Below are 56596 nucleotides of genomic sequence, written 5' to 3'. Positions count from 1 at the left end.
AGGAAGTGGCGACTTTGCTCGGCGTCGTAGGTTGGCGACATGGCTAGTACTTCTGATCGCCAGCAGCAGGGATCGTTCCCTTCTCCGCCGCAGGGTCGCCGCGTCGTTTGGGCGGGTACGTTTCCTGCTGTCGAAGGTGGCCCGCTGGTGTTGCCAGGGGTTGTCGTGGATGACCTGCCTGACGGATGGGCCTTGGTGTCGTGGCTCGACAAGGACGGCTGGTACAGCCCTGATGCGGTCTACGAGCTGAAAAGTCTTCGGGTGGTCTCAGATGCGGAGTTCGACGACCTCGTCCGGGCTGTCCGCGAAAGTCCTGGCTGGCAGGGGATCACCCACGGAATCGTGGACGATCCGGAACCGTCGCCGTACGTCGTCGGTGCCCCGGTCATTTGGCTGGGGCCGGTGCTCGGGGACAAGGACTGGGACCCGTCCAACAATTCCTGGAGGCTGGCGGTGTTTGGCAGCGCATCTGGGCCGCCGACTCGTGGACATCGGGGTCGAATCGTCGAGGTCTCGGAGAGCGGGGCGCTTCGTGTGCGGTGGATCGACGAGGATGGCGAGTTCGAAGGACGAGGCTTCGTCGACCCCGGCGACGTGGCGGTTGGATCGGGATAGCATCCCGCGGGTGAGATACCGGGTCAGCCACACGACGACCTACTCCTACGACGAGGACGTGACGAACTCGTTCGGGATCGCCAACGTGACCCCGCGAGAACTGCCTCACCAGCATGTCGAGAAGGCCGAGGTGCGGATCGCGCCCGCGCCCGCGGACCAGTCGAGCGACGTCGACTTCTACGGCAACACGGTGACGTACTTCCAGGTCCTCGAGCCGCATCAGCTGCTCGAGATCACGGCTGCGTCCGAGGTCGAGGTCACCGCCCCGGTCTATGACGAGACGAGCTTCGACCAGCCGTGGGAGCGGGCGCGGCCGCTGGTCGACCCGAACCTCCCCGGCGCCTGGCGGGCGGCAGACCTGGCGGTGGCGTCGCCGCTCGTGGAGCACACCCGGGAGGCGTACGACTTCGGTGCTGTCTCCCTGACCGAGGGGCGCGGGATCGTGGAGGCGGCGGAGGATCTGATGCACCGAATCCATACCGGCTTCGACTACGACGACACCGCCACGACGGTCACCTCGACGATCCCGGAGATCTTCGAGGCCCAGGGTGGCGTCTGTCAGGATTTCGCCCACCTGATGTTGGCCTGTTTTCGAGCGCACGGGCTCGCGGCCCGCTATGTTTCCGGCTACCTCGCCACCACCCCTCCGCCGGGGAAGCCGCGGCTCGTCGGAGCCGACGCCTCCCATGCCTGGGTGGAGGTGTGGGTTCCGCACCTCAGCGGCGCGGGGACGGGCCAGTGGCTCGCCCTCGACCCGACGAACGACACCAGGGCCGACGATCGCTACGTGAGCGTCGCCTGGGGTCGCGACTATGCCGATGTGCCTCCTGTGAAGGGGGTCATCTACACCGAAGCCACCACCTCGACCCTGACCGTCTCGGTCGATGTGGCCCCCGACCAGCAGGAGTGAAGTTACGGTGTTGCTCGTGGGACAGCCTCCGCGGCGGGCGAGCATCGTGACCCGCGGCAGCCGCTGGCGTCGAGGAGTACGTATCTCCGGAGTGCTGGTGGTGGTCGCGGCTGTCACCGCGCTCACGCTCTGGCTGCTGGCACGCGGCTCGACCCCGGCCGAGGTCACCCGCGAGTTCATGGAGACCACCTCGGTGACCACCCTCTACGAGCTCGCCTCCGATGACGGGGACGAGCTCCTCGACGGAGGTGGTGCGCGGGCGATGATCGACGCCGCGGAGGGGAAGCGCACCTACGCCGACCCCAACCCGCGCGCGGTGACCCGGTCGATGGTCTTCGGCGAACCCGAGATAGAGGGTGGCGGCGCCCAAGTCACCGTCAGGGTCTCCTACACCGCCGAGGACGGTCCCGTCCCGGACGAGTCGATGGTCGTCGTCCTCGTCCGGGAGGACGGCGAGTGGCGCGTCGGGAGCTGGGGGACGGCCTCGGACGGCCGATGATGAGGACATGGAAGCGTTCACCTGTCGGGAGTGTGGCAACCGTCTCTACTTCGAGAACTCGGCGTGCGTCTCGTGCGGCACCCGGCTCGCCTACTCCCGCGAGGAGCGCGAGATCGTCCCGGTCTCACCGGAGGGCAGGTACGTCGACAGCGACGGCTACGTCTGGTGGGTCTGCGCCAACACGCTCGAGACGGGGTGCACCTGGCTGGCCCGGCTCGAAGGTGGGATCTGCTTCTCCTGCGAGCTGACCCGCACCCGGCCCAACGACGCCGCACCCGAGTTCGTCCAGCAGCAGTACTCCCTTGCCGAGCAGGCCAAACGTCACCTCGTGGTCGAGCTGGACACGCTCGGGCTGGAGGTCCGCACCAAGGCCGAGGACCCTGTCGACGGGCTCGCCTTCGACCTGCTCGCCAGCGACGGCATCGCGTCCACCGCCGACGTGGTCATCGGACACGACAGCGGCGTGATCACGATCGATCTGGCCGAGTCCGACGACGCCTATCGCGAGCACGTCCGGGCGACGCTCGACGAGCCCTACCGCACCCTGCTGGGCCACTTCCGGCACGAGGTCGGCCACTACTACGAGTGGCAGCTGGTCCGTGGGCCCGAGCTGATGCAGCGGTGCACCGAGGTCTTCGGTGACGAGTCGGTCTCCTACGAGGAGTCGCTGCAGCGCCACTACTCCGAAGGTCCGCCCGACGGCTGGACGGAGAACTACATCTCCACCTACGCCACCATGCACCCCTTCGAGGACTTCGCCGAGACCTGGGCCCACTACCTGCACATCCGCGACACGCTCGGGTCCGCGGCGGCGTACGGCCTCGCCGACCCGGTGCCCGCCGACATGCCGTTCCGGCAGGTCGTCACCGACATCTGGGTGCCGCTCTCGGCCGCCCTGAACGTGATCAACCGGTCCATGGGCCACGACGACCTCTACCCCTTCGTCATCCCGCCCGCGGTCCTGGACAAGCTCGACTTCGTCGCCTCCCTGGTGCGCGACGCGGGCTGACCTGCGGGGCGATTCCGCCGGGGCGGCGTCCATCGGCACTCTATGCTCCGAACCATGACCCAAACCGCCGTCGTGCCAGGCGCCAAGGAGCGTGCCCGCCCCGAGTCGGAACGGCTGTGGACGTCTGCGACGGTGATCACCTTCGTACGCACCGCCGCGGCGGTGGTGCTGGCGGCGAGCGCGGCCTACCAGGGGAGCCTGAAGCTCCTCGTGATCGCGCTTGTCGTCTACTGGGTCGGGGACAGCCTCGACGGGGCGGTCGCCCGGTGGCGCGACGAGGAGACGCGGATCGGCGGGGTGCTCGACATCTTCTCCGACCGTCTCTGCGCGGCGGCGTTCTACGTCGGGCTGGCGTTCCTGCAGCCGGAGCTGTCGCCGGCGATCTTCGTCTACCTGGCGGAGTTCATGGTGATCGACTGCTTCCTGTCGATCTCCTACCTGGCCTGGCCGATCAAGAGCCCGAACTACTTCTACGTCATCGACCGGACGCTGTGGCGGTGGAACTGGTCCCATCCGGGCAAGGCGGTCAACTCGGGGCTGTTCGCGATCCTGCTGCTGGTCACCGGCTGGATGTGGGTGGGGCTGGCGATCGCCACGGCACTGCTGGTCATGAAGTGCGTCTCCCTGGGACGGCTTCTCAGGATCGGCCTGCCTGTGCCTCGATGAGACTTCTGATCGACACGCTCCTCTTCTGTCTCGGCTCGGCGCTCATCCCGGTGATGAACGCCGAGGCGTACCTCTCCGTCGTGGCCCAGAAATCGGACTGGTGGCCGGCGCTGCTCGGGTTCGTCGCCGGGCTCGGCCAGACCGGCGGCAAGGTGATCTGGTACTACGCCGGTCGTGGGTCCACCAGGATCCCCTGGATCAGGAAGAAGCTCGAGTCGCCCAAGTGGCAGGAGTCCTACGACCGTTGGTATGCCCGGACGTCGGGTCGCCCGGCTCTGGCCACCGCCCTCCTGGCCGCGTCCGGCCTCTCCGGCTTTCCGCCGCTCGCCGTGATGGCGGTGCTCTTCGGCGCGCTGCGGTTCAACCTGCCACTCTTCACGCTCACGGTGCTCGTCTCGCGTGCGCTGCGCTTCTGGGCGATCCTGGAGGCCGCGGGTCTTGCCTGGAGGTTCCTCTGAGCCGTTCACTTTTCAACCACAACGTAGGGTGACCACATGCAGGAGAAGGCGACGTACGTACAACCGGGCACCGAGTTCAACCGGGACATGAACTACATCCCGGACCGGATCACGCGGGATGCGCGGACACCGGAGTTCGGGCCGAGGGACGTGCCGTTGTGGCCGGTCGAACCGGGCCGCTACCGGCTGGTCGCGGCCGCCGCCTGCCCGTGGGCCAACCGGGCGATCATCGTCCGCAACCTCCTCGGTCTCCAGGACGTCATCTCCCTCGGCCTCGCCGGGCCGACGCACGACGCCCGATCGTGGACCTTCGACCTCGACCCCGGCGGCGTCGACCCTGTGCTCGGGATCGAGCGGCTGCAGCAGGCCTACTTCGCGCGCTACCCCGACTACCCGCGTGGCATCACCGTGCCGGCGATCGTCGAGGAGGCCACCGGCAAGGTCGTCACCAACGACTTCCCGTGGATCACCCACGACTTCTTCCACGAGTGGACCGACTTCTTCGCCGATGACGCCCCCGACCTGTGGCCGCGGGCGCTGCGCGAGGAGATGGACGAGGTGAACAAGCGGGTCTTCACCGAGGTCAACAACGGGGTCTACCGGTGTGGCTTCGCCGGCTCCCAGGAGGCGTACGACGCGGCGTACTCACGTCTCTTCGCTGCCCTCGACTGGCTCGAGGAGCGGCTCTCCGGGCAGCGCTACCTGGTCGGCGACCAGCTCACCGAGTCCGACATCCGGCTCTTCACGACCCTGGCCCGCTTCGATGCGGTCTACCACGGCCACTTCAAGTGCAACCGGCAGAAGCTCGTCGAGTTCCCCGCCCTGTGGGCCTACGCCCGCGACCTCTACCAGACCCCTGGGATCGGCGACACGCTCGACTTCGACCAGATCAAGCAGCACTACTACATCGTCCACACCGACCTGAACCCCACGCAGATCGTGCCCGCCGGTCCGGACCTCTCCGGCTGGGACGAGCCGCACGGGCGCGAGTCGCTCGGCTGAACGAAGGATTCCCGTCAGCCGGTGTAGTAGCCGGGGTGCTGCCCCTGTCGTTGGCGCTGCCTCGCGGCGCCGACCGCGCTGAAGTACGCCGAGGACGGCCGCAGCCACAGCAGCACCAGGATCGCGATCACCAGCAGCGGGTCGAGGACGGCGAGCACGACGTTGCCGGCCGACATCGGCATGGTCGCGCCGCCGAGCGCGGCGTTGCCGGCGAGGTTGCCCACGCTCGACAAGCTGGCGGCCAGCGAGAGCGCGCCGAGGACGGTGGCGGTGATCCGGGCCCAGTTGCGGCCCCTTCCGTTCATGACCGCCATCCAGATCCACACCCCGAGCGTGATCACCCCGAAGACCGCGCCGCCGATCTGGATGACGGGGACGATCACGTCCACCATCTCCCGCGCGTCGAAGACCGAGGGGTCGTACGTCGGCTGCTTCTCCATCTCCGTAACCATCAGCGACTTCATCTCGGCGGTGTCCATGGTGAAGAGGAACGCCGTCGAGACGATGGTCAGCAGGCCACCGAGCCCCATCCCGTAGACCGCGTACGTCAGCGTCTTGGGCCGTTCGATGGGCTGGTTGTAGCCGTACGGATCGGACATGGTGCGCCTCCGGTGGTGTGGGAGGCGCGACTCTAGCGACGCCCCACGGTTGCGACCACAGAAATTCCGACCCTCGGCAGCGGTCGCCGAGTGGCGTGGTCGTGCGGTCAGTCCGCGTCGGGGATGAAGATGTGGCCCACGGCGGGGTCCGTCGATCCGTCGTGGAAGCCGGCGATCACCGTCGGGGCGTCCGCGAGGCCGGCGTGCTCGAGCAGCTTGATCGATGGCTGCTCCGTATCTCCCACCTGCTCGAGGAAGTCCCGCTCGTCGCGTCGATAGCGCTGCATGAACGCGCGCGACTGGCCTTCGGCCTTGTAGGCGTCGAGCTGGAGGGCTGCGAAGAAGAAGACCGGAGCCGGTCCCACGAGGCTGTCGTCGTCCTCGGGAAAGCCGTCGGCTCGGGTCGACCCGATGAGGCAGTCGAAGGCGAGCCGGTCACCGAAGTGCTCGTGAACCCGGCGGCGCAGGTCACCGTCGCCCGACAGGTCGACGTAGACGGTCCGTCTGGTGCTGTCGATGGCTTTCAGGTCGGCGTACTCATGTGTCGCGGTGTAGTGGCCGAGGCCCTCCACGAACTCGATGTTGCGGGCCGAGGTGAGCGCGATCCTCTGTGCCGGTGAGTCGGCGAGGCAGTAGGCGGCGCCGTACGCCGTCTTGCTCGAGGCGCTCGAGATCACGAACTGCTCGGCCTCGAAGAAGCCGCGGTCGCGGAGGTAGTCCGCGGCGGTGTAGGAGGTGATGAACAGAGGGCGGTAGAGGGCCGTGAGACTGTCCTGCCGGGGATCGGTGTCCCGAGGCTGGAGCTCGTAGAGGTTGTAGACGTCGGGCGTGCCGGTGCGGTGGGCGGCGCCGTCGACGAAGCTTCGGGCGGTGACCTTCGTGGGTCGCATCGTCAGGTGGGTCGCGATGGGGAAGTAGCCGAAGACCCGCGTCCCCACGGGAACGTCGGGAGCTCTCGACTCGATGATCTCCGCGAACCCCCATGCCGGCATGCAGCCGTATCCGTCCTGCTCCGCGGGGAAGAGATTCCAGTAGCCCAGGGTGTCGCCGTAGACCGCGTAGGTCATGTTGTTCGTGGTGAGAGCGATGCGTTCGATCCGCGCCAACACCTCCCCTTCGGCGAGCTGCGGCGCCGGAAGGTCCACCAGGTCAGCCACTCCAAGGTCGCTCTTGAGCGACTCCACTCGGGCAAATCGAGTCATCGGTTCCTCATCTCCTGGGCCGGGGCGACATCGCTTCTCATAGAACTTACTAAGCGCTTGCTTAGTTGTCTATGTTCATCTCGCTCCGGCCTCTTCTCTCCCTGGGGCGGGTACCGTTTGCCTATGCCGATGTGCCACGGATCACAAGCCCGTGATCGGCGTAGCCAGCGGTGGCAACCCCACCCCGTGTGAAGGAAGCGTGATGACTGAATTTCTGGATCCCAGTCCCAGCCACACCGACATGGTGCAGCTGCTGAACCCCGAGGGAGAACGGGTCTCGCACCCGGACTTCGAGTTCTCACCCGACCGACCTGAGGACGAGGCCGTACGCGGCTTCTACCGCGACATGGTGCTGACCCGTCGCCTCGACGTCGAGGCCACCGCGCTGCAGCGCCACGGCGAGCTGGGCCTGTGGGCGCAGCTGCTCGGCCAGGAGGCGGCGCAGATCGGCGCGGCCCGCGCGCTCGCACCCCAGGACTTCGTCTTCCCGACCTACCGCGAGCACGGCGTGGCCTGGTGCCGCGACGTCGACCCGATGCAGCTGCTCGGGCTCTTCCGGGGCACCGACCAGGGTGGCTGGGACCCCGACGAGCACAACTTCGGGCTCTACACGATCGTGATCGGCGCCCAGACGCTGCACGCGACCGGCTATGCGATGGGCGTGCAGATGGACGGCCTCGTCGGCACCGGCGACCCGACCCGCGACACGGCCGTCGTGGCCCACTTCGGCGACGGCGCCTCCTCCCAGGGCGACGTCAACGAGGCGATGGTCTTCGCCGCCTCCTACAACGCCCCGGTCGTCTTCTTCTGCCAGAACAACCAGTGGGCCATCTCCGAACCGGTCGAGCAGATGGTCAAGGTGCCGCTCTACAAGCGCGCCCAGGGCTTCGGCTTCCCGGGCATCCGGGTCGACGGCAACGACGTGCTGGCGACGTACGAGGTGATGAAGTCGGCGCTCAAGCGGGCCCGCGAGGGCGGCGGGCCGACGATGATCGAGGCCTACACCTACCGGATGGGCGCCCACACGACGACGGACGACCCGACCCGCTACCGGCTCTCCGACGAGGTCGAGGCGTGGAAGCTCAAGGATCCGATCGCCCGGGTGGAGGCCTACCTCCGCCGCGGCGGCGGTGCCTCGAGCTCCTTCTTCGCCAAGGTGGAGGCCGAGGCCGAGGAGCTCGGCGAGCGGCTGCGCGCCGGCATCCACGCCCTGCCCGAGCCCGATCCCGTACGCCTCTTCGACAACGTCTACACCGAGCTGCCCGACGAGCTGCGCGAGCAGCGTGACGGCTACGCGGCGTACCTCTCCTCCTTCGACCTCGAGGAGGCCTCGCGATGACCAAGATGACGCTGGCGAAGGCGCTCAACGCGGGACTTCGAAGGGCGATGGAGGACGACGACAAGGTCGTCCTGATGGGTGAGGACATCGGCCGCCTCGGCGGTGTCTTCCGGATCACCGACGGGCTGCAGAAGGACTTCGGTGAGGCGCGCGTCGTCGACACCCCGCTGGCCGAGTCGGGGATCGTCGGCACGGCGGTCGGGCTCGCGCTGCGGGGCTACCGGCCGGTGGTGGAGATCCAGTTCGACGGGTTCGTCTACCCGGCCTACGACCAGATCGTGTCGCAGGTGGCCAAGCTCCACTACCGGAGCGGCGGGCGGGTCGCGATGCCGATGGTCATCCGGATCCCGTTCGGCGGCGGTATCGGCGCCGTGGAGCACCACAGCGAGTCGCCGGAGGCTCAGTTCGCGCACACGCCCGGACTCAAGGTCGTGGCCTGCGCCGACCCGGTCGACGCCTACTGGATGATCCAGCAGGCGATCTCGCATCCCGACCCGGTCATCTTCTTGGAGCCGAAGCGGCTCTACCACTCGACCAAGGCCGAGGTCGACGTCGACGCCACGCCCGGTCCCCTGTTCGCCTCGCGGGTGGCGCGGTCGGGCTCCGACGTGACCGTGCTGGCCTACGGTCCCACCGTCAAGACCGCGCTCACCGCCGCCGAGGCGGCCGCGGGGGAGGGCAAGTCGGTCGAGGTGATCGACCTGCGTACGCTCTCGCCGCTCGACATGGCTCCGGTCTACGAGTCGGTGCGGCGTACGGGGCGTGCGGTCGTCGTCCACGAGGCCCACGTCAACCTCGGCCTCGGCGCCGAGCTCGCCGCCCGGATCACCGAGCAGTGCTTCCACTCCCTGGAGGCGCCGGTGCTCCGCGTGGGTGGGTTCGACACGCCCTACCCGCCGGCGCGGGCGGAGGAGTACTTCCTCCCCGACCTCGACCGGGTCCTCGACGCCGTCGACAGGAGTCTCGCGTGGTGACCTCCGAGTTCAAGCTGCCCGATGTCGGTGAGGGTCTCACCGAGGCCGAGATCGTCGAGTGGCACGTCGCCGTCGGCGACGTCATCAAGGTCAACGACCCCGTCTGCGACATCGAGACCGCCAAGTCGGTCGTCGAGCTGCCGTCGCCCTATGCCGGGGTGGTCCAGGAGCTCCTCGTCGAGGTCGGCACCGAGGTCCAGGTCGGCACCCCGATCATCCGCATCGGCGACTCCGTCGAGGCGTCGCCCCCGCCGGCCGAGGCGTCGGCTCCGCCGGCCGAGGCGTCAGCTCCGGCGCCTGAGACGTCAGCGCCAGAGCCTGAGGCCGAGAAGCCGCTCACGCTGGTCGGCTACGGCTCCAAGGAAGACGCGGTCGTACGCCGCAACCGCACCGTCTCCGCACCGGCCGCCGCCGCGGGCACGGGTGTGCTCGCCAAGCCGACCGCCCGGAAGCTGGCACGGGACCTGGGCGTGGACCTGGCGACCGTGACGCCGGAGCGCGACGACGGCGTGATCACCACGGCCGACCTGGAGGCACTGACGAACGCTCCAGCACCGTCGCGGGAGCCTGCCGCACCGGTCGGCGGTGAGCGTCGTGAGCCGATCAAGGGCCTGCGCAAGCAGATGGGCCAGGCGATGGTCGACTCGGCGTTCACGCTGCCGCACGTGACCATCTGGACGACGGTCGACGTCACCCGCACCTCCGAGCTGGTCGCCGGCCTCAAGGCCAACCGCGACTTCGCCGAGGTCCGGGTCAGCCCCCTGCTGATCGTGGCCAAGGCGACGCTCCTGGCGATGCGACGTACCCCGATCATCAACTCCTGGTGGGACGAGGCCGCGCAGGAGATCGTGTTCAAGGAGTACGTCAACCTCGGCATCGCCGCGGCCACCCCGCGAGGCCTCCAGGTGCCGAACGTCAAGGGCGCCGACCGGATGTCCCTGGTCGAGCTGGGTGCCGCGATCAACGAGCTCACTGACGTCGCCCGCACCGGGAAGACCCCGCCGGCCGACCAGACCGGCGGGACGTTCACGATCACCAACATCGGCCCGTTCGGCATCGACGGCGGCGCCCCGATCATCAACCCGGGCGAGTCCGCGATCCTCTCCGTCGGCGCGGTCAAGCGCCAGCCCTGGATCGTCGGCACGGGTGACGACGAGCGCATCGAGCCGCGTGACGTCTGCACCCTCGCGCTCAGCTTCGACCACCGCCACATCGACGGCGAGGCCGGCTCCCGCTTCCTCGCCGACGTGGCGAGGATCGTCGGCGACCCGAGCACGGCCCTGTTGTTCTGACCCGTTCGACAATCGCTCCACAGAACGCCAATTCGCTACCTCGAGGGGTATGGGATCTGGCACGATCCTCAGGCCCGCGCTGACGCGGGCCTGAGGATCTTCTGGAGGCAGGAATGGTGCTCCTGACGGGGCGCACGCTGCTTGCCGGGATCGTCGCGATGGCCGCCTCGGCGACCGTTCTCGTGGCGAGCCCCGCGAGCGCGGCGACAACATCCACCGGCGTACGTTGCACGATCGTCGGTACGTCCGGCGGTGATGTCCTGAACGGCACATCGCGCCGGGACGTCATCTGCGGTCGCGGAGGAAGCGACATCATCTACGCGCGCAGTGGCGACGACATGGTCGACGGCGGTGGGGGAGACGACCGGATCTACGGCAGCTACGGCGCTGACAAGCTGCTCGGCGGAACTGGGCGCGACAGCATCCGAGGTGAGGCCGGCGCGGATGTCGTCTACGGCGGGTCTTCGTCCGACTTTCTCTACGGCGGGACCTCGGACGACACGATCCGCGGTGGCTCGGGCAACGACCAGATCCAGGGCGATGATGGTCACGACCACATCTACGGCGAAGCCGACCACGACAAGGTCAGCGGCGGCACCGGATGGGATGTGCTCTACGGCGGCACGGGCCGTGACCACATCGTTGGCGGCAACGGCAACGACCGTGCGTACGGCGGGGACAACGCCGACGGGTTGTACGGCGGGGCCGGAAACGACCAGCTGTACGGCGGCAACCACAACGACCTGCTGGTGGGCGGCTACGACGACGACCGGGCCTGGGGTGGCGCTGGAGCGGATCAGATTCGCGGCGAGTCAGGAACTGACAACCTCACCGGGGAGTCCGGGAGCGACCTGGTCGACGGTGGTGGGGGAAACGACACCATCACCGGGGGCAGCGGTACCGATGAGCTGAGGGGCGGGTCAGGGACGAACCGCTGTGTCTACGACATCTATGACCTCCTCAGCGGATGCGGTGCCGACAAAGAGGCGCCCGAGGTGATCGGTATGTCGGTGAGCCCCAGCAGCGCCGATGTCACCGGCAGTTCCGTCACGGTGAAGGTCCGGTCTCACGTCACCGACGATCTCAACGGAGTCTCGCGCGTGGAATGGACCTTCAGCGATAACAACAATGGCGTTGCGCTCAACGTTGAAGGGCGTCTCGTGTCCGGTGGATTGAGAGACGGCTGGTGGGAAGGGATTCTCACGGTCCCGCGGTACGCCGCGCCGCAGACACTGTCTGGATCCATCCTCCTGCAGGACACTGCCCGGGAGCTCTACTCCATCGAGCGCGGATCACTGAACGTCGTCAACGACGGTGTCGTCGATGATTCGCCGCCTCAGCTGAGTGTCGTGACCCTGTCTCCGTCGTCGGTCGACGTGCGATCGGCCAGCAAGAGCGTCAAGGTTGCGATCCGCGCGGTCGATCCGCTTGCGGGCGTCGACCGGGTCGACATCTGCATCCTGAAGCCGGTGGGGACGGATTGGCGCGGCAATGTCGAATACGACGGCGTGTCCTGCACCGAGGTGGTTCCGCTGGCGTCGGGAAGCGTGAGAGATGGCATCTACACGACCACCCTTGCGATTCCCAAGGGTTCCCCGAGCGGCACGTACGTCGTGGCCGCCTACACCATCGACAAGCTCGGACAGTATGCCCATTGGGAGTCCCCCGATGCGTTCAAGCATTACGAGGAGTCCGGCACCTGCTGCAACATCTACGCGCTTCCCGAGGCCAATACGCGGCTTCAGGTGACGGGCTCGTAGCGGAGACACGAGTCCTGACGCGTACCAGGCCACCGCCGAGACGTCAGCAACGCCGGTCGAGTGGGCACCGAGGTGCCCACTCGACCGGCGTACGTGACTTCTCGGCAGGTCGTCAGCCGTGGATGTCGCGGCGGCGGAAGCCGACCATCGCCACGAGCAGGAGCCCCACCACCACGGCGCTGAGGCCGAGGGTGTGGCTGAGGGGCTGCGACTCGATCATGGTGTTCTTGATCCACCAGAACGGGGACAGACCGCGGACCCAGTCGGGGAGGTCGAGCACGTCGGCGAGGATGAGCACCAGGAACATCCAGCCGAAGACCGCCCAGCACACCGCGCTGGCCGCTTGCGGCGCCCAGGCATAGAGAGCCAGCGCCAACGCGACGATCACCAGGACCGCAGGGACGTAGGCGAGGGCGAGCACGGTGAAGTCGCCGAAACCGATCTCGTCGACCCCGGTGGCAGCAGCACCCAGACCCATCGCCCAGATCCCGGTGACCAGCACGACCAGCGATCCGAGTGCGGCGACGAGGGTGTTCGACAGCAGCCAGCGAAGCCTTCCGAGAGGCTTGGCCAGCACCAGGGCCGCCCGGGTGGCGTCCTCCTCCGCCTTGACCCGGAGGGTCATGATGATCGCGTAGGCGGCCGCGCCGAAGGCGGAGTAGCCGCCGATGAACGCGGCGAAGGTCTTGATCATGTCCTCCGCGCCGCCCTTGACGAGCTCGGCGTAGATCGGGTTGTCGCCGACGGCCTTCAGCATGTTGGGGACCTCGCTCAGGATCGAGCCCGTCGCGAACCACATCAGTCCGAGTCCGACGGCGGTCCAGAACAGGCCGGTACGCTGCCGCACCCACGCCAGGGCGATCGGCCCGTCGAGCAGCGGCGATGCGTCGGCCCGCCCGCGGCGTACCTTCACCATGCCGGCACCGAAGTCACGGTGGGAGCCGAGGAAGGCGGCGAGCGCGAGGAGGGCCAGCGCGACGACCGCGGCGATCCCCAGGGGCCAGATCCGGGTGTCGACGAACACCCTGGTCTGGTGTACCCAGGCGATGGGGGAGAGCCAGGACAGCGGGCTGCCCAAGGGCTCCTGGATGTCGCCGACCACGCGTGCGACATAGGTGGCGCCGACGACGGCGAAGGCCATTCCCATCGCGCCGCCGCCGCTCTCCGAGAGCTGGGAGGTCACCAGCGCGACGGCTCCGTAGACCAGCGCCGCCAGGGCGATCCCGAAGGACATCACGGCCGAGTCGACCGGGTCGAGCCCCATCGCGACCAGGGCCAGCATGCCGGCGACGGCGACGATGAGGTTGGTCAGCGCGACCTCGACGATGACCGCGAGGGAGGGCGCGTGCCGACCGAGTACGCCGGCGCGCATCAGCTCCGAGCGGCCCGACTCCTCCTCGGAGCGGGTGTGGCGGACGACCTGCAGGATCGTCATGACAGCCAGCGCGACGACCATCCAGAGGATGAGCTCGTTGGCGACCGCTGCACCCATGGTGTAGTCGTCGAGGCCGTAGCCGGGACCGCCCATCGCGATCATCGCAGGGCTGCTCAGGGTCAGCGCGCGTGCGGCTCGCGCTTCCGGATCGTCGTTCAGCACCGCGTACTCGCCGCCGGGCGCCAGCGAGACCAGGTAGAGGATTGCGATGACCAGGGTCCACACCGCGATCCGGACCCGGTCGCGGCGGAGCATGAAGCCGATCAGGTGCCCGGTCCCGGTGAAGGAGTCGAGGAGTCCGGCCTTCGGGATCGTGACCGCAGTTGCCGCGCTCACTTCGCGACCTCGATCTCGGTCTCGGAGATCACGTCACCGTAGTGCCGCATGAACAGCTCCTCCAGGGAGGGAGGCGTGATGGTCAGGCCGTGGACGTCGAGCGTGGTGAGCGTCTTGAGCACGTCGCCGACGGAGGCGTTGTCGACGTCGAAGGCCACCCGGGATCCGGCGCCGTTGGGGGTGACGACCAGGTCGTTGACCCCCGAGATCGTACGCAGCGTCGAAGCGTCCCCGCCGACGGTGGCGACGACGGAGGAGCGGGTCAGGTGGCGCAGCTCCTCGAGCGTGCCGGACTCGACGGCGACCCCGGCACGGATGATCGTGACGGTGTCGCAGACCTTCTCGACCTCGCTGAGGATGTGGCTCGAGAGCAGGACCGAAGAGCCCGCCGCCTTGGCCTCCCGGGCGTACTCGGTGAAGACGGCCTCCATCAGCGGGTCGAGACCCGAGGTGGGCTCGTCGAAGATGTAGAGGTCGGACTCGTCGAGGAAGGCGGCGACCAGCGCGACCTTCTGCCGGTTGCCCTTGGAGTAGGTACGCGCCTTCTTGGTCGGGTCGAGGTCGAACCGCTCCAGCAGCTCGGCCTTCCGCGCCTTGCGCTTGGCCTTGTCGCCGCTCGGCTTGAGCCGGGTGAGGTAGTCGATGCACTCGCCGCCCGAGAGGTTCGGCCACAGGTTGACGTCGCCGGGGACGTACGAGATCCGCTTGTGCAGCGCGACCGCGTCACGCCAGACGTCGCCGCCGAAGAGGCGGGCGGTGCCGGCGTCGGCGCGCAGCAGCCCGAGCAGGATCTTGATGGTGGTGGACTTGCCGGCGCCGTTGGGGCCGAGGAAGCCGGCCACCTGGCCGTGCTGGACGGTCAGGTCGAGGCCGTCGAGGGCCTTGAAGGAGCCGAAGGACTTGTGCAGGCCCGCGATCTCGACCGCGGGGATGTTGTCGGACATGGAAACTCGCTTCCGCGTTGGGAGGGTAGGAGGACGTACGCCGACGGGGCGGGGCGTCATTCGGACGCAGGCTCCGTGGCGGCGTCCTGCGGCGGGTCCGGGACGTAGAGCAGGTATTCGTCGAGCATCCGGCGAGTGGTGAAGAAGCCCTCGGAGTAGAGCTCGATCATCGGCAGGTAGGTGGTGGCCAGGAAGCCGCGCACCAGGCCGCTGATGTCGCTCGGGTCCTCGGGCGGGTTGAGGGTGATCTCCAGCATGAGCGTGCCGAGTGCGGAGAGGACGAGGTAGCGGGCACGGGCCGCCTCGTCCCGGCTGGGCTTGACCAGGCCGGCCTCGATGCCGTGCTTGGTGTAGCCGACGGCGTCCTCGATCATCTGCTCGATGAAGGTGCGCCCGACCGGCCCGCCGTCCTGCAGCGAGCGCAGCACGTAGCCGAGCATCGGTGCGTACTCGTCCGCGGCGGCGAACCGGTGCAGGATGCTCTGGCCCGAGGCGAGCTCGTCGATCGTCTCGTTCTTCGCCCCCCGGATCTCGGCCAGCACCGCCTCGTCGCACTCGGCGTGGAGCTCGTCCTTGGAGCCGAAGTGGTGGATCACCAGCGCCGGGCTGACCCCGGCGTCGGTGGCGATCGAGCGGACCGAGGCGCCGAAGCCGTCACGGGCGAACCGCAGCACCGCCGCGTCGCGGATTCGCTCGCGGGTGGTCGGATCGGCAGGGGCTGAACGCATGTTCAATGCTAAACACGTGTTCAGTCCGAGCGCAAGAGAAAACCCTGATGTCCCGTCGGACACAGGGTTTTCCAGTCGCCTACGGCGCCTCAGCCGGCGTAGCGAGCTGCCCGGGCCGTCGGTTCGCCCGGGCCCGAGGCGAGCAGCGCGAGCAGCTCGTCCTCCAGGACGGCGCCGACCCGGCGGCAGAACGTCTCCGGCTCGTCGGCAGCGTCGGGGGACTCCGCGACGATCCGGTCGACGACACCGATCTGCTGCAGGTCGACGGCCAGCACCCGCTGAGCCTCGGCCATCTCGGCGGCATGGTCGGAGTCGCCGTGCACGATCGCGCTCGCGCCCTCGGGCGGGAGCGGGGAGAGCCAGGCGTGCTGCGCCGCGACCACTCGGTCGGCCGGGAGGAAGGCGAGCGCGCCGCCGCCGTTGCCCTCGCCGAGCATCAGGCTGAGCGTCGGGGTCTCGACGTTGACGAGCGCTCCCAACGTACGCGCGATCTCGCCGGCGATGCCGCCGTTCTCGGCCTCGGGGGAGAGAGCGGCGCCGGGGGTGTCGATGACGGTGACGACCGGGAGCCCGAGGCCGGCGGCGAGCTTCATCCCGCGCTGCGCCTCGCGCAGTCCCTCCGGTCCGAGCGGCTGGTGGGCCTGCTCGCGCCGGTCCTGCGCCAGCACCAGGCACGGGGCCGACCCGAACCGCGCCAGCGCGATGATCAGACCGGGATCGCGCTCGCCCTGCCCGGTGCCGTTGAGAGGTACGACGTCCGAGGCCGCGATCCGGAGCAGCGCCCGCGCTCCCGGCCGGTCCGTACGCCGCGACCGCGTGATCGCGTCCCAGGTGTCGACCGCCGAGAAGTCGCCCCCGTCGGCCGAGGCGTCACTGCGGTTGGTCGAAGCGGCATCCAGTGACCTCTCGGCCGACGCGGGTGACGCCTCGCCCGACGCCGCTGACTTCTCGGGGCGGAGGTCGAGGATCGTGAGCACTCGGTCGACGAGCCCGGCGAGCTCGTCGGGAGGTACGACGCCGTCGACGAGGCCGTGCGCGAACAGGTTCTCCGAGACCTGGACGCCGGCGGGGAAGGGGCGGCCGTTGAGTACCTCGTAGACCTTCGGCCCCAGGAAGCCGAGGAGTGCGGCGGGCTCGGCGACGGTGACGTGGCCCAGCGATCCCCAGGAGGCCATCACGCCGCCGGTGGTGGGGTGGCGCAGGTAGACGAGGTAGGGGAGACCGGCCGCCTTGTGGCGGGTGACCGCCTCGGCGATACGCACCATCTGCACGAACGCGGGCGTGCCCTCCTGCATCCGGGTGCCGCCCGAGGCCGGCCCGGCGAGCAGCGGCAGCCCCTCGCGGGAGGCCCGCTCCACGGCCGCGATCAGCCGCTCGGCCGACGCGCGCCCGATCGAGCCGGCGAGGAAGCGGAACTCGGAGAGCACCACGGCCACCCGGCGTCCGGCGATCCGGGCCTCGCCGGTGACCACCGACTCGTCCGTGCCCGCGCGCTCGCGCGCGCGAGCCAGGTCGGCGGCGTACGCCTCGGGGAGGTCGCCGTATGACGGCGGAGTGTCCCAGGACGTCCATGTCCCGGCATCGAGGACGAGATCGATCAGCTCGGCAGAGGTCAGGCCCATATCGGGACCATACCCCGAGTTGGCTCATTGGCTGAGCCTCTGTCCATCTATGGATACGTCGGCCAATAGTCGACAAAGCCAATTAACATTCATGAGTACACCTCATGAAGGAGTCCGGAATGACCGCCCCACACGCCCCCGAGTTCCTCTGGTACCTCCCCAACTTCGTCGAGACCGGCCACCGCGGCGACACCGCCTCGGCGGAGGAGGGCTACGGCACCCTCGACTACCAGGTCGGTCTGGCCGAGGCGGTCGAGAGAGCCGGCTGGGCCGGCGCCCTGCTCGGCACCAGCTGGGGGAGGCCCGACACCTTCACGGTCGCGACCGCCCTGGCCGCGCGGACCACGACATTCGAGCCGCTCATCGCGATCCGGCCGGGCTACTGGCGACCCGCCAACTTCGCCACAGCGGCCGCGACCCTCGATCAGCTCAGCCGCGGCCGGGTGCGGGTCAACATCGTCTCCGGGCAGGACGACCTCGCGGCCTACGGCGACCGTGAGGACTCCCGTGCGGCCCGCTACGCGCGGACCAAGGAGTTCATGCGGTTGGTGCGGCGGCTGTGGACCGAGGAGGACGTCACCTTCGAGGGCGACCACTTCCAGGTCGCGGGCTCGACGATCACCCCGCGCCCGTACGCCACCACAGCCCGCCCGCACCCGAGGCTCTACTTCGGCGGCGCCTCCCCGGAGGCCGAGGCGGTGGCCGCGACCGAGGCGGACGTCCAGCTCTTCTGGGGTGAGCCGCTGGACGGCATCGCCGAGCGGGTCGAGCGCCTGCGCGGGCTGGAGCAGTCGCTGGGTCGTGACCTGGCGCCGCTCGAGTTCGGGCTCAGGATCACCACGCTGATCCGCGACACCCGCGAGGAGGCCTGGCGCGACGCCGAGGAGAAGGTGCGCCGGATGGCCGAGAACGTCGGTGACCGCGAGTTCCGGCGCACGGGCCGGTCGGCGGTCGGGCAGAGCCGCCTCCTCGACCTCGCCGACCGCGGTGACGTGCTCGACGACTGCCTCTACACCGCCCCGGGGCGCTACGGCGGTGGCGGCGCCGGCACCACCTGGCTCGTCGGCTCCGCGGACGACGTCGCCGCCGCGCTCGCTCGCTACCAGGAGCTCGGCGTGACCCACTTCGTCCTCTCGGACACGCCCTACCGGACCGAGGTCGCCCGGGTCGGCGAGGCGCTGATCCCGAGGCTCCGAGATGTGAGCCGGGTCGCGCTAACTGCCCCAAACGGCGTACGTCGGGCGTAGTTAACCGGAAAGACACGCTCCTGACCTGCGAAAACCGTTGGTAGGTGGAGGGTGTTCGCTCTATCCTGGTATCACCCGGTGTCACCACCGGGCACAAGACACCTGACCTTTGAAGGGCCCACGCATGAGCACGCAGCACTCGACCACCGCCCCGGCGGCCTGGTCGCTGACCGCTGCGCACGAGCGCGACCCTCATGCCCGCGGGAGCCGACAGTGACCTGGGTGCATAGCTGCACCGGATCACTCCGGGCCGCTCCTGCGAGACATCTCTGTCTCGTCGGGGCGGCCCTTTTTGTTTCGGCCCGGCGTTTCCACCCGATCTGCAAGCGATCTCTATCCGACTCTCCTGGGAGGTAACCGAGTATGACCACGACCATGGGCGCCGTGACCCTGTATAACGCCTCCTTCGAGCCGCTCGGGAGGGTCTCTTTCAAGCACGCCGTGCGGATGCTGTTCCGTGAGGTGGCGGTCGTTCACGAGCAACAGGGCGACAAGATGATCGGGCCGCATCCATGGCCCAAGGCGGTGCGGCTGGTCCGCTACATCGCCATGCACTGGATGTACCGCCCGGCCGGCTACTCCCGCGAGGGAGTGCTCAAGCGCGACCAGCATCGTTGCGCCTATTGTGGCGGCCATGCCCGCACCATCGACCACCTGCTGCCACAGTCACGCGGCGGGAGATGGACGTGGATGAACACCGTGGCGGCATGCGGCAGGTGCAACGGCCGCAAGGGCAATCGCACCCCCGAGGAGGCCCACATGGTTCTTCGGATCCAGCCGTACATCCCGACCCGTGCGCAGCTCGCGGCCATCGTCTGACGACGATGTGCCGTTTTCTGCCCGCGGGCTGGGCAATTTCGACGTGTCGACTTGACGCATCATTAATAAGTACGATGGACTAACAAACATGTCCAAGGCGAGACGGCGTACGTTGCGGCCGATCGGAAAATTGCTGCAGGAGGATGCGCGGCGCCATCACCGTTCTCTGGTGCTCCAGCACCTGTTCGCGGTGGGTCCCGCAAGCCGTGCCGACCTGGCTCGGGCCTCCGGCCTGACCCGCGCGACGGTCTCCGATCTGGTCGGCAGCCTGCTCGAGGACGGGCTGGTCGAGGAGCTCGGGGCGCCGGTCGAGAGCCGGGTCGGAAAGCCGCCGATGCTGGTCGGGCTCGCCGCCGACTCCACGCACATCGTGGCCGTCGACGTCTCCGGCGACGACCAGGTCGCCGGAGCCGTGCTCAACCTGACCGGCGACGTCATCCGCCACACCACCCGGTGTCGCGAGGGGCGCACCGGAAGCGACGCGGTCCGTCTGGTGAAGGAGCTGGTCACCGAGCTGATCGCGAGCACCGACCGGCCCATCCTGGGCATCGGGATCGGCAGCCCCGGTGTCGTCTCGGCCGACGGCACGGTCATCGCCGCACCCAACCTCGGCTGGACCGATGTCGCCCTGGCCGAGCAGGTGCGCCGCGAGACCGGCCGGCCGACGTACGTCGCCAACGACGCCAACACCGCAGTGCTGGGGGAGTACACCTTCGGGCAGTCCGGCGACGGCGGCCTGATGCTCGTCCGGGTCGGCACCGGTGTGGGTGCGGGGCTCGTGCTCGAGGGGGCGCTGCTCCACGGCTTCGTCGACGCGGCCGGTGAGGTCGGGCACGTGACCGTCGACCCCGACGGCCCGCTGTGCGCGTGCGGCCGCACCGGCTGCCTGGAGACCTTCCTGGCGGTGCCGCGCCTGCGGGAACGTCTGGAAACGGCCCACGACGATGCGCTCGTGGAAGCCGGAGAACACCTTGGAAAGGCATTGGCGCCTGTGGTCGGAACGCTCAACCTTCACGAGCTGGTCCTCTCCGGACCGGCCGATCTTCTCGACGGGACGCTGCGCGAGACCGCCGACCGGATCATCCGCGAGCGGACGATGCCGGTCAGCGGCGAGCCGCTGGAGTTCCGTACCTCGACGCTCGGCGAGGACGTCGTCATCGTGGGCGCCGCGGTGCTCGTCCTCGCCGGTGAGCTGGGGGTGTCGTGATGCTTGAGCTTCCCCTCGAGACGCTGGCGCTGCGCGTCCAGGTGCCGGCCTTCGCCGGGCCGACGCTGCCCGCCGACTACGCCGAGCTGCTCCGCGACGGACTGGGCGGGATCTGCCTGTTCGGCACCAACACCGCGGCCGGCGAGGAGTCCGTACGCAGCCTCGCGGCCGAGATCCGGTCCGCCTCCGCCGAGGGTGGCTGGACCCCGGTGATCACCATCGACGAGGAAGGCGGCGACGTCACCCGGCTGGAGGCGCTGACCGGGTCCTCGGTGCTCGGCGCCGCGGCCCTCGGCGCGGCCGACGACCTGGCGCTGACCGAGGAGACCGGCCGCGACATCGGGATGCGGCTGGCCAGGGCTGGCATCAACCTCGATCTCGCTCCCGTCGCCGACGTGAACTCCAACCCCGACAACCCGGTGATCGCGACCCGGTCGTTCTCCCGCGACGCCGGTGTCGCGGCCAAGCACGTGGCGGCGTGGGTGAAGGGCCTGGAGTCGACCGGGGTCGCCGCGTGCGTCAAGCACTTCCCCGGCCACGGCGACACGGGGCAGGACAGCCACGTCGACCTTCCCGTCCTCGACGCCACGATGGAGACCCTGCGTGAGCGTGAGCTGGTCCCGTTCCTAGCGGCCGCCGAGGCCGGAGCGGCCTCGGTGATGACCTCCCACATCATGGTTCCGGCGCTGGACCCGGAGCTTCCCGGCACGCTCTCGGCGCCGGTGCTGGGGCTGCTGCGCGAGCTCGGCTACGAGGGGCTGATCGTCTCCGACGCCCTCGACATGGCCGGTGCCTCGGAGCCCCGCGGGATCCCAGCGGCGGCCGTGCTCTCGCTCGAGGCCGGCGCCGACCTGCTCCTCCTCGGCCCCGAGAAGCCCACCTCGCTCGTGCACGAGACGACCGCCGCGATCGTGGCCGCGGTCGAGTCCGGCGACCTCCCGCTGGCGCGGCTCCAGGACGCGGTCGCGCGCATCGACCGGCTGCTCACCGGCCTCGCTTCGGCGCAGCCGCGGCCCGACGGCGCGCTCGACCCGCGGTTCGAGGAGCGCTCGGTCGAGGGTGCCCGGCGGGCGCTCGCCGCGGCCAGCGACCTCACCGCTCTCCCGGACCTGACCGGAGCCCGGGTGGTGACGGTCGACACCGAGGCCAACATCGCCGTGGGCGACGTGCCGTGGGGACTGCCCCCGGACGTCATCATCCGGCCCGGTGACCCGCTCCCGGATCTCCCCGACGCACCCCTCATCGTGCAGGTACGTGACGCCCACCGGCGTCCCGAGGTCGGCCGGACCGTCGCCGAGCTCCGGGGTGCGGCGGTGCTGGTGGAGTGGGGGTGGCCCGGGGCGTACGACGATCCGGGGGTGCCACGACTGTGCCCGCAGGGCTACTCGTTGCCCGGTGTGGCGGCCGTGACCGAGGTGCTTCGACGAGCGGGCTGGAACCCGACGACCGGCTCAGGACACCGCCGGTGAACGGCGCACGGGTCGGCCTCGACATCGGAGGCACCAAGATCCACGGCATCGCGATCGGTCCGGACGGGGCGGTGCTGGCCGAGGACCGCGCCGCCACCACGCTCGGCGCCGAGGGCGTCGTGAAGAGCGCGGCCTCGGTGGTCGCGAGCCTGCGTGAAGCGCTCGAAGGCGGCGAGATCAGCTCGATCGGGGTCGGCATCCCGGGCATCGTCGACACCCGCGCAGGCACCGTGAAGCATGCGGTCAACCTGGGTCTGGACGGCGACGCCTTCCCGCTCGCGGCGCTCCTCGGCGAGCGGACGGGAGCGATCGTCACGCTCGAGAACGACACCAACGCGGCCACCCTCGGCGCGCACGCCGTCGAGGACGTCGACGACCTGGTCTACCTCTCGCTCGGCACCGGCCTGGCGGCCGGTCTCTACCTCAGCGGCGCGCTCCGCCGCGGCTTCCACGGCGCCGCCGGCGAGGTCGGACACCTTCCGGTCGACCCGGAGGGCCCGGTGTGCGGGTGCGGGCAGCGTGGCTGCCTCGAGCTGGTCGCCTCGGGTGCCGCGCTCGCGGCCGCCTGGCCGACGGCCTCCGGGCACCCCGCCGCGGCGCTCTTCGCCGCAGCGGCCGCGGGTGACCCGGCAGCCGTCGAGGTCCGGGACCGGTTCGCCAACGGCGTCGCCGCCGCCGTACGCGCCCTCGCCCTCGCCGTCGACCCCGAACGCGTCGTCATCGGCGGAGGCGTCGCGTCCGTCGGCGAGCCGCTGCGTGAGGCGGTCGCGGTCGCGCTCACCAGGCAGGCCGAGAGCTCACCGTTCCTCGCCTCCCTCGAGCTCGCCTCGCGCCTGCGGGTGGTCTCGGCCGCCCCCGTCGCCGCCATCGGCGCCGCTCTGATCACCCCGATCACCCCGGCGATCACGTCGACGATCACCCCGGCGATCACACCGACGATCACCCCGACGAAGGACTGACATGGAAGTAGTTGTCCTCGACTCCGCCGCCGAGGTGGCCTCCCTCGCCGCGGACACCATCGAAGACGTCGTACGCCGCCGGGCGGCCGCCGGCACTCCCGCAGTGCTCGGCCTGGCCACCGGCTCGACACCGCTGGCGACGTACGAGGAGCTCATCCGGCGTGCCCGGTCAGGGAAGGGGCCGTCCTACGAGGGCGTGCAGACGTTCAACCTGGACGAGTACGTCGGCCTGCCCGACGGCCACGAGCAGTCCTATCTGGCGACCATCCGGCGAGAGTTCACCGACGCGATCGGCATCCCGCCCGAGCGGGTCCACGGCCCCGACCCGGCCGAGGAGACGCTGCCGACGGCGGGGGAGCGCTACGAGGCGGCGATCGTGGCGGCCGGCGGGATCGAGGTGCAGATCCTCGGCATCGGCTCCGACGGCCATCTGGCCTTCAACGAGCCCGGCTCGTCGCTGGCCTCGCTGACCCGGATCAAGACGCTCACGGCCCGGACGCGGAAGGACAACGCGCGCTTCTTCGGCTCGCCCGACGCGGTGCCGCACCACGTGCTCACCCAGGGGCTCGGCACCATCACCCGAGCCGGCCACCTGCTGCTCCTGGCCACCGGTGAGGGCAAGGCCGAGGCGGTCGCCGCCGCGGTCGAGGGCCCGGTCTCGGCCACCTGCCCGGCCTCGGTCCTCCAGCTCCACGGCCACGTCTCCGTCCTCCTGGACGAGGCCGCCGCCTCCCGCCTCGTACGCCGCGACTACTACCGCGAGGTCTACGCCGGGAAGCCGGACTGGCAGGGGCTCTGAAGCCGGCTCAGGGCGGTGCGTCGGCTACTTGCTGACGCACGCCTGGGCGGCGCCCTGGGAGACGTTGCCGTTCTCGCCGAGGGAGCGGACCTGGATGCAGACCTTGGTGGCCCCGTCGAGGCGTACGACCGCCTTGGGGCGGCTCACGCTGCCACTCGTGGAGTTGTCGCCGACCCACTTGTAGCCGGTCGCCCCGGGGACACCGGACCAGGTGAAGACGGCACGGTTGCCCTCAAGGGTGCCCTTGACCTTGCCGGGGGCGGCGGGGCCGGTGACACCGGGAAGGTCGGTCTCGACGGGCGGGGGCGGGACCTCGTCGGGCTTCTCGTCCTCGCCGCCGCGGGAGAGCATGATGCCGATGACGGCGGCGATGAGGAAGAGGACGACGACGCCGATGATCGCGGGGGTCTTGCTACGGGTCTCGGTCGGGCGTGCGCCGGTGAGGACGGAGGGCCCCTCCTCCGCACGTGGATAGCTGAACCGGGTGCGTTCGGCGGAGGCCGAGCCCGGATCCGCCACCGGTGCCGACGCCAGGGACGCCGGGGGCTGGGTGATCGGTGCCTGCGCGATGACCTGGGAGGGCGGCTTGAGCTCGGTGGCCTTCTCCAGCTCCGGGTCGGCAGGCGGGGACGGCAGATGGGCTCGGCCGGAGCCTGTGGTCGGTCCCTCGCCGCGTGAGGCCGGCACCATCGGGACGACCGGGATCGACCCGGTGCCGCCGGCGTCGCGGTCGAGGACCTGCACCTCGGTGCGGCCCAGCCGGAGCTCCTGCTCGATGCGCTGGAAGTGGCGGGCCAGGTCGAGGGCGGTCCGCGGCCGGTAGGCCGGGTCCTTCGCCATCGCCTGCTGCAGCACCCGGTCCAGCGACGGAGGTACGTCGGGCCGGCCCGTGGCCGGGGGAGGTGTGTGCAGGATCCGGGAGAAGACCGCGCGGTCGGAGTTGTTGCCCCGCTCCGCGAACGGCGAGCGCCCGACGAGCAGGTGCCAGACGGTCGCGGCCAGCGAGTAGACGTCGGAGGCGACCGAGCCGTTGGACGCCGAGGTGAGCACCTCGGGCGGTGACCACGGCAGCGAGACGCCGATGTCGCCCTCGTCGTCGCGCGGACGCCCGGCGATGCCGAAGTCGGCCAGGCCCGGAACGTCGTAGCGGGAGAGCAGGATGTTGGACGGCTTGATGTCGCGGTGGATGATCCCGGCGCGGTGGGCGGTCTCGACGGCCGACGCCATCTGGATCCCGAAGCGCAGCGCGTCCTGCACCTTCATCGGGTTGTTGCGTACGCGGGCACCGAGGTCGGCGTTGGGGTAGTAGCCCATCACCAGGTAGGGGCGGCCGTCCGGCGTCTCGCCGGCGCTGTGCACCGGCACGATGAACGGATGCTCCGCCAGCTCGGCCATGACCGCCGCCTCCGCGGCGAACTGCGCCCGCTGCGCCTCGGCGAGGTCGGAGGAGCGCATCAGCTTCACCGCGACCCGGACCTTCGGGTGGTGGCGCTCGTAGAGATAGACGTCGGCGAAGCCGCCCGAGCCGAGCCGGCCCAGGCAGGTCATCCCCGGGAGCTCGGGGCCGAGCTCGGGGTGTGGTGTCTGCGTCACCCGAGAACCTCATAGGTCAGGTTGATCGAACCGGCGAGGCTGACCACGGCGCCGGGCTCCAGCGCGTACTCCTCCATCGGCCGCATCTGCTGAGGACGCCCGCCGGGCAGGGTCAGGTAGGACCCGTTGGCGGAGCCGAGGTCGCGTACGAGGACCTGCCACTCCTCCAGCCGCACCTCCGTGTGCAGCCGGCTGATGTCGGGCAGCATCACCTTCACCAGATGCGGAGGTACGCCACCAGCCCCCGTGTTGCCGCCGGCATCCGCGCGCGGCGACCGCCCGAAGACCGCGCCCCGGTCCAGGACGACGACCCGGCCGTCGCCCAGCTTGAGCTGGCCCAGCGCGGGGCGCGGGACCGAGACCGGCTGCTGGTGCGGAGGCAGCGTCATCCGGCAGATCCGGCAGGTCGGGGAGTAGGGCGGTGACGCGTGGCCCTGCGGGCAGTAGACCGCCCACACCGTCGGTCCACCCGCGGGCGGCACCGGCGTCGGCGTCGCGACGTCGCGGACCCGGGTGGCCATGTCGGCGGGCGGGACCGGGGCAGGAGCGGGTGCCGGCGCAGGCATCGGCGGCGGAGGCGCCACAGGCGGCCTCGAGGGGGGCATCGCGGGCGGCGGCGACGCCTGCCGGTCCGGCGGACCCCACGCGTTCGGGTCGGGCTTCTTGGCACCCTTCTTGCGCCACGGAAGCCCGTCGATGATGCCCTTCTTCGACTCGGGCGCAGGCTGGGAGGGTGCCACGGGCGGCGGTGGGACCGGGGCCGGGGAAGGACTCTGGAACGACGGGACGCCCGGCATCGCCGACGGGGGCGCCGCGGGCGGCGGAGCGGCAGCCAGGTCCGAGCGCCGGATGGTGTGGTCCAGCGGCGGCGCCATGCTCGAGTCGACCTGCTGCTGCACCTGGACGTAGTAGTCGGGGTCGAAGACGACGTCGAGCGAGCGGGCGTGCGCGGTGTCGACCAGCGGCTGGTCCTCCTCCATCCCGCCCCAGGCGCCGTTGGCGAGCTCGGCCCGCTCCGGAACGGCGGCGAAGTGGCCGTCGGCCCACTTGCCGACGACGTCGATGCCGTCGATGAAGACCGGCACCTCGTTGACGACGGCGGTCACCTTGGCTGGCGAGCGCACGGCGTAGCGCACCCGCGGACCCTCGCGTCCGACCAGGGCGAAGCCGGGGGCTCGCGGCCCGTCGGCGGAGAGCAGTCCGGCGATCGCGTCGACCGGGTGGGGGTCGGTCAGTGCGGCCTGCACGCCGGCGACCCGTGGGTCCCCCGGCCCGAGCTGGACCAGCGCCCAGCACCGGTCGCCCCTCAACGCCAGCCAGTGCCCAGCACAGTAGGTGGCGGTGTCACTCATGATGCGCCGAGACGTCCGCTTCAGATCGGGTGGAGGCCGACGTCGACACGTCGGTGTCCGCAGGGGCGGCGAAGAGCGAGGGCGGGGGTGTCACGAGTACCACGGTGACATTGTCGCGCCCACCCGAAGCGACCGCAGCGTCCACCAGCCTTTGAGCCAGGTTGTCGATGCTTCCGCCCACTCCGAGGGTCCGCGACACGATCTCGTGGATCTCGTGGTCCTCGAGCTCGCCGGTGAGGCCGTCGGAGCAGAGCAGGAACATGTCGTCGGGTGCGACGGCCATCAGCCAGGTGTCCGGCTCGGGCCCCGGGCGGGTGCCGAGCGATCGGGTGATGACGTTGCGCAGCGGGTGGACGCGGGCCTCGGCGGCGGTGATCATGCCGGCCTCGACCATGACCGCGACCTCCGAGTGGTCGATGGTGACCTGGCTGACGCCCGCGGGCGAGAGTCGGTAGACACGAGAGTCGCCGACGTTGAAGACCAGCCAGTGGGGCGCGCCCTCGGACTCGACCAGCGCGACCCCGGTCAGGGTCGTGCCCATGCCCTGCTTGTCGGAGTTGCGTGCCGCCTCCGAGGTGATCGCGGAGTTGGCGGCGTGCACGGCGTCGACGATGTCCTCGGGAACCGGGCAGATGGTCGCGAAGCGGCTCTGGAACGTCTCCACCGCAAGCGCGCTGGCGACGTCGCCACTGGCATGACCGCCCATCCCGTCGGCGACGACAGCCACCGCGGGCAGCATGACGAACGAGTCCTCGTTCACTTCGCGGACCCGGCCGACATCAGTCGCCCCCGCGGCACGCAGGGCTGGGTATGCGGTCATGCGGTTTCCTTTTATCGGACATCCCGGTCAGGATGGGAAATAGTGACGCTGGAAGCGGACACTTTAGAACATCACGTACGGTATCCGTGAGCGTGTTCACTGAGCCGTGTGCCACGTTTGGCTCATTCGTGTGGCTTCAATCCCGACGCCCGCTTAGAGTAAGCCCGGCCCATGTGTCGGCTGGCCATTTGCACGGAAGGACTTGGGGAGAGTCTTGGTGGCACGTTTCGGGATGGCGCCCGGTTGGATGCGACGTCATCGGACCTCCATCGCGTCCTGGGCCGCTCTTGCCGTGGTTGCGGGCGGTTTGACCGTCTACGCGATCCAGTCGACGGGTTACCCCGTGCACAAGGCCGATCTCGACGACGGCGGCATCTGGGTGACCAACCAGTCCTGGGGCACCCTGGGCCGGCAGAACCGTCCCGTCGCCCAGCTCGACGGCGTCGTCTGGGCCGGCAACGAGGCCGGGTCCAGGTCCGAGCGCGCCGGTCTCGACGTCGTGCAGAACGGCATCGCGGTGGCCTCCGTCGACCGCGACGCCCGCACGATCACGCCGGTCAACACCAAGCTCGCCGAGGGTCTCGACGACGACGCGGTGACCGTGAAGGACAGCCGCGTGGTGATGGGCGGAAACACCATCGGCGTCGCCGAGCAGAAGACCGGCAAGGTCTGGTTGACCTCGGTCGACCCGACCACCGGCGTCGGCGACCTCTCCGACCTCTCCGCCTCCACGAAGCCCACCGAGACGGTCGGCGCGGACACGGTCCTCACCGTCGGCACCGACGGGACCGCGTACGCCGTCTCCGCCGGCAAGCGCACGCTGACCGCCTTCGCGCCCGACGGCGACCGGTTCGCGGACCCCGAGGAGACCAAGCTCCCGAAGGCTCCCGAGTACGCGGAGACCCCGACCTCGGCGACCGTCGTCGGCGACCAGGTGATCACCCTCGACGGCGTCGGCTGGCTGCTCGGTGCCTCCAAGGGCTCCGACGTGGCGGCGGACTTCGGCGACACCGCGGAGAGCGCGGTGCTCCAGCAGCCCTCCGTCAAGGCCAAAGAGGTCCTCGTCGGCGACGGGGAGGGTCTCAAGGCCGTCAACCTGCGCAACGGCGAGATCCGCCGTATCGCCGAGTCGGCCGGCGACCCCGCGGCCCCGGTGCGGCTGCGCGACTGCGTCTTCGGTGCCTGGGCCAACGGCTCGACCGGCTCGGTGGTGACCCAGTGCGGCGAAGGCGAGCCGATCCTCGGTGAGATCCCGACGCTCGGCCCGGCCGCCGAGCTGGAGTTCCGGGTCAACCGCGGCCAGCTGGTGCTCAACGACCTGCGCAACGGCGATGTCTGGGAGATCGACGGCGCCGACATCAAGAAGATCTCCAACTGGGAGGCGTTCCAGCCGCAGACCCAGAAGCAGAACCAGAAGAAGGACAAGCAACAGCAGCAGACCAAGGCCGCCCAGGCCCCGAAGGCCAAGGACGACCAGCTCGGCGCCCGGGCCGGACGCACCACGGTGCTGCACGTCCTCGACAACGACTCCTCGGCCAAGGACTCGATCCTGAGCGTGGTCTCGGTCGGCGAGGCCTCCGTCAAAGGCGTCGAGGCCACGATCGCCCCCGACCGGCAGTCGATCCTGGTCACCACCCCGGAGTCGGCCGAGGGGAAGAAGACCAGCTTCAAATACACCGTCGACGACGGGGTCAAGGGCAAGGCCGGCCAGGACGACGCCAGCGTCGAGCTCTCCATCGAGGGCTCCGGCGGCACCGGCAAGCCGACCCTGCGCGAGCACTACACGCCGACCGACTACACCGTCGCCGCCGGCGGCACCGTGGAGATCCCGGTGGTCGGCGACTGGCGCGACGAGCGCTACGGCGACCCGATCACCGCACAGTCCCCGACCGCGTCCAAGGGCAAGGCGAGCGTGACCCCGGACGGCCTGCTGCGCTACACCGCGGCCACGGACGCCAGCGGCAACGAGAGCCTCGGCTATCAGGTCAGCACCGGCGGCAAGCCGTCCAAGGACAAGGTACGCATCAACATCGTCGCCGGGGCCACCACCGCCTCCCCGGAGCCGAAGGACGACGTCGCCGAGGGCACCCAGGGCTCCTGGGTGACGATCCGCCCGCTCGACAACGACATCCCCGGTGCCGACCCGTCCAACCTCGACGCGACGCTCACCCTCGCCGGTGACGTCCCGCCGAAGGGCGGCCTCGAGGTGAGCACCGACCGGGAGACCGGTGTGGTGCGGGCCCGCGGCAGCTCGCCGGGCACCTACCAGCTCAGCTACAACGCCGGGTTCGGGGCGGCGAAGCCCGCCTCGGCGAAGATCCGCGTCGACGTCAAGCCTGCCGCTCAGGCGGCCGACGAGCCGATCGCGACACCCGACACGACCGCCGTGCTCGGCACCTCGACCCGCACGCTCGACGTCCTCGCCAACGACTACGACTCCCGGGGCCGGCTCCTCGCCGTGACCCACGCCGAGCCGGTCGGCGACAGCGACCTGACGGTCGCGGTGCTCGACGGCCGCTGGCTGCGTATCCAGGCGTCCAAGCCCGACATCGACCCGTCCACCCAGGCGATCCGCTACACGATCAGCAACGGCGCGGCCGAGGCCGAGGGGTCGGTCACGGTGAGCCAGCGACCGGCGCTGCGCGGCGCCGCGAACGCCCCCGAGGCGGTCGACGACGAGGCCACGGTGAGGGCCGCCGACTCCGTCTCCATCCCGGTCCTCGACAACGACTCGACGCCCTCGGGCGACCCGGTCGGCCTGGTGGTCGACCAGACCATCGAGACCAAGGGCCAGCTGCAGGTGCTGGGACAGCCGACGGTCGGCGAGGCCTACATCGACGGCAACCGGGTCCGCTACGTCGCCCCCGACGACGTGAAGGGGCCGGTCGACGTCGACGTCCGCTACGTCGTGCAGAACACCGGCGACCCCTCCGCGGAGCACTCCTCGGGCAACATCCGCATCCACATCAAGCCGCTGCCGAAGAAGAAGGCCGACAACTCCGCGCCCGCGCCGAAAGCGCTGGAGTCGCGGGTGGTCCAGGGTGACGAGGTCACCCTGCGGCTGCCGACGGTCGGCACCGACCCCGACGGCGACTCGGTCTCGGTGACCAGGATCAACAGCGCGCCGTCCTTCGGCCGGGTCCTGGCCCACGGCGCCAACACGATCACCTACCAGGCCTTCCCCAACGCGGCCGGCACCGACGAGTTCACGTACGAGGTCAGCGACCCGTTCGGCGCCGTCGCGACCGGCACGGTGCGGGTCGCCGTGGTCGCGCCTGGGGCGCCGCAGCGGCCGGTCGCCGTCGACGACCTGGTCACGCTCGACCCCGCCAAGAAGCTGACCTACGACGTGCTCTCCAACGACCTGCGTACGCCGGGGACGGAGCTGCACCTCGCCTCGACCGACGCGGCGGAGGGCTCTAACGTCAAGCAGCGCTCCGACGGGATCGTCACGGTCCAGGGTGGCGCCGAGGAGCCGTTCCAGCACATCCCCTACCGCGCCACCACCGGCCTCCACGAGGACACCGGCGAGCTCGCGATCCGCTACCAGGAGGGCTACGACAACCCGCCGATGGCGGGGATCGTGGTCGCCCACCCGGAGGGCGACTCGGCGACCACGACCGTCGACGTGATGACCAAGGTGACCGACATCGACGACGCGCTCGAGGACCTCACCGTCGACGCGGTCAAGGGTCCCTCGGTCGGCGAGGACGAGGCGAAGCCGAAGATCGACGACGGCAAGGTGACCCTGCCGGTCGGTGACACCACCCGGGTGTGGACCTACCGGGTCACCGACCCCGACGGCGCCCAGGCGGTCGGCTCGATCTACGTCCCCGCCCGCCCCAAGGACGCCCCTTACCTGAAGCCGGGCTCCGAGCTCCAGCTGAACCCGGGCGAGACGAAGAACGTCGACATCACCGACTACGTCGAGGACCCCGAGGGCGACCCGGTCGTGCTGACCACGACCGACAAGATCGTGGCCGCGCCCGAGGGCATGCTCAACACCGGTGACACCACCGCGACGACCGTGAAGGTCACCGCCGGCGAGACCAAGGGCCCCGCGACGCTGACCTTCGAGGTCGCCGACCGCGAGAAGATCACCTCCGCGGACGCCCATCTCTCGGTGATCTCCCTGCCGGTCCAGATCGGCAAGGAGGAGCCGGAGATCAACTGTCCGAGCACCCCCGTCGAGGTCCCGGAGAGCGGCAACGGCGCGCTGGTCGACATCGCCGCCATCTGCCACGTCTGGACCGCCGACCCGGGCGACGCCGACGACCTCGACTTCACCGCCGAGGTCGGCGACGGGCTCGACGGCGTCGAGGTCAAGCCGGAGGACGGCGGCCTGCGGCTCACCGCCGAGCACGCCGACGCCGGTGCCCAGGGTGCCCTGGAGATCAGGGTCGAGGGTACCGACGCGACCGGCCAGCTCCTGGTGACCGTCATCGCGCTGCCCGCGCCGTCGCTCTCGCCGATCAAGCCGCTGCAGACCGAGGCCGGGAAGACGGTCGCGATCGACATGGCCAGCTATCTGCAGACGCCGGTGCCGTCGGAGTCGCAGGAGATCGTGGTCACCAAGCTCGACCCGGTCGACGGAGACTCGCCCGACATGGGCAAGGCCAGCGGCTCGAAGATCACCTTCAACACCCCCGAGGAGGGGCACGGCCACTATCGCTACGCGATCGAGGTCAGCGACTCCGGCAAGGACTCCAAGCGGGTGAAGGCCACCGGCGTCATCGAGGTGGACGTCATCGACGTCCCCGGTGCGCCGACGGGGCTGCGTACGACCTCCGACTTCCTCTCGAACGTGGTCGCGCTGTCGTGGAACGCACCCAAGGACAACGGCGACGACCCGATCCAGCGCTACGAGGTGGAGGCCAACGGCGACCACGTCCAGGACTGCCCGTCGACCTCGTGCCGGATCACCGGGCTGAAGAACGGCGTCGTCTACGACTTCCGCGTCCGCGCGGTGAACTCCGTCGGCCCGAGCCGTGAGTGGAGCAACTCGGCCGAGGGTGAGCCCGACGCCTACACCGGTCCGGTGCAGAACCTCCGCGTCACCCGGCAGCGCGACCACAAGGTCGAGCTGAGCTGGGAGAAGCCGGCCCCGTGCGACTGCTCCGACGTGCAGAAATACCGGATCAGCTGGCCCGGCGGCGGCATCAAGGACATCTCCGCAGGTCAGACCACCTATCCGGCGGCGGTCAGCTCCAACGGTGACCCCGTGCAGTTCACGGTCGTGCCGCTCAACGACAAGGGCGTCAAGACCAACAAGGGTCCGACCGCGACGGTCGAGGGGATGGGTGCCGGCAAGCCGGACACCCCGGCGACCCCGACCTTCGACTGGGCCAACACGGCCAACAACTCCGGCAAGGCGGTGACGGTCTCGTGGAGCCCGGTCGCGGCCAACGGCCCCGCCCCGGTCACCTACGAGGTACGCCGCACCGGCGGCACCGGCGAGAAGATCGTCTGCTCCTGGGTGACGGAGACCAGCTGTCGCGACGACGTCGCCAACGACGGCACGATCTACACCTACGCCGTCAGGGCACGCAACGCGGAGGCGACCTCGCCGCGCGAGACCACCTCGGGCGGTTCACCGGAGGCGCACGTCTCCAGCTACTCCGCCGGCGGCAAGGTCGAGGCGGCGGCGACCCCCGACGCGGTCTCCTTCGCGAGCGCCACCCCGACCGGGGCCAACGGCACCGCCGAGATCGTCTTCACGCCGCGGGCCTCGCACGGCAAGACCAACCGGGTCGAGTGCGTGCGCAACGGCTCCTCCTGCGGCAGCTGGACCTACCCGTCCGAGGGCGCGGGTCAGCAGACCAAGACGATCACCGGCTTCACCAACGGCAACTCGACCCAGGTGCAGCTGCGGGCCTGCAACGACTCCTCCGGCGGCACCGGCGCTGGCGACTCCTGCGGTCCCGCGACGTCGAAGAACGTGACCACCTACGGTCCGCTGGGCACGCCGTCGATCTCGGCGAGCGTCGACGGCAACAAGGTCAACTGGCGGGTCAGCTACGACCCCAACGGCAAGGCCGCGACCGTCACGGTCAAGCGTGGCGGCACCCAGGTGGAGCAGTTCACCACCGGCACCGGGGCGGGCAGCCGGTCGGGCACGGACACCGCACCCGAGTGGAACACGTCCTACACCTACACCGTGACCATCAGCGACTCGCCCCGAGCGAGCAAGTCCGACTCCGTCACGGTGCGGACCGACCCGCCGCCGGACCCGATCCTCGAGGTGAACAAGGCCGGCGAGTGCTCCGGCGCCGCCTGCCCCGAGCCGGACGTGGCCTGTGGTGGCACGTGCTGGTACGTCGGCTCGACCATCACCGACCTCGCCTTCCCGGGCAAGACCTGGGAGTGCAGCACCAACGCCACCACCTCGCGGTGGAACGTCACCATCGGGAGCAACGGCAAGGGCTCTGGCAGCGGCCGCGGCTGGGTCGGCGCCAACACCCCGTTCCGGGTGACCTGCACGACCAACGGGCGACCCACTCTTTCGAAGAACGTTACGTGGTAGGAGACAAGAAATGACCGTCACGCACGAGCAAGCGCGCTGGTTCCACGAGACCTTCGAGAAGCTTGCCGACAACGTCGAGAAGGCGGTGCTGGGCAAGCGCAACGTGATCCGCCTGGTGCTGACCGCGCTCCTCTCCGAGGGCCACCTCCTCCTCGAGGACTACCCCGGGACCGGGAAGACCCAGCTCGCCCGCGCCCTGGCCAACACGGTCCAGGGCTCGCACGCGCGCATCCAGTTCACCCCCGACCTCCTCCCGTCCGACGTCACCGGTGTGACCGTCTACGACCAGGGCAAGGGCGCCTTCGAGTTCCACCCGGGCCCGATCTTCCACTCGATCGTGCTGGCCGACGAGATCAACCGGGCCTCCCCGAAGACCCAGAGCGCCCTGCTCGAGGTCATGGAGGAGGGCCGGGTCACCGTCGACGGCGCCACCCGCGAGGTCGGCCGCCCGTTCATGGTGATCGCGACCCAGAACCCGATCGAGCAGGCCGGGACGTACCGGCTGCCCGAGGCGCAGCTGGACCGATTCCTGATGAAGACGTCGGTCGGCTACCCCGACCAGAACGCCACCGTCGAGCTGCTGATGAACTCCTCGGTCCGCGACCGCGCCACCCTGGTCACCCCGATCATCACCGCCCCGACGGTCACCCAGATGGCCGAGATGGCCGACCAAGTCTACATCGACCCGGCGATCGTCGCCTACGTCTCCGCCCTGATCGACGAGTCGCGTCGCCACAAGCACGTACGCCTCGGCGCCTCCATGCGTGGCTGCCTCGCCCTGGTGCGCACCGCCAAGGTCTGGGCGCTCGCCGAGGGCCGCTCGCAGGTGCTGCCCGACGACGTCAAGGCGCTCGCCGAGCCGGTGCTCTGCCACCGCCTGATCCTCGACCCCGAGGCCATGTTCAACGGCGTCACGGTCGAGGACGTCATCGGCGACCTGCTCACCTCGGTCCCGGCTCCCACCGAGCGTGTCGCCTGAGATGAGCAGGCTCAGTGTCCGCAACCTCGTTGCTGACCTGCGGAAACGATCAGCCCCGGTAGTCTCCGGGGCCGGTTCGGTCTACTCGTTCGTCGCCGACCGGGTCCGTCCGTGGTTCGGCACGGTGACGTCGATCGGCTGGGGCGTGCTGCTGCTCGGCGCGCTGGCCTGGGTCGCCGCGACCGCCCTCGGCTGGATCGAGGCGGCCGTGGTCGCGATGGCGGCGCTGTTCCTCGTGATCGGCGCGGCCTTCTTCATGATCGGCCGCACCCGGCTCGCGGTGGCCACCGTGGTCGAGCCGCCGCGCGTCGCGGTCGGCCAGGCGCTCACCGGCGAGCTGCGCGCCCGCAACGAGGCGCGCGGCCCGCTCGTCTCCACGAGCCTGGAGTTCCCGATCGGAGCAGGTGGGGTGACGTACGACCTGCCGATGCTGCTCCCCGGCGCCGAGCACACCGAGCTCTTCGTGGTGCCGACCCAGCGTCGCGGCGTGATCGACGTCGGCCCGGTCCGGACCGTGCGTGGCGACCCGCTCGGACTCTTCCGGCGGGTGCAGGAGTGGACCGACCGCACCGAGGTCTTCGTCCACCCACGCACCACCCACCTCGAGCCCTTCGGGGTCGGCCTGGTCCGTGACCTCGAGGGCTCCACGGCGCAGAACACCTCGATGAGCGACCTCGCCTTCCACGCCCTGCGCGAGTACGTCCCGGGCGACGACCTCCGCCACATCCACTGGCGCTCCTCGGCGCGCCACGGCCAGCTCCTGGTGCGCCAGTTCCTGGACACCCGCCGCTCCCACATCGTCGTCATCGTCGACTCCTCGCCGATGTCCTACGACAGCGAGGAGGAGTACGAGACCGCGATGTCGATCGCGGGCTCGCTGCTGCGTCGCGGGATCCTCGACGAGTTCGACGTCTCGTTCGCGACCGGCGACGTGCTGATGGTGCGGGCCACCGCGGCGAGCGGGGGAGGGCGTACGGCCCTCGACGCCTGCTCACGGGCGACCCCGCAGCCGAGCAACCTGATCGAGATCACCGCCGAGGCCGCCCGGCAGGCGCCGGACGCGTCGCTGGTGATGCTGGTGACCGGGCGCTACCCGGAGTTCGTGACCCTCCAGCGTGCGGCCGGGCAGTTCTCCGTCGATGCCACCACGGTCGCCGTACGTGTCGACTCGAGCCAGCGCGCGGGGTTCAAGGCCGTCGCCGACCTGCCGGTGATCACCCTGCCCGACCTGGACCAGCTGCCGATCGTGCTGTCGAAGGGGCTGTCCGGATGACCAAGCACCATGCGGTCGATGCCCTGCTCCTGTTCCTCCTCGGCACCATCGCCTTCCTCGGCTTCGACGACACCTACGCCGGTTGGACCTACCTGATCGCCGGTGTCGCGGGGCTCCTGCTCGGCATCCTCATCGCCTTCGTCGGCCGTGGCCAGCCGGTCGTCGTGCTGGCGGTGGGCCTTCTCGCCGCCTTCTTCGTGCTCGGCGGCGCGGTCGCGCTGCACGGGATCGGCGATCTCTCCTTCCTCCCGGTCCCCGACACGATCGGCACCCTCGCCGACAACTCCGTGCACGGCTGGAAGCGGCTGCTGACCACGCTCCCGCCGGTCGACGGCGGGGCGCTGCTGACCATCCCCTACATCCTCGGCCTGGTCGCCGGCTGTGTCGGCTTCGCGCTCGCGGTGCGGGTCAAGGCGGCGCTGCCGCCGGTGCTCGTCGCGTTCGCGCTGATGGCCGGGGTGATCCTGCTCGGCGTGCAGGACCCGTCCAAGACCGCCCTGCTCGGCGCGCTCTTCGGGGCGATCGCGATCACCTGGCTCTGCATCCGCGGCATGCGGGCCCGTGCCCTCGCCGCCGGTGGTGGCCGTCGGCTCTCGCGCACCGCGATCGGGGCCGCCCTGTGCCTCGGCGCGGCCGGCCTGGCCTTCCTCGGCGGACCGCTGCTGCCGGGCCTCGCGCCCGAGCGCACGGTGCTGCGCGGCGAGATCGAGCCGCCCTTCAACGTCGGGCAGTACCCCTCGCCCCTGGCCGGCTTCCGGGTCTACACCAAGGGCTACCAGACCCCGGAGGACGACCGCCGGCTCTACGAGAAGGAGCTGTTCACCGTCTCGGGTCTGCCCGAGGGGACGCGCGTCCGGGTCGCCGCGATGGATTCGTACGACGGCACCGTCTGGCGCGCCGCCAACGACTCCGGCGAGACCGAGGGCCCCGACGACACCTTCCAGAAGATCAGCTCGACGCTGCGCAACCCGCTCGCCGACGGCAAGCAGGTGCGCGGCACGATCACGATCGGCGAGGACTTCGGCGGCGTCTGGGTGCCGCTGCCGACCGCACTCACCCACATCTCCTTCGACGGCCCCGACTCCGACTCGTTCCGCTACAACCTGGCCACCTCGACCGGCGTCCTGCCGACCGCGCTGAAGCCCGGCGACTCCTACTCCTTCACCGCCTCGGTCTCCGACGAGAACGTGACCAAGAAGAGCGAGGTGTGGTCCGGCGGGTCCCCGATCGGCGACGAGGCGGCCCAGTTCCAGGCGCTCGCGGCCGAGTACGCCGGTGGTGGCGACTCCCCGATCACCAACGCGCTGGCGGTGGCCGAGAAGCTCAAGGAGGAGGGCACCTACACCGACGGCGAGCCGCCCAACCAGCAGTACCCGGCCGGCCACTCGCTGCGCCGGCTCGCCGACTTCACCGCCAAGGGCGGCCAGCTCGCCGGCAACGACGAGCAGTACGCCGCGCTGATGGCCGTCCTGGCCAACCAGGTCGGCGTGCCCGCCCGGGTGGTCCTGGGCGCCGTCGTCGGCTCCGACGGCGTCGTGCAGGGCAAGGACATGCACGCCTGGGTCGAGCTGCGGATGTCGGACGGATCCTGGGCGACCCTGGACTGGTCCGAGTTCATGAACACCGAGAAGCCGCCCGAGCAGAACGCCCCTCAGCCCGAGGAGCTCGTCACCGGCAAGGTCGTCCCGCCGCCCGCACCGGTGCGTCCGCCCGCGACCTCCGGCGACCCGCTGGACGAGTCGGTGAACCAGAAGGCCAACTCGCGTCCCGACGGGTTCACGCTGCCGGGATGGCTGATCGCCGTCTTCACGTACGTCGGTATCCCGCTGCTGCTCATCGCGGCCGTGTGCGGGGCGATCATCGGCGCCAAGGTCTGGCGCCGGCATCGCCGGCGCACACGCGGCACCCCGGTGGCCCGACTCTCCGGTGGCTGGCGAGAGACCATCGACCATGCCCGCGACTTCGGGGTCGGGGTGCCCGTCGGGGCGACCCGGCGCGAGCAGGCCTCGGTGCTGGCCACCTCGCCGGGCATGGACGGTGCGCCGGGGCTGGCGCTGCTCACCGACAACACCATGTTCGGCGAGGCCGGACCGGACGATGCCGAGGTGGCTGCGTTCTGGGAGCAGGTCGGGACACTTCGCTCGTCGGTCTCCGGATCGCGCACCAGGTGGCAGCGCATCCGGGCGGCGATCAACCCGCTCTCGCTGCTGCCTGCTCGGCTGTGGCGCAAGCGCTGACTCAGTCGCCGAGCCCGTAGTCCCTGATCGAGTCCGCGGTGATCCGGAGGACCTCGCGCGAGGTCCCCGGCATCGGCGGGTCCACGTCGGTGAGCGCCTCGGCGGTGCCGCGGATCTCGATCATCCGCGGCTGCCACGGGTTGGTGGAGGCGAGGTCATCGACCACGAACGCCACCTGGGCGTGCTTGCGGGCGTTCCTGAACTTCCGCGACCTGCCCATCTGGTGGCCGCCGATGACGATGCGGTGCTCCTCGTCGATCGTGAACCCCACGGGGTTGTTCTGCAGACCCCCGTCGGGAGCCAGGGTGGCGAGCCTTCCGAGGGGCTGGGTGCGGAGGTAGCGGAGCTGGGTGTCGGTGAACTTCATGGCTCCAGCGTCGGTGCTCAAGTCGGGTTGAGGTCAACCCCGCTCCGGTCGGTCGTCGAGGGCCGTCCCAGCGGCCTGACGGCGGGACCGTCGAGGACGGCGCCGTCGGGGGAGAACCGGGAGCCGTGACAGGTGCAGTCCCAGCTGGCCTCGGCGGTGTTCCAGTGCAGCGGGCAGCCCAGATGGCTGCACCGCGGGCTCACGGTGTGCACGGTGCCCTCGAGGTCGCGGTAGCCGCCGACCGTGTGGCCGCCGACCTCGACGAGGCCGCCCTCGCCCGGCCGCAGGTCGGAGACGGAGCGGACCTCGGGGTCGTGGCGACGGCCCGCGACGAGCTCCTGGCCGACCTTCAGGTTGTCCTTGATGAGCCGGCCGACGGCCCGGGCGTCGCCGATGCGGGTGGCGTCGAACGCGGGCAGCCACGGGTTGTCGTCGCCGGCGAGAAGATCGGCCAGCATCATCGCGGCCGCGGTTCCGCTGCTCAGACCCCACTTCTGGAAACCGGTGGCCACCATGACCAGCTCGCTCGTCGGGGAGTAGCCGACGTAGGGCACGCGGTCCGGGGTGGTGTAGTCCTGGGCCGACCATCGGTAGTCGATCGCCTCGACGTCGAAGGTGGCCCGGGTCCAGCCCTCGAGGTCCGCGTACATCGTCTCGGTGTCGGGCTCGGCGCCGGTCTCGTGGCCGTTGCCGACCACGATCAGCCCGTTGGGGCCGGGGTCCAGCCACGGCCGTGTCGAGTGGGTGGGTGTGTCGACGCCGATCGCCATGCTGGTCGGCGCCGGGCCACGCAGGCGGACGGCCAGCCCGTAGGAGCGCGACGGCCTGGTCCGCGCGAAGTATCCACCGAGCAGGCCGGGCGGAAGCAGTGTGGCGACGACGACCTGGTTCGCGACCACGGTCGCGGCGGAGGTCGTGAGCTCGACGGTCCGGTCGCGCTGCTCGTCGATGGCGGTGACCCGGGTGCCCTCGAAGATCCGTCCGCCGGCAGCCGTGAACGCGTCGGCGAGGCCTGCCATGTACCGGCCGGGATGGAAGTGGATCTGGTCGTCGAAGACGACCGCCGCCTCGATGTCGAAGGGCAGGTCGGTACGGTCGGTCACCCGGGCCGGAAGGCCGAGCCCGGCCGCCGCCTCGGCCTCGTCCTCGATCCGAGAGCGTTGCTCCGGCGACCGGGTGTAGGCCACCGCCGGGGCTCGGGTCAGGTCACACTCGATCTCCAGCTCCGCGGCGAGATCGGCGACCTGCTCGACCCCCGCCCGCATCGCGTCGGCGTACCGGCGGGCGTTGTCGTCCCCGTGCCGTTTGACCAGCTCGGCGTAGATCAGCCCGTGCTGTGCGGTGACCTTTCCGGTGGTGTATCCGGTGGTACCGCCACCGACCGTCGCCGCCTCCAGCACGGCGACGCGCATGCCGCGTCGCTGGGCGAGCAGGGCCGTCGTCAGTCCGACGATGCCCCCACCCACCACAGCGACGTCGACCTCGAGATCGGCGTTCCGACTCGTGTCCAGGGTGGCGTGGCCCGGCCTCGCGGCCGTGGCCAGCCACACACTGTCGTGCTCCATCACGTACGTCCTCCGGGCGGTCAGGGTGCGATGTGGTCACCGGTGTGCGGCGTACGCCCCAGGGCCAGGCCGAGCGCGATCATGCCGGCGCCGAGGATCAGGTGGAGCCAGTTGTCGGCATCGTTGATCGGCACGAAGTTCGCGGCGCTCTCGTGGTCGATGGCCAGGCCGTAGATCCACAGGACCAGGTAGACCACGCCGCCGCCGATCAGGAAGCCGCGGGCTCCGTTCCAGGTCCGGGCCAGCACGAGGCCGGCGATCCCGAACAGCAGATGGACGATGTTGTGCAGGATCGACACCTGGAAGATGCCGAGCAGCTGGGCCTCGGACTCGTGGCCGGCGAAGGTCATCGAGTCATAGTCGGTGGTGATGCCGGGGATGAACCCGAGCACACCGACGAGCAGAAAGGTCGCGCCCACGACCGTCGCGGCCGTTTGCAGCGCCGTCGCGGTCATGGACCGATAGTCAGATATGTCAGTCATGTATCGGCGGTACCCAGTGGCGGGGTTCACATGCCGACGAGCCTCGGTTAAGCGGAAGGTTTGTGTCCGGAATCAGGCCTAGCGTCACCCGCATGACGACCATCGACACCACGCAGTCGGTCGAGATGACACCGGTCATGGACGAGACCGGGACGCTGCTCAGCACGCTCGACCGCATCCGGCGTACGTTCGCCTGGAAGTGCGGGGGACTGACCGACGAGCAGCTGCGCCAACGGCTGGAGCCTTCGAAGATCACGATCGGCTGGCTCCTCAAGCACCTCGCCTTCTGCGAGGACCACTACTTCACCGCGGTCCTCGCCGAGAGCGGCTACCCGGAGGTCTGGGCAGCCTACGGACCGGGTGAGGAGGGCTGGGACTGGCGGACCGAGGCCGAGGACACGGCCGACGGGCTGATGGCCCTCTGGGAGGGTGCGGTCGCCAGGTCGCGCCGGTCCGTCACCGACGCCCTCGGCAAGGACGGGATGGACACGCTCGCGACCAACGCCGAGTGGGGCGTCGAGGCCAACGCCCGTCGCTACATCGCCGACATGATCGAGGAGTACGCCCGCCACACCGGTCACGCCGACCTCATCCGCGAGTCCATCGACGGTCTCGTCGGCGAGGACCCGAGGGACGCCGAGTGACATGGCGGGGATCCGCGGTGTCACCGGATGGATCGGCGTCAACCTCGCCTGCACCGACCCGCCCGCACTCGCCCGGTTCTATGCGGACCTGTTCGGCTGGGAGATCAGCAGCTCCGAGCCGGCGTGCGTCACGGTCCTCATCCGTGACCCGTCGGGCAACGGCACGCACAGCAACCTCGCCTTCGAGCTCGACCGCCACTACCGCCGGCCGGTCTGGCCGAGCGAGCCCGATGCTCAGCAGCAGATGGTCCATCTGGACATCGGCGTCACCGACCTCTCCGCAGCGGTCGAGGACGCCGTCGCCCTGGGCGCGCGGGTCGCGGACTTCCAGCCCCAGGACGACGTCCGGGTCATGCTCGACCCGGCGGGTCATCCCTTCTGTCTCTACCTCGACTAACCCAACGCGACCGTGAGGGCCAGGATCGTCGCGGGGTCGTCGAGCCGGTCCCCGTACGCATCGCGCAGCTGTCCGATCCGGTAGCGGACGGTCTGGGGGTGGATGAAGAGCTCGGCGGCGACCTCGTCGCGCCGGCCCTGGTGGAGGAGCCAGGAGCGGAGGGTCTCGGTGAGCTTCTCGGCGGTGGCGGGGCGTAGGTCGGCCAAGGGGGCCAGCACCTGGGCGCGGAGGTCCTCACGGGCGTCGGCGTCGGCCGAGAGGACGAGCTCGACGAGGTGCTGCTCGGTGTCGGAGCCGAGGCCGGCGAAGTGGGCGCGCCGGGCGCGCTCGTAGGAGATCCGGGCCTCGCGCCAGGGCTTGGCCGGGCCGACGACCGACCGGCGACCCTCCAGGGCCTTCATCAGCGCCCGCCGCCGACGGCCGTGGGCATCGGGGACGAGCAGCAGGGTGTGGTCGTCGAGATCCTGCAGGTCGTCGTGCTCCAGGGTGCCCTGGTTGACCTTGGCGAGGATGGTGCCGACCTGGGAGTTGGGGACGAGCACCGCGGTCAGCGTGCTCGGCGGGGTCCACTCGGCCCGCACCGCCGCGTCGTCGAGCTCCTCCGGCGTCGCCTCGGCGAGCAGCTTGCGGGCCAGCCGCTCCCGCAGCTGTCGTTGTACGCGTCCGGTGGTGGCGCGCTCGTCGGCGTGCCCAGCCGCGGAGGCCTCCGAGATCTCGTCGATCCAGGCGAAGACCAGCGCCGAGAACTCCACCAGCATCGCCGGTGCCATGCCGCCCTCGACAGCCTTCCTGGCGAGCTCTCGCCAGGCGACCCGGGCGCCGATGCGGTAGGCGGCGAGCAGAGCCTCCATCGTGCGTCCGCTCCTGGCCTCGCCGCGCCCCAGGTCGTAGGCGCCCTGGAGCGCCGGCGGGGTCGCGGCCACGACGTCGGCAGGCAGATCGTTTCCGGAAGCGAGGGACAGGAAGCCGCCCAGCGCCACGCCCACCGCGGTCCGGATGGTCTCGCCCATGTGGCCGGAGAGCGCGTCCTGGTACGGCGGCACCTCCGCGATGATCGCGGAGACGACGTCCTCGCCGACCTGGGGGAGCACCGCGCGGATCGCCGCGACGATCTCGGGCGTCAGGTGGACGTCGTAAGAGGAAAGTGAGGGGATATCTCGGGAACTTTTGTTCGTCACGTATAAATCCGCCTATCAGATTCACGTCGCTGACACAGGAGTTTACCTCGCACAAATAGCATCATGGAATACATGGTTGAGATGTCCACGTCCCCCGCCCTGTTCGCCCCGGGCGAGGCCAGGCGCCCCGCATGGCGGGAGCGGTTCTCGCGCAAGGCGTGGGAGGTCGCCGAGACGATCGCCACGCCCCTGGCACCGGCCGACTACCTCGACATGTTCAACCCGCTGCGACCAGGCGCTGACCTGCGCGGACGCATCGTGAAGGTCACGCCGGAGACCGCCGACGCGGCGACCATCGAGATCAAGCCCGGCGCCGACTGGGCGGGCCACACGCCCGGTCAGTACGTCCGCGTGGGCGTCGACGTCAACGGCGTCCGCCACTGGCGGGCCTACTCGCTGACCCACGGCCCCCGCAAGGACGGCCTCATCTCGATCACCGTCAAGGCCGTCCCCGACGGCAAGGTCTCCAGCCACCTGGTGCGCCGCCTGCGCCCCGGCAAGATCGTCCACCTCGAGCAGGCCGCCGGTGACTTCGTGCTGCCCAGCGACCTGCGCGGCCACAAGTTCCTGATGGTCACCGCCGGCTCCGGCGTGACCCCGGTCATCGGGATGCTGCGCAACCTCTTCCCGGTCACCGACGAGGGCGTGGTCGAGCACCAGCGCCTCGACGTCACCGTCGTCCACGTCGCCCCGAGCCGTCCCGACTCGATCTTCATCCGCAACCTCGAGTCCCTCCACGAGGCCGGCGCGATCCGCCTCGTCACCCGCTACACCGGCTCCGAGGGCCGTCTCGACATCGACACCCTCACCGAGCTCGTGCCCGACCTGAAGGACCGGAAGGCCTACGCCTGCGGTCCGGCCGGGCTTCTCGACAACCTCCAGGCCTGGTACGACGCCGAGGGCCTGCCGCTCCAGACCGAGCAGTTCCGGCTGGCCACGGTCGTCACCGGCGAGGGCGGCACGCTCGCCTTCACCGGCAGGACCGTCGAAGCACCTGGTGACAAGCCGATCCTCGACGCCGCCGAAGAGGCTGGCGTCCTCATGCCGAGCGGCTGCCGTATGGGCATCTGCTTCGGCTGTGTGCTCCCGATGAAGGAGGGCGCCGTCCGCGACCTCCGCAACGGCGAGCTCACCGTTGCCCGCCCGGGTGAGACCGGCCCCGAAGGGGTACCGATCCAGACCTGCATCTCCGCCGCCGCCGGCGAGTGCGTCATCGACCACCCCGCCTCCTGAGCATCCCCCACACGACGAGAAGTGAGACAGCCATGACCATCGCACCTGATGCCCCGGCCTACACCGGCCCGATCGCCCACCTGACCCGCGAGGACATCGAGCAGCTCGGCCGTGAGCTCGACGCCATCCGCCAAGAGGTCATCGACACCCGCGGCGAGCGCGACGCGGCGTACATCCACAAGGTCATCAAGGTCCAGCGCTCGCTGGAGCTCGGCTCCCGCGCGGTCCTGCTCGCGAGCATCTTCCCGCCGGCGTTCGTCGTCGGCACCGTCGGTCTCTCGATCGCCAAGATCCTGGACAACATGGAGATCGGCCACAACATCATGCACGGCCAGTGGGACTGGATGCGTGACCCGAAGATCCACTCCACCGTGTGGGAGTGGGACAACGCCTCGACGAGCGAGGGCTGGAAGCACTCCCACAACGAGCTGCACCACACCTACACGAACATCGTCGGCAAGGACAACGACCTCGGCTGGGGCATCATGCGCGTCGACGAGGAGCAGCGCTGGACGCCGGCGAGCCTGTTCCAGCCGGCGATGAACTTCCTCAACATGTGCATCTTCGAGTACGGGATCGCGATGTACGACCTCGAGCTCGGCCGGGTGATCCGGCAGAAGAAGAAGGGCCGCCGCCCGTCCGCCGAGTGGCAGATGGCGGCGAAGCGTACGGTCGCCAAGGTCCGCCGTCAGGCGTTCAAGGACTACGTCGCCCACCCGCTCGTCTCGATGGTCACCCTGTCGGGCCCGACGACGCTGCTGGCCAACGTCATCGCCAACTTCACCCGCAACGTCTGGACCCACTCGGTGATCATGTGCGGTCACTTCCCCGAGGGCGTCGAGACCTTCGAGCTCAAGGACATCCCGGAGAACGAGACCCGCGGTGAGTGGTACGTCCGGCAGATGCTCGGCTCGGCCAACATCTCGGGCTCCAAGTTCCTGCACGTGATGACCGGCAACCTGTCGCACCAGATCGAGCACCACATCTTCCCGGACCTGCCCTCGAACCGCTACGCCGAGATCGCGCCGAAGGTCCGCGCGCTCTTTGACAAGTACGGCCTCAACTACCACACCGCGCCGATGCCGCAGCAGGTCGCGTCCGCGTGGCACAAGGTGCTGCGGCTGTCGCTGCCCAACGGCTTCCTCGAGTCCACCAACGTGCGCAACGCGCCGTCGCAGGTCGTCAAGCTCGTCAAGGCGGTCCGCGGCGACACCCGCACCCGCCGTCGCCTGCTGAAGGAGTTCGAGGCGGCCGGCGCCGCCTCCGTCGGCAAGGCCATCTGAGTCGATACGACGGGGAGCTCCGCAGCGCGCACCGGCCGGCGACGCCTGCGGAGCTCCCCGTCGTGCGCGTCAGGCGTCGTAGGCGCCCGAGGCGATGTCGGCCAGCAGGGTCGGGCCTGTGGGGGTCCAGCCGAGCGCCTTGCGGGTCTTCTCGGAGCTCGCCCAGGCGTCGAACCCGAAGAACGTGCTGATCCAGCCGAAATGGTCCGCCGCCTCCGCGGGATCGATCGAGGCCGTGGGCAGCCCGAGCCGACGGCCGATGGCCTCGGCGATCTCACGCGTGTGGATGCCCTCCTCGGCCGCCGCGTGGGCGCGGAAGCCCGCAGGGGCCTTCTCCAGCGCGAGCCGCACCATCCGGGCCGCGTCGGCACGGTGCACGGCGGGCCACCGGTTCCGGCCGTCGCCGATGTAGCCGGCGACGCCGTGCTGCCGGGCGATCGATGACAGGACCGCGACGAAGCCGTGGTCGCCGCCCTCGCCGTGGACCGAGGCGGCGAAGCGCAGCGCCACGGGACGTACGCCTCGGTCGGCGTAGCCGAGCGCGAGGTTCTCGCTGCCGCCGCGCATCGAGTCGGGGCCGTGGTTGGGGTTGGCGTCGTCCTCGGTGAAGGGCCGACCGGTGACGTCGCCGACCAGCCCGGAGGCGAGCAGGAACGGCTTGTCGGTCCCCTCGATCGCGGTGAGCATCGCCTCGACCGTCGCGTGCTCGGTGTGGCCCGCGCCTGCGTAGTCGTAGAAGTCGTGCTTGAAGGCCAGGTGGATCACGCCGTCGGCCGCCTTCGCGGCGGTGGCGAGCGTGTCGGGGTCGTCGAGCGAGCCGCGGTGCACCTGGGCGCCCTTTGCCTCGAGGTCGGCGGCGCTCTCGTCGGAGCGGGCCAGGCCGGTGACGGAGTACCCGTTCGCGAGCAGCTCGTCGGTCACCGCGGAGCCGATCCAGCCCGAGGCCCCGGTGATGAAGATGTTCGTCATGCTTCCTCCTATGTCAGTTCCTGACATCAACAGTAGCACTCGATGTCAGAGACTGACATCACGCTAGGATGGGGCCATGGCGAGATGGGAGCCCGACGCACGTGGCCGGATGGTGTCGGCTGCCCTGGACCTGTTCGCCGAGAAGGGCTACGACAAGACGACCGCCGGTGACATCGCGGCCCGGGCCGGGGTCACCGAGCGCACCTTCTTCCGCCACTTCGCCGACAAGCGTGAAGTGCTCTTCGCCAACCCCAGCCCGCTCGACGAGGTGGTCGTGAAGGCGATCGCGGCCGCCGACGAGCACGCGACCCCGCTGCAGATGGTGCTCGACGGCGTACGCGCGGCGGCGGTCGGGCTCGCCGAGGCACGCACGCGGGAGCAGGCCGCCCAGCGATCCCGGATCGTCGAGTCGACCCCGGCCCTCCAAGAACGTGAGCTGCTCAAGATGGCCGCCATGACGACCGCGGCGCAGGCCGCGCTCGCCGAGCGTGGCGTCGGCGATCCGGCCGCTGCGGTGGCCGCCCACACCGGCGTCGCCGTCTTCCAGGCGGCCTTCTCCCGATGGGTGTCCGGCGCCACCGACCTCGGCCTTCCCGAGTGCATCGACGAGGCCGCCGCAGCGCTGCGCGCCCTGGCCTAGGTGAGACGTTCGTGAACACCTGGGTCACACCTGCGCCACGGTGACGAATCTCGTATGGACATCACTCGCCGGGACCGGTAGACAACTAGGCACTATGGAGAACCAGTTGATTCCCGGAGCTGAGTCGCAGACCGCGGTGCGCAGCTATGTGACCGCCAACAAGCCGAACCCGTCGGCGCTCGCCGAGGGCCTGTGGGTGCTGCCTCCCGACGTGCTCTCCAGCGGTGACCGCGCGGTGCTCTTCGACCAGTACAAGCTCTACGTCGCCGAGGCCGAGCGGCTCAGCGTGCGGCGGACGATCACCAGCGCGTTCTTCCTGATCCTCAACCTCGGCGTCCTGGTCGCCGGCACCGCCCTCGTCGCCAGCGCCCCCGAGCGGCCGTGGCTGTTCACGGTCGCGCTGATCGCCGCCCTGGGCCTGTGCCTCGGCTGGTTCTGGATCATCCGCTCCTACCGGCAGATGGCGAGCGGCAAGTACGCCGTCATCTCTCACCTCGAGAAGCAGCTGCCCGCGGCCCCCGGCGTCGCGGAGTGGTCGGCCGTCGGCCTCGGGCGCGACAGCTCGCGCTACCTGCCGATGAGCAACATCGAGGTGTGGGCGCCCGCGCTCTTCGGGTTCTGCCACGTGGCGACGTACGGGCTGCTCTACATCCCCTAGTCGAGAACCCTCACCTCGAGCGGGGTCTCGCCGGCCGGCCCGACGGCGTACGCCACTCCGTCGGGCCGCTCGCTGAGCACCTCGACCAGCTCGCCGTCGCGCCACAGCAGCGCGACGCCGTCGTCGGCGGCATGGCCGGCCCGCAGCGCCCCGGAGCCGACGAACCGGACGTACGTCTCGCGCCGGTCCGCCTCGCCGAGGTAGTGCGGGCAGAACGAGCCGGGGAGGAAGCCGAGACCGTCGGGGAGCGGCGCGGTGGGGCCGAAGGAGTCGGTCGAGGAGGCCTCGTACCAGCAGTTGGCGCCGGCCGAGATCCCCGCCAGGATCGTCCCGCCGGCAGCGGCCTTCTCCAGCAGGGCGGGCAGCCCGTGCAGCCGCCACACCGCCAGCAGGTTGGCCGTGGACCCGCCGCCGACATAGACGATGTCCTGCTCGAGCAGCTGCTCGAGGTCGTCGATCGGGAGCTCGTGCCCCTCCGGTGCCTTGTTGAACAGCGACAGCACGGTCGCCTCGGAACGGTCGGCGTACGCGGCGAGGAACTTGTCGTGGTAGCTGTCCGCGTCGCCGCTCGCGGTCGCGATGAAGCAGACCTTGGGTCGATCCTTGCCGCTCAGCCGGTTGAGCTCGGCATCGAGCGGGGAGAAGTCCTGCCCGTGCACCTCCGGCATCGAGAAGCCGCCACCGCCCAGGGTCAGGATCGTTCCGCGCATGGGGCGAGTGTAGGGATACAGAAGGCCCCGCCGGATCGGATTCTTCCGGCGGGGCCCGCTGATGGTGTGGCTACTACTTGACCCTGACGGTCACCGTCTCGGTGATCGCCTCGTTGCGCCGGTCACCCGAGTAGGCCACCTCGTAGGTGTGCGTGCCTCGGAGCGCCCGGAAGGTCGCCTCCTCCTGCTTCAGGGTGAAGCGGCCGACGCGGATGCCGTTCTCGCTGACGACGATCTCGCCGGTGGCGCGCTTGCCGTCGACGGTGATCTCGACCTTGCCGCGCTTGGGCGAGGTGGCGGAGATCTCCGGGACCGCCTTCTCGGTGCAGTAGCTCACCGAGACGTTGTCGATGGCCCAGCCCCGGGCTCCACCACAGCCGTCGCGACCGAAGTCGAAGCGGAACTGAACGGTGTCGCCGGCGGCCGCGATGGCGTCGAGCTTCACGATGGTGGTGCCCCACGCACCGGTGAAGCTGTTGCCGTCCGACCCGGTCCAGGCCGGCTCGCCCTCCATGTAGCCGCTGTCGGCGCTCATCGTGCCGCCCGGAGCGTTGAAGGCGTACGCGGCCTGGTCGACGAGCTCGAACTCGCCACCGTTGACGGAGGCCTTGACGTTGCCGCCGTCGTAGCCCCACTCGGTGAGGACCGAGTGGTCGAAGCTCAGCCGTGGCGAGAGTCCCTCGGGCACGGTGAGCGTCGGGCTGATCAGGCCGTTGCGGCTGGTGATGTCACCCGTCGCCGAGCCGCAGGCACCCTCGTTCGGGTCCGGCGCGAACGCAAGACCGCTGGTGTTGCCCTCGACGTCGCTGCCGGCCTCCCAGGGGTAGTCGTTGCCGGGCACGCCGGCCTCGGCGTCCTGGGTCCAACCGGCCAGACCGTCCTCGAAGTCCTCGGTGTAGGTGGTGACCTCGTTGGTGCCCTCGCCACACAGGGCGGGGGTGTTCGGGTCGAGCATCGGGCCGAAGTTGCACTGGACCGGCTCCTGGGTGAGCTCGGTGGCCGTGTTGGCCGCCGCGACCGCCGCACAGTCGTCGGCCGTGATCGGGTCCAGAGCCGGAGCCGTGGCCTCGCCACCCGGAGTCTCGCCACCGCCGGTCTGCGGCGTCGAGGTGCCCAGGGTGAGCTTCTTGAGCGTCGTCACACCCATCAGGTCGGCGCAGGAGGAGACCATCGCCTGGGCGTACTCGGGGAAGCCCGAGGTCGGCGTCAGGTAGTTGGTCTGGGCGTGCCAGATCAGGTTGGCGGCCTTGTCCAGGCCGATGCCCGCCACGTTGACGTCGTTGTAGGCGCCGCCGTCCACGAGCAGGGCGTAGTGGTGGTTGATGACTCCGGAGTTGACGTGGACGCCGCCGGAGTCGGTGGCACCGTCGCAGTGGTACTCCTCGTCGGAGACCTTGCCCGGGTCGCCGTAGCAGTTCGGGTTCCACATGTCGCGGATCGCGCCGCCGAAGGCGGTGGAGTCCTCACCCATCAGCCAGCGCACGGACTCGTCCTTGGAGTCGGCCGAGACGTCCTTGATGGTGATGTTGACCGTGCCGGTGGCGTTCTTGATCTTCTGGCCGGTGGCGTAGTCGGTGGTGGCACCGTAGATGTCGGAGGTGCCGGAGATGCTGCCGATCGGCTGACCCTGCAGGAACGCGATCACGACGCCCTTGGCGCCGGCGTTCTTTGCGTTCGCGACCTTCTGGACGAACGGGCAGGTGCCGCGGTCGACGAGCACGAACTTCCCGTTGACGGCCGCGGCGTTCTCCAGCGGCGAGCAGCCGTCGGTGGTCGTCGGGCCGCCGCTGTTGGCGGCGTCGAGGCCGACCACGATGTCGCTGGTCACTCCGGCGGTCGGGTAGACCGGACCGAAGTTGGCGGCGGCGGCCGGGCAGTCCCCGGCGACGTCGGCCGGCGAGTTGATCGTCAGCGTGATGGCACCGCGGGTGGAGGAGGAGCAGCGGCCGTCCGTACGGGCCACGTCGTCGGTGGTGTTCTCACGGGCGTTGAGGAAGTCGACCGTGTTGCCCCACATGTCGGAGTACGCCTCGTTGAGCGCACCCGGCTGCCACTGGTAGATCAGGCCGGAGGTGTGCTCGGTGTAGGCGTGGCCCCACTCGTGCGCCACCACGTCGTCGGAGGTGACCCCGGAGCAGTAGTTGGTGGTCTCGCCGTTCCAGTTGGCGTTGGGGCACGAGATGGCCGGGTCGTTGTTGACCGTGATCATCTTCGAGCCGTTGCCGTCGTAGGAGTCGCGGCCGAAGGTGTTCTTGAAGAGCCAGTAGGACTCGCCGGTGGTCGCGACCTCGTTCTGCTGGTCCTGGTCCAGCGTGCCCGGGAAGGCGTCGTTCTCGCGCCAGACGGTCGCGTCGTCGGCGACGTCGGGGGTGTTGTGCTTCTCGACCAGCTCGCGGTCGGTGGCCGAGTGGAGCATCGAGTAGCGGTTGACCGGCTTGCCGCTGGCGGCGTCGAGCACGAGGGTCTCGCGCACGGTGGACTGGTTGGACACCTCGATGACCCAGGCGAGCAGGCTCTTGCCGCTCACGCCCTGGGCGGCGCCCATGCGGTAGATGTTGAGGTCGGCCTTGACGACCTCGACGCCGCTGGTGTCGACCTTGCTGTCGGGGTGGGCCTGGGCCGGCTTCGACTTCACCAGCTCGAGCGCCTTGGCGCTGGCCTTCTCCTTCGACCACGTCGGGGTCGTGCTGAGGTCGAGGTCGGGGGCGGCGAAGCCGTTGACCGAGGTCAGGTCGCCGGACTTGTCGACGTGGGCCTTGAGGACACCGCCGAAGACCGGCACGTCCTTGTAGACCTGCTCGAACTCGACCGTCCAGCCGGCCGGGGTGGTGCTGACCTTCGACTGGTCGAGCTGGCCGGCCGTCGCGCCGAAGACCGAGGCGTACTCGTCGAGGTAGGCGCGCGCCTTCGCGGCCGCTTCGGACTTGGTGTCGGCGGCGACGCGGGGCAGCAGATCGCCCTTGGTGGACACGTAGCCGATCAGGCCGGTGGCGCCCTCCTTCTTGAGCGTGACCGTCTGGTCGGCCGCGGCCTTCAGCTGCTCGATGCCGCTGGGATCCGGTTTCGCGGCGAATGCGGCGACCGGTGTGATCACCAGGCTCGCCGCGACGAGGGCAAGGCTGATTCCTTGCTTTCCGAGCTGCACGGGTTGCTCCTCTCGGGGATTCGCCGCGTCAGGTCGCGGCGTTCGCATCGTAGAGAGATTTGCGTCGAAGAGGGGTGCAAACGCGAATCACGAGTCCGAAACGATTCCTCCACGGGCCATTCTCAATGTGAGGGCCTCAGGGGCGATCTAAGGTAGTTTCCCGATGTGCGGGCCTACCTCAGGCGCAGATTCTCGAGGGGTGCCCTTGGAGATCATCCCGCCTTTGTGCGCCGCCGGCCTGCCGTGCCACGGAGACGACTCTGCGTTGTGGTTCTCAGAGTCCCCCGCCGCCCTCGAGGTGGCCAAAGACCGCTGCCTCGACTGCCCGGTCATGCGCGAGTGCCTCTCGGGTGCTCTCGCGCGCTCCGAGCCGTGGGGAGTCTGGGGCGGCGAGATCGTCGAGCGCGGCCAGGTGGTCACCCACAAGCGCGGCCGCGGTCGACCCCGCCGCCAGGCCGCCTAGGCGTGCGCTGACTCCAGCCCCAGGCTCGCGGCGAGCGTCGCGACCTGGGCTGGGGCGGCGTACGCCTCGATCTCGGTGATCTGTCCGTCGACCACGGTGAAGGCCATGACGCTGTACAGCTTGCCGTGGAAGGTGATGATGACGCCGGCGGAGCCGTTGACGAGGGCGTTGTGGGTGACGCGGTCGGCGTGGGCGTACATGACGGCGTTGCCGGCGACCTTCGCGGCGCCGCGGTAGGTGGTGATCCCGGTGCCGAGGTCGGCGCGCAGGACGACCTCGGGGTGGAGGGCGCCGATGAGCCGGTTCAGGTCGCCGTCCTGGGCGGCGGCGAAGAAGGCGTCGACGACCTCGCGCTGCGCGGCGACATCCGGCTGCGGCGTACGTCCTCGGACCCGGCGCCGGGCGCGGCTGGCGAGCTGCCGGGTCGAGTCCGAGGAGCGGTCGAGCATCGTCGCGATCTCGTCGAACGGCACCGCGAAGAGATCGTGGAGCACGAAGGCCAGCCGCTCGTCCGGGGAGAGCTGGTCGAGCACGACCAGGAGAGCGATGCTGACCGAGTCGGCGAGCACCGCGCGCTCGGCCGGGTCCTGGGTGGTGGCGTCGTCGAGCACGACCGTGGGCTCCGGCAGTCGATCTTCGAGAGGCAACTCGCCGCGGGTCTTGCGCGAGCGGAGCATGTTGAGCGAGACGCGGGCCACCACGGTCGTCAGCCAGCCGCCGATGTTGTCGATCTCGTCCGCGTCGGTCCGGCTCAGCCGGAACCAGGCGTCCTGGACGGCGTCCTCGGCCTCGGAGGCGGAACCGAGCATCCGGTAGGCCACCCCGTACAACTGCTGCCGCTCCTGCTCGAAACGCTCGGCTAGCCACTCCTGCTGCATCGTCCGTCCTCCGGGTCAGTGGGTCTCGGGGTAGGTCGTCCCCCAATGGACCCGACACGTGAAGGAGACCAGATGTGACCGATCCGGGCGAAGATTTTTTTCTTTCGCCGATCTGTCACATCCCCCCACCCGGACGGGTCGAGATGGCATGAGCAACCGAATGAAGAACCCCGCAGAAGTCATCCCGCAGGCCTACAAGGGCATCGGCAACCTCCTCGCCGCTGTCGCGGACGGCGGCCTCCCCGAGACCACGACCGAGCTGATCGCGATGCGCGTCAGCTCGCTCAACGGCTGCGCGGCCTGCCTCCAGGGCCACGCTGTCCGCGTCGAGGAGGTCGGCCTTCCGATCGAGAAGATCGTCGGCCTCGCCGCCTACCGTGAGTCGCCCTTCTTCAGTGAGGCCGAGAAGGCGGCGCTCGCCCTCGCCGACGCCGTGACCCGTCTCGCCGACGCCGAAGACGCCGTGCCCGACGAGCTCTGGCGCGAGGTCACCAAGCACTACGACGAGAGGCAGACCGCCGCGCTGGTCCTCTGCATCGCCACCCACAACCTCTTCAACCGAGTCAATGTGACCGTGCGTGAGGACGCGGAAAACCCCTTCTGGATGCGCTGACCTCCGAGATGACCCCAGATCAGGCCAGGGCGGACGACACGACCGCCCTGGCCTCCTCCTGCACCTGGGCCAGGTGATCGGGTCCACGGAAGGACTCGGCATAGATCTTGTAGACGTCTTCCGTCCCGCTCGGGCGGGCGGCGAACCAGGCCGACTCGGTGGTCACCTTGAGGCCGCCGATGGCCGCGCCGTTGCCGGGCGCCTCGGTGAGCTTGGCGGTGATCTCCTCGCCAGCCAGCGTCGTCGCGGTGACGGCGTCGGGGGAGAGGGCCGCGAGCTTCGCCTTCTCCTCGCGCGAGGCGGGGGCGTCGATGCGCGCGTACGCAGGCTCCCCATGTGCGGCGACCAGCTCGGCGTAGCGCTGGGACGGCGACTTCCCGGTGCGCGCCAGGATCTCGGAGGCGAGCAGCGCCAGGATGATGCCGTCCTTGTCGGTGGTCCACACGGTGCCGTCGAAGCGGAGGAACGAGGCGCCCGCCGACTCCTCGCCGCCGAAGCCGAACGAGCCGTCGATCAGCCCCGGCACGAACCACTTGAACCCGACCGGCACCTCGACCAGCGGCTTGTCGAGCGCTCCGGCGACCCGGTCGATCATCGAGGACGAGACCAGCGTCTTGCCGATCCGCGCGGTGGCCGGCCAGTCCGGGCGGGCGCCGCCGAAGAGGTGGTCGATCGCGACCGCGAGGAAGTGGTTGGGGTTCATCAGCCCGGCGTCGCGGGTGACGATCCCGTGGCGGTCGGAGTCGGCGTCGTTGCCGGTGGCGATGTCGAACTCCGGGGTGCTCTCCAGGAAGCGCACCAGCTCGGCCATCGCGCTGGGGGAGGAGCAGTCCATCCGGATCTTGCCGTCCCAGTCCAGCGGCATGAACCGCCAGGTCGGGTCGACCAGCTCGTTGACCACGGTGAGGTCGATCTTGTGCCGCTCGGCGATCTCGGCCCAGTAGGCGACCGAGGCTCCGCCCAGCGGGTCCGCCGCGATCCGCACCCCGGCGTCGCGGATGGCGGCCAGGTCGACCACGGTGGGCAGGTCGTCGACGTAGGTGCCCAGGAAGTCGTACGTCTCGGCCTGCCGCCGCGCAGCCGCGAACGGCACCCGCTTGACGCCGGCCAGACCGGCCCGGATCAGGTCGTTGGCGCGGGCGGCGATGACCTTGGTGGCGTCGGAGTCGGCGGGGCCGCCGTGGGGCGGGTTGTACTTGAAGCCGCCGTCGGACGGCGGGTTGTGCGAGGGCGTGACGACGATCCCGTCGGCCAGGCCGGAGCCCGACAACCGGCCGGCGTTGGCGCGAAGGATCGCGTGCGAGACCGCCGGGGTGGGCGTGTAGCCGTCGCGGTCGTCCACCAGGACACGTACGTCGTTGGCGACCAGCACCTCCAGCGCGCTCGCCCAGGCGGGCTCGGAGAGACCGTGGGTGTCACGCCCGATGAACAGCGGCCCGTCGATCCCCTGCGAGGTCCGGTAGTCGACGATCGCCTGGGTCGTGGCCAGGATGTGCGTCTCGTTGAAGGCCGACCGGAGCGAGGACCCTCGATGCCCCGAGGTGCCGAAGACGACCTGCTGGGCCGGGTCCTCGGGGTCGGGCTGCAGGTTGTAGTAGGAGGCGACCAGGTGAGGTACGTCGACCAGGTCGGCGGGCGTAGCGAGCGTTCCAGCGCGTGGGTCAGCCATGTGTCCCATCATGCCTACTGCCCCGTAGTCTTCTCCCCATGCCCCTCGTCACCACCGAAATCAACGACGGCATCGCCCAGGTGCGTCTCAACCGCCCTGACAAGCTCAACGCGCTCACCCTCGACCTGCTCCAGGAGCTGGTCGACACCGCCAAGGAGCTCCGCAAGAACCACGACCTGCGTGCGGTGGTCATCGCCGGTGAGGGAGACGCGTTCACCGCCGGCCTCGACTTCGCCTCGGTGCTGCGCGACCCGAAGAAGATCGTCGGTGCGTTCGTACCCGTGCCCTTCCGCGGCACCAACCTCTTCCAGGAGTCGGTCTGGGCGTGGCGCCGGCTGCCGGTCCCGGTGATCGCGGCCGTCCACGGCCACTGCCTCGGTGGCGGCGTACAGATCGCGCTCGGCGCCGACTTCCGCATCGCCGAGCCCGACTCGCAGTGGTCCGTCCTCGAGGGCAAGTGGGGCATCATCCCCGACATGACCGGCATCCGGTCGCTGTCGGAGGTCGTCGGCATCGACACCGCGAAGAAGCTCACCATGACCGCCGAGCAGTTCTCCGGCGAGCGCGCCTACGAGCTGGGCCTGGTCACCGAGCTCTCCGCCGACCCGGTGGCCACCGCCACCGCCTTCGCCCGCAAGCTCTCCGAGCGCTCCCCGGACCAGCTCGCCGCCGCCAAGCGCCTCTTCAACGACACCTGGTACGCCCCCGTCAAGCGCACCTTCTCCCGCGAGCGCATCGAGCAGCTCCGCCTCCTCTTCGGCGAGAACACCAAGATCGCCCGCGAGGCCGCCTTCAAGCGCGAGAAGCCGACCTACAAGCCCCGCCGCTGACCCTCCTCAGCCGAGTCCGCACTTGTGGCGGTCGAGTCCTCAGTTGTGGCGGCCGAATCTGTAGTTGTGGGTGACGAAAGTCGAGTTTCGTCGCCCACTTCTGCGGTTTCGGCCGCCACTTCTGCAGTCTCGGCCTGGGCGGCTGACGCCTCGGCGTGCTTGCGACGGCGCTTGATCTCGCCCTGGGCGAGGACGAAGGCGAGGA

50 protein-coding genes (2 of these 50 only partly in view) are annotated in these 56596 nt (G+C 70.0%); 31 read left to right on the top strand and 19 right to left on the bottom strand.

The window, feature by feature from the left end; translation table 11 throughout:
* The 8 genes from ACWZJV_RS11940 to ACWZJV_RS11905 form a co-directional block, all read left to right on the top strand.
* Nucleotides 1-30 carry the 3' portion of a hypothetical protein gene (locus ACWZJV_RS11940; protein WP_457181590.1) on the top strand. It extends 414 nt beyond the left edge of the window, so only the last 30 of its 444 coding nucleotides appear in the window; its start codon lies off the left edge, out of view; its stop codon occupies nt 28-30.
* 135 nt (nt 31-165) lie between these two features.
* The gene (locus ACWZJV_RS11935) at nt 166-615 is read left to right on the top strand and encodes a hypothetical protein (protein ID WP_457181589.1); all 450 of its coding nucleotides are present in this window, start codon (nt 166-168) and stop codon (nt 613-615) included.
* Nucleotides 616-625: 10 nt separating this feature from the next.
* On the top strand, nt 626-1525 hold the full coding sequence (locus ACWZJV_RS11930) for a transglutaminase family protein (protein WP_457181588.1): 900 nt from the start codon (nt 626-628) through the stop codon (nt 1523-1525).
* Between the two features lie 16 nt (nt 1526-1541).
* Complete coding sequence (locus ACWZJV_RS11925; RefSeq protein ID WP_457181587.1) at nt 1542-2024, top strand: hypothetical protein; 483 nt, start codon at nt 1542-1544, stop codon at nt 2022-2024.
* A 7-nt stretch (nt 2025-2031) separates the two neighbouring features.
* Nucleotides 2032-3033 carry a zinc-binding metallopeptidase family protein gene (locus ACWZJV_RS11920; protein WP_008354629.1) on the top strand — a complete coding sequence of 334 codons (1002 nt, stop codon included), beginning with the start codon at nt 2032-2034 and terminating at the stop codon, nt 3031-3033.
* 54 nt (nt 3034-3087) lie between these two features.
* Nucleotides 3088-3699 carry a CDP-alcohol phosphatidyltransferase family protein gene (locus ACWZJV_RS11915; RefSeq protein WP_457181586.1) on the top strand — a complete coding sequence of 204 codons (612 nt, stop codon included), beginning with the start codon at nt 3088-3090 and terminating at the stop codon, nt 3697-3699.
* Complete coding sequence (locus ACWZJV_RS11910; RefSeq protein WP_457181585.1) at nt 3696-4157, top strand: hypothetical protein; 462 nt, start codon at nt 3696-3698, stop codon at nt 4155-4157. Before ACWZJV_RS11915 ends, ACWZJV_RS11910 begins: the two co-directional genes overlap by 4 nt.
* A gap of 36 nt (nt 4158-4193) precedes the next feature.
* On the top strand, nt 4194-5159 hold the full coding sequence (locus ACWZJV_RS11905) for a glutathione S-transferase family protein (protein WP_457181584.1): 966 nt from the start codon (nt 4194-4196) through the stop codon (nt 5157-5159).
* 14 nt (nt 5160-5173) lie between these two features.
* Here ACWZJV_RS11905 and ACWZJV_RS11900 read toward each other — a convergent pair whose 3' ends face one another.
* Together ACWZJV_RS11900 and ACWZJV_RS11895 are read right to left on the bottom strand one after the other, a co-directional pair.
* Nucleotides 5174-5758: a hypothetical protein gene (locus tag ACWZJV_RS11900; protein WP_457181583.1), complete on the bottom strand. Its 585-nt coding sequence runs from the start codon at nt 5756-5758 to the stop codon at nt 5174-5176.
* A gap of 107 nt (nt 5759-5865) precedes the next feature.
* The gene (locus tag ACWZJV_RS11895; RefSeq protein ID WP_457181582.1) at nt 5866-6915 is read right to left on the bottom strand and encodes a DUF2855 family protein; all 1050 of its coding nucleotides are present in this window, start codon (nt 6913-6915) and stop codon (nt 5866-5868) included.
* Nucleotides 6916-7162: 247 nt separating this feature from the next.
* On the opposite strand from ACWZJV_RS11895, the gene pdhA reads away from it, so the two are divergent.
* The 4 genes from pdhA (at nt 7163) to ACWZJV_RS11875 (ending at nt 12325) form a co-directional block, all read left to right on the top strand.
* Complete coding sequence (gene pdhA, locus ACWZJV_RS11890; protein WP_457181581.1) at nt 7163-8299, top strand: pyruvate dehydrogenase (acetyl-transferring) E1 component subunit alpha; 1137 nt, start codon at nt 7163-7165, stop codon at nt 8297-8299.
* Nucleotides 8296-9273: an alpha-ketoacid dehydrogenase subunit beta gene (locus ACWZJV_RS11885; RefSeq protein ID WP_457181580.1), complete on the top strand. Its 978-nt coding sequence runs from the start codon at nt 8296-8298 to the stop codon at nt 9271-9273. The genes pdhA and ACWZJV_RS11885 overlap by 4 nt, the downstream gene beginning before the upstream one ends.
* Nucleotides 9267-10565: a dihydrolipoamide acetyltransferase family protein gene (locus ACWZJV_RS11880; protein ID WP_457181579.1), complete on the top strand. Its 1299-nt coding sequence runs from the start codon at nt 9267-9269 to the stop codon at nt 10563-10565. Before ACWZJV_RS11885 ends, ACWZJV_RS11880 begins: the two co-directional genes overlap by 7 nt.
* A gap of 113 nt (nt 10566-10678) precedes the next feature.
* Complete coding sequence (locus ACWZJV_RS11875; RefSeq protein WP_457181578.1) at nt 10679-12325, top strand: calcium-binding protein; 1647 nt, start codon at nt 10679-10681, stop codon at nt 12323-12325.
* Between the two features lie 112 nt (nt 12326-12437).
* On the opposite strand, the gene ACWZJV_RS11870 is transcribed toward ACWZJV_RS11875, so the two are convergent.
* From ACWZJV_RS11870 to ACWZJV_RS11855, 4 genes are all read right to left on the bottom strand, one after another.
* Complete coding sequence (locus tag ACWZJV_RS11870; RefSeq protein WP_457181577.1) at nt 12438-14096, bottom strand: ABC transporter permease; 1659 nt, start codon at nt 14094-14096, stop codon at nt 12438-12440.
* Nucleotides 14093-15040 carry an ABC transporter ATP-binding protein gene (locus ACWZJV_RS11865; RefSeq protein ID WP_457181576.1) on the bottom strand — a complete coding sequence of 316 codons (948 nt, stop codon included), beginning with the start codon at nt 15038-15040 and terminating at the stop codon, nt 14093-14095. The genes ACWZJV_RS11870 and ACWZJV_RS11865 overlap by 4 nt, the downstream gene beginning before the upstream one ends.
* 56 nt (nt 15041-15096) lie before the next feature.
* Nucleotides 15097-15768 carry a TetR/AcrR family transcriptional regulator gene (locus ACWZJV_RS11860; protein WP_196872549.1) on the bottom strand — a complete coding sequence of 224 codons (672 nt, stop codon included), beginning with the start codon at nt 15766-15768 and terminating at the stop codon, nt 15097-15099.
* Between the two features lie 89 nt (nt 15769-15857).
* On the bottom strand, nt 15858-17390 hold the full coding sequence (locus ACWZJV_RS11855; RefSeq protein WP_457181575.1) for a carboxyl transferase domain-containing protein: 1533 nt from the start codon (nt 17388-17390) through the stop codon (nt 15858-15860).
* A gap of 119 nt (nt 17391-17509) precedes the next feature.
* Here ACWZJV_RS11855 and ACWZJV_RS11850 point away from each other — a divergent pair, with 119 nt between their 5' ends.
* The 6 genes from ACWZJV_RS11850 (at nt 17510) to nagB (ending at nt 23890) form a co-directional block, all read left to right on the top strand.
* Nucleotides 17510-18637 (top strand): LLM class flavin-dependent oxidoreductase, encoded by a 1128-nt coding sequence (locus tag ACWZJV_RS11850; RefSeq protein WP_457181574.1) that lies wholly within the window; start codon nt 17510-17512, stop codon nt 18635-18637.
* Between the two features lie 363 nt (nt 18638-19000).
* Nucleotides 19001-19456: an HNH endonuclease gene (locus tag ACWZJV_RS11845; protein ID WP_231380134.1), complete on the top strand. Its 456-nt coding sequence runs from the start codon at nt 19001-19003 to the stop codon at nt 19454-19456.
* An 88-nt stretch (nt 19457-19544) separates the two neighbouring features.
* A complete protein-coding gene (locus tag ACWZJV_RS11840) occupies nt 19545-20663 on the top strand; it encodes an ROK family transcriptional regulator (RefSeq protein ID WP_008354598.1) in 1119 nt (372 codons plus the stop codon).
* Nucleotides 20663-22132: a glycoside hydrolase family 3 N-terminal domain-containing protein gene (locus tag ACWZJV_RS11835; RefSeq protein ID WP_457181573.1), complete on the top strand. Its 1470-nt coding sequence runs from the start codon at nt 20663-20665 to the stop codon at nt 22130-22132. Before ACWZJV_RS11840 ends, ACWZJV_RS11835 begins: the two co-directional genes overlap by 1 nt.
* Nucleotides 22129-23091, top strand: coding sequence for an ROK family protein (locus tag ACWZJV_RS11830; protein WP_457181572.1), 963 nt, complete (start codon nt 22129-22131; stop codon nt 23089-23091). The genes ACWZJV_RS11835 and ACWZJV_RS11830 overlap by 4 nt, the downstream gene beginning before the upstream one ends.
* A gap of 1 nt (nt 23092) precedes the next feature.
* Nucleotides 23093-23890, top strand: coding sequence for a glucosamine-6-phosphate deaminase (gene nagB, locus ACWZJV_RS11825; protein WP_457181571.1), 798 nt, complete (start codon nt 23093-23095; stop codon nt 23888-23890).
* A 24-nt stretch (nt 23891-23914) separates the two neighbouring features.
* On the opposite strand, the gene ACWZJV_RS11820 is transcribed toward nagB, so the two are convergent.
* Genes ACWZJV_RS11820 through ACWZJV_RS11810 form a run of 3 tightly spaced genes read right to left on the bottom strand, consistent with a single transcriptional unit; the run spans nt 23915 to nt 27655 of the window.
* Nucleotides 23915-25483: a serine/threonine-protein kinase gene (locus ACWZJV_RS11820; RefSeq protein WP_196872555.1), complete on the bottom strand. Its 1569-nt coding sequence runs from the start codon at nt 25481-25483 to the stop codon at nt 23915-23917.
* On the bottom strand, nt 25480-26835 hold the full coding sequence (locus tag ACWZJV_RS11815; protein WP_457181570.1) for an FHA domain-containing protein: 1356 nt from the start codon (nt 26833-26835) through the stop codon (nt 25480-25482). Before ACWZJV_RS11815 ends, ACWZJV_RS11820 begins: the two co-directional genes overlap by 4 nt.
* Nucleotides 26828-27655: a PP2C family protein-serine/threonine phosphatase gene (locus ACWZJV_RS11810; RefSeq protein ID WP_457181569.1), complete on the bottom strand. Its 828-nt coding sequence runs from the start codon at nt 27653-27655 to the stop codon at nt 26828-26830. Before ACWZJV_RS11810 ends, ACWZJV_RS11815 begins: the two co-directional genes overlap by 8 nt.
* A gap of 307 nt (nt 27656-27962) precedes the next feature.
* On the opposite strand from ACWZJV_RS11810, the gene ACWZJV_RS11805 reads away from it, so the two are divergent.
* Genes ACWZJV_RS11805 through ACWZJV_RS11790 form a run of 4 tightly spaced genes read left to right on the top strand, consistent with a single transcriptional unit; the run spans nt 27963 to nt 38667 of the window.
* On the top strand, nt 27963-34178 hold the full coding sequence (locus tag ACWZJV_RS11805) for an Ig-like domain-containing protein (RefSeq protein ID WP_457181568.1): 6216 nt from the start codon (nt 27963-27965) through the stop codon (nt 34176-34178).
* A 10-nt stretch (nt 34179-34188) separates the two neighbouring features.
* Nucleotides 34189-35157 (top strand): AAA family ATPase, encoded by a 969-nt coding sequence (locus tag ACWZJV_RS11800; RefSeq protein WP_008354581.1) that lies wholly within the window; start codon nt 34189-34191, stop codon nt 35155-35157.
* 1 nt (nt 35158) lies between these two features.
* On the top strand, nt 35159-36430 hold the full coding sequence (locus tag ACWZJV_RS11795; protein ID WP_196872558.1) for a DUF58 domain-containing protein: 1272 nt from the start codon (nt 35159-35161) through the stop codon (nt 36428-36430).
* Complete coding sequence (locus ACWZJV_RS11790; protein ID WP_457181567.1) at nt 36427-38667, top strand: DUF3488 and transglutaminase-like domain-containing protein; 2241 nt, start codon at nt 36427-36429, stop codon at nt 38665-38667. The genes ACWZJV_RS11795 and ACWZJV_RS11790 overlap by 4 nt, the downstream gene beginning before the upstream one ends.
* A 1-nt stretch (nt 38668) precedes the next feature.
* Here ACWZJV_RS11790 and ACWZJV_RS11785 read toward each other — a convergent pair whose 3' ends face one another.
* The 3 genes from ACWZJV_RS11785 to ACWZJV_RS11775 are packed head-to-tail and all read right to left on the bottom strand — an operon-like array spanning nt 38669 to nt 41054.
* Nucleotides 38669-39034, bottom strand: coding sequence for a PPOX class F420-dependent oxidoreductase (locus ACWZJV_RS11785; RefSeq protein WP_008354576.1), 366 nt, complete (start codon nt 39032-39034; stop codon nt 38669-38671).
* A gap of 17 nt (nt 39035-39051) precedes the next feature.
* Nucleotides 39052-40599 (bottom strand): FAD-dependent oxidoreductase, encoded by a 1548-nt coding sequence (locus ACWZJV_RS11780; protein WP_457181566.1) that lies wholly within the window; start codon nt 40597-40599, stop codon nt 39052-39054.
* A 20-nt stretch (nt 40600-40619) separates the two neighbouring features.
* Nucleotides 40620-41054 (bottom strand): DUF4383 domain-containing protein, encoded by a 435-nt coding sequence (locus ACWZJV_RS11775; protein WP_008354573.1) that lies wholly within the window; start codon nt 41052-41054, stop codon nt 40620-40622.
* Between the two features lie 119 nt (nt 41055-41173).
* On the opposite strand from ACWZJV_RS11775, the gene ACWZJV_RS11770 reads away from it, so the two are divergent.
* Both ACWZJV_RS11770 and ACWZJV_RS11765 read left to right on the top strand, forming a co-directional pair.
* Nucleotides 41174-41725: a DinB family protein gene (locus tag ACWZJV_RS11770; protein ID WP_457181565.1), complete on the top strand. Its 552-nt coding sequence runs from the start codon at nt 41174-41176 to the stop codon at nt 41723-41725.
* A 1-nt stretch (nt 41726) separates the two neighbouring features.
* The gene (locus ACWZJV_RS11765) at nt 41727-42122 is read left to right on the top strand and encodes a VOC family protein (protein WP_457181564.1); all 396 of its coding nucleotides are present in this window, start codon (nt 41727-41729) and stop codon (nt 42120-42122) included.
* On the opposite strand, the gene ACWZJV_RS11760 is transcribed toward ACWZJV_RS11765, so the two are convergent.
* Nucleotides 42119-43300, bottom strand: coding sequence for a PucR family transcriptional regulator (locus ACWZJV_RS11760; protein ID WP_457181563.1), 1182 nt, complete (start codon nt 43298-43300; stop codon nt 42119-42121). The two genes, ACWZJV_RS11765 and ACWZJV_RS11760, sit on opposite strands and share 4 nt — an antisense overlap.
* A 72-nt stretch (nt 43301-43372) precedes the next feature.
* Between ACWZJV_RS11760 and ACWZJV_RS11755 the strand changes: the two genes are divergently transcribed.
* Nucleotides 43373-44533: a ferredoxin reductase gene (locus ACWZJV_RS11755; protein ID WP_196872562.1), complete on the top strand. Its 1161-nt coding sequence runs from the start codon at nt 43373-43375 to the stop codon at nt 44531-44533.
* 32 nt (nt 44534-44565) lie between these two features.
* Nucleotides 44566-45816, top strand: coding sequence for a fatty acid desaturase family protein (locus ACWZJV_RS11750; protein ID WP_196872563.1), 1251 nt, complete (start codon nt 44566-44568; stop codon nt 45814-45816).
* 69 nt (nt 45817-45885) lie between these two features.
* Here the strand turns inward: ACWZJV_RS11750 and ACWZJV_RS11745 are convergent, their stop codons facing one another.
* Nucleotides 45886-46785 (bottom strand): SDR family oxidoreductase, encoded by a 900-nt coding sequence (locus ACWZJV_RS11745; protein WP_457181562.1) that lies wholly within the window; start codon nt 46783-46785, stop codon nt 45886-45888.
* A gap of 76 nt (nt 46786-46861) precedes the next feature.
* Between ACWZJV_RS11745 and ACWZJV_RS11740 the strand changes: the two genes are divergently transcribed.
* Both ACWZJV_RS11740 and ACWZJV_RS11735 read left to right on the top strand, forming a co-directional pair.
* Nucleotides 46862-47425 carry a helix-turn-helix domain-containing protein gene (locus ACWZJV_RS11740; protein WP_457181561.1) on the top strand — a complete coding sequence of 188 codons (564 nt, stop codon included), beginning with the start codon at nt 46862-46864 and terminating at the stop codon, nt 47423-47425.
* A gap of 106 nt (nt 47426-47531) precedes the next feature.
* Nucleotides 47532-48083 carry a RipA family octameric membrane protein gene (locus tag ACWZJV_RS11735; RefSeq protein ID WP_196872566.1) on the top strand — a complete coding sequence of 184 codons (552 nt, stop codon included), beginning with the start codon at nt 47532-47534 and terminating at the stop codon, nt 48081-48083.
* Here the strand turns inward: ACWZJV_RS11735 and ACWZJV_RS11730 are convergent.
* Complete coding sequence (locus tag ACWZJV_RS11730; RefSeq protein ID WP_457181560.1) at nt 48080-48793, bottom strand: Type 1 glutamine amidotransferase-like domain-containing protein; 714 nt, start codon at nt 48791-48793, stop codon at nt 48080-48082. The genes ACWZJV_RS11735 and ACWZJV_RS11730 overlap by 4 nt on opposite strands.
* Before the next feature lie 73 nt (nt 48794-48866).
* Nucleotides 48867-51938, bottom strand: a complete 3072-nt coding sequence (locus ACWZJV_RS11725; protein WP_457181559.1) for a M4 family metallopeptidase — start codon at nt 51936-51938, stop codon at nt 48867-48869.
* 163 nt (nt 51939-52101) lie between these two features.
* Here ACWZJV_RS11725 and ACWZJV_RS11720 point away from each other — a divergent pair, with 163 nt between their 5' ends.
* Nucleotides 52102-52401 carry a WhiB family transcriptional regulator gene (locus ACWZJV_RS11720; RefSeq protein WP_457181558.1) on the top strand — a complete coding sequence of 100 codons (300 nt, stop codon included), beginning with the start codon at nt 52102-52104 and terminating at the stop codon, nt 52399-52401.
* On the opposite strand, the gene ACWZJV_RS11715 is transcribed toward ACWZJV_RS11720, so the two are convergent.
* Entirely contained in the window at nt 52398-53279 is an 882-nt protein-coding gene (locus ACWZJV_RS11715) for a sigma-70 family RNA polymerase sigma factor (RefSeq protein WP_457181557.1), read from the bottom strand. The two genes, ACWZJV_RS11720 and ACWZJV_RS11715, sit on opposite strands and share 4 nt — an antisense overlap.
* A gap of 148 nt (nt 53280-53427) precedes the next feature.
* Here ACWZJV_RS11715 and ACWZJV_RS11710 point away from each other — a divergent pair, with 148 nt between their 5' ends.
* Complete coding sequence (locus tag ACWZJV_RS11710) at nt 53428-53892, top strand: carboxymuconolactone decarboxylase family protein (protein WP_457181556.1); 465 nt, start codon at nt 53428-53430, stop codon at nt 53890-53892.
* 19 nt (nt 53893-53911) lie between these two features.
* Here the strand turns inward: ACWZJV_RS11710 and pgm are convergent, their stop codons facing one another.
* Entirely contained in the window at nt 53912-55561 is a 1650-nt protein-coding gene (gene pgm, locus ACWZJV_RS11705) for a phosphoglucomutase (alpha-D-glucose-1,6-bisphosphate-dependent) (RefSeq protein ID WP_457181555.1), read from the bottom strand.
* Between the two features lie 38 nt (nt 55562-55599).
* Here pgm and ACWZJV_RS11700 point away from each other — a divergent pair, with 38 nt between their 5' ends.
* Nucleotides 55600-56391, top strand: a complete 792-nt coding sequence (locus ACWZJV_RS11700; RefSeq protein WP_008354545.1) for a crotonase/enoyl-CoA hydratase family protein — start codon at nt 55600-55602, stop codon at nt 56389-56391.
* Here the strand turns inward: ACWZJV_RS11700 and ACWZJV_RS11695 are convergent.
* Nucleotides 56373-56596, bottom strand: partial view of a hypothetical protein gene (locus ACWZJV_RS11695; protein WP_457181554.1) — the 3' end only. The gene runs 604 nt beyond the window's last position; the window shows 224 of its 828 coding nt (coding positions 605-828); the start codon falls outside the window, past its right edge — the gene reads right to left on this strand; its stop codon occupies nt 56373-56375. The two genes, ACWZJV_RS11700 and ACWZJV_RS11695, sit on opposite strands and share 19 nt — an antisense overlap.

It is taken from the genome of Nocardioides sp. WG-D5 (genome assembly GCF_054031175.1).
The sequence above is the reverse complement of the archived record's forward strand: the minus strand, read 5'-3'. Positions and strand labels throughout refer to the sequence as shown.

What these genes read in the sequence shown, in the direction of transcription:
- ACWZJV_RS11920 (WP_008354629.1), top strand. Translation starts at nt 2,032, where the DNA reads ATGGAAGCGTTCACCTGTCGGGAGTGTGGCAACCGTCTCTACTTCGAG.
- ACWZJV_RS11915 (WP_457181586.1), top strand. Translation starts at nt 3,088, where the DNA reads ATGACCCAAACCGCCGTCGTGCCAGGCGCCAAGGAGCGTGCCCGCCCC.
- ACWZJV_RS11910 (WP_457181585.1), top strand. Translation starts at nt 3,696, where the DNA reads ATGAGACTTCTGATCGACACGCTCCTCTTCTGTCTCGGCTCGGCGCTC.
- ACWZJV_RS11905 (WP_457181584.1), top strand. Translation starts at nt 4,194, where the DNA reads ATGCAGGAGAAGGCGACGTACGTACAACCGGGCACCGAGTTCAACCGG.
- ACWZJV_RS11900 (WP_457181583.1), bottom strand. Translation starts at nt 5,758, where the DNA reads ATGTCCGATCCGTACGGCTACAACCAGCCCATCGAACGGCCCAAGACG.
- pdhA (WP_457181581.1), top strand. Translation starts at nt 7,163, where the DNA reads ATGACTGAATTTCTGGATCCCAGTCCCAGCCACACCGACATGGTGCAG.
- ACWZJV_RS11885 (WP_457181580.1), top strand. Translation starts at nt 8,296, where the DNA reads ATGACCAAGATGACGCTGGCGAAGGCGCTCAACGCGGGACTTCGAAGG.
- ACWZJV_RS11875 (WP_457181578.1), top strand. Translation starts at nt 10,679, where the DNA reads ATGGTGCTCCTGACGGGGCGCACGCTGCTTGCCGGGATCGTCGCGATG.
- ACWZJV_RS11865 (WP_457181576.1), bottom strand. Translation starts at nt 15,040, where the DNA reads ATGTCCGACAACATCCCCGCGGTCGAGATCGCGGGCCTGCACAAGTCC.
- ACWZJV_RS11860 (WP_196872549.1), bottom strand. Translation starts at nt 15,768, where the DNA reads ATGCGTTCAGCCCCTGCCGATCCGACCACCCGCGAGCGAATCCGCGAC.
- ACWZJV_RS11855 (WP_457181575.1), bottom strand. Translation starts at nt 17,390, where the DNA reads ATGGGCCTGACCTCTGCCGAGCTGATCGATCTCGTCCTCGATGCCGGG.
- ACWZJV_RS11850 (WP_457181574.1), top strand. Translation starts at nt 17,510, where the DNA reads ATGACCGCCCCACACGCCCCCGAGTTCCTCTGGTACCTCCCCAACTTC.
- ACWZJV_RS11845 (WP_231380134.1), top strand. Translation starts at nt 19,001, where the DNA reads ATGACCACGACCATGGGCGCCGTGACCCTGTATAACGCCTCCTTCGAG.
- ACWZJV_RS11840 (WP_008354598.1), top strand. Translation starts at nt 19,545, where the DNA reads ATGTCCAAGGCGAGACGGCGTACGTTGCGGCCGATCGGAAAATTGCTG.
- ACWZJV_RS11835 (WP_457181573.1), top strand. Translation starts at nt 20,663, where the DNA reads ATGCTTGAGCTTCCCCTCGAGACGCTGGCGCTGCGCGTCCAGGTGCCG.
- nagB (WP_457181571.1), top strand. Translation starts at nt 23,093, where the DNA reads ATGGAAGTAGTTGTCCTCGACTCCGCCGCCGAGGTGGCCTCCCTCGCC.
- ACWZJV_RS11815 (WP_457181570.1), bottom strand. Translation starts at nt 26,835, where the DNA reads ATGAGTGACACCGCCACCTACTGTGCTGGGCACTGGCTGGCGTTGAGG.
- ACWZJV_RS11810 (WP_457181569.1), bottom strand. Translation starts at nt 27,655, where the DNA reads ATGACCGCATACCCAGCCCTGCGTGCCGCGGGGGCGACTGATGTCGGC.
- ACWZJV_RS11800 (WP_008354581.1), top strand. Translation starts at nt 34,189, where the DNA reads ATGACCGTCACGCACGAGCAAGCGCGCTGGTTCCACGAGACCTTCGAG.
- ACWZJV_RS11795 (WP_196872558.1), top strand. Translation starts at nt 35,159, where the DNA reads ATGAGCAGGCTCAGTGTCCGCAACCTCGTTGCTGACCTGCGGAAACGA.
- ACWZJV_RS11790 (WP_457181567.1), top strand. Translation starts at nt 36,427, where the DNA reads ATGACCAAGCACCATGCGGTCGATGCCCTGCTCCTGTTCCTCCTCGGC.
- ACWZJV_RS11785 (WP_008354576.1), bottom strand. Translation starts at nt 39,034, where the DNA reads ATGAAGTTCACCGACACCCAGCTCCGCTACCTCCGCACCCAGCCCCTC.
- ACWZJV_RS11780 (WP_457181566.1), bottom strand. Translation starts at nt 40,599, where the DNA reads ATGGAGCACGACAGTGTGTGGCTGGCCACGGCCGCGAGGCCGGGCCAC.
- ACWZJV_RS11775 (WP_008354573.1), bottom strand. Translation starts at nt 41,054, where the DNA reads ATGACCGCGACGGCGCTGCAAACGGCCGCGACGGTCGTGGGCGCGACC.
- ACWZJV_RS11770 (WP_457181565.1), top strand. Translation starts at nt 41,174, where the DNA reads ATGACGACCATCGACACCACGCAGTCGGTCGAGATGACACCGGTCATG.
- ACWZJV_RS11765 (WP_457181564.1), top strand. Translation starts at nt 41,727, where the DNA reads ATGGCGGGGATCCGCGGTGTCACCGGATGGATCGGCGTCAACCTCGCC.
- ACWZJV_RS11755 (WP_196872562.1), top strand. Translation starts at nt 43,373, where the DNA reads ATGGTTGAGATGTCCACGTCCCCCGCCCTGTTCGCCCCGGGCGAGGCC.
- ACWZJV_RS11750 (WP_196872563.1), top strand. Translation starts at nt 44,566, where the DNA reads ATGACCATCGCACCTGATGCCCCGGCCTACACCGGCCCGATCGCCCAC.
- ACWZJV_RS11745 (WP_457181562.1), bottom strand. Translation starts at nt 46,785, where the DNA reads ATGACGAACATCTTCATCACCGGGGCCTCGGGCTGGATCGGCTCCGCG.
- ACWZJV_RS11740 (WP_457181561.1), top strand. Translation starts at nt 46,862, where the DNA reads ATGGCGAGATGGGAGCCCGACGCACGTGGCCGGATGGTGTCGGCTGCC.
- ACWZJV_RS11730 (WP_457181560.1), bottom strand. Translation starts at nt 48,793, where the DNA reads ATGCGCGGAACGATCCTGACCCTGGGCGGTGGCGGCTTCTCGATGCCG.
- ACWZJV_RS11720 (WP_457181558.1), top strand. Translation starts at nt 52,102, where the DNA reads ATGTGCGGGCCTACCTCAGGCGCAGATTCTCGAGGGGTGCCCTTGGAG.
- ACWZJV_RS11715 (WP_457181557.1), bottom strand. Translation starts at nt 53,279, where the DNA reads ATGCAGCAGGAGTGGCTAGCCGAGCGTTTCGAGCAGGAGCGGCAGCAG.
- ACWZJV_RS11710 (WP_457181556.1), top strand. Translation starts at nt 53,428, where the DNA reads ATGAGCAACCGAATGAAGAACCCCGCAGAAGTCATCCCGCAGGCCTAC.
- pgm (WP_457181555.1), bottom strand. Translation starts at nt 55,561, where the DNA reads ATGGCTGACCCACGCGCTGGAACGCTCGCTACGCCCGCCGACCTGGTC.
- ACWZJV_RS11700 (WP_008354545.1), top strand. Translation starts at nt 55,600, where the DNA reads ATGCCCCTCGTCACCACCGAAATCAACGACGGCATCGCCCAGGTGCGT.